The organism is Rhizobium cerradonense (assembly GCF_030182455.1).
GTDB lineage: Bacteria > Pseudomonadota > Alphaproteobacteria > Rhizobiales > Rhizobiaceae > Rhizobium.
The window spans coordinates 113695-171365 of sequence record NZ_JAQJCK010000009.1 but is presented as its reverse complement, the minus strand read 5'-3'; the positions used below and the strand labels follow the sequence as shown (position 1 = coordinate 171365).

48 protein-coding genes and 1 pseudogene (2 of these 49 only partly in view) are annotated in these 57671 nt (G+C 59.2%); 28 read left to right on the top strand and 21 right to left on the bottom strand.

The window, feature by feature from the left end; genetic code table 11:
* Positions 1-1406 carry the 3' portion of an acetolactate synthase large subunit gene (locus tag PH547_RS21385; RefSeq protein ID WP_104826388.1) on the top strand. It extends 241 nt beyond the left edge of the window, so 1406 of the gene's 1647 nt are visible here — the last part of the coding sequence; the start codon falls outside the window, past its left edge; the stop codon is at positions 1404-1406.
* A gap of 33 nt (positions 1407-1439) precedes the next feature.
* Here PH547_RS21385 and PH547_RS21380 read toward each other — a convergent pair whose 3' ends face one another.
* On the bottom strand, positions 1440-2816 hold the full coding sequence (locus PH547_RS21380; RefSeq protein ID WP_283053626.1) for an ATP-binding protein: 1377 nt from the start codon (positions 2814-2816) through the stop codon (positions 1440-1442).
* Positions 2813-3535 (bottom strand): response regulator, encoded by a 723-nt coding sequence (locus tag PH547_RS21375; protein ID WP_104826390.1) that lies wholly within the window; start codon positions 3533-3535, stop codon positions 2813-2815. Before PH547_RS21375 ends, PH547_RS21380 begins: the two co-directional genes overlap by 4 nt.
* A gap of 452 nt (positions 3536-3987) precedes the next feature.
* On the opposite strand from PH547_RS21375, the gene PH547_RS21370 reads away from it, so the two are divergent.
* On the top strand, positions 3988-4605 hold the full coding sequence (locus PH547_RS21370; RefSeq protein WP_283053628.1) for an outer membrane protein: 618 nt from the start codon (positions 3988-3990) through the stop codon (positions 4603-4605).
* A 202-nt stretch (positions 4606-4807) separates the two neighbouring features.
* Here the strand turns inward: PH547_RS21370 and PH547_RS21365 are convergent, their stop codons facing one another.
* Complete coding sequence (locus PH547_RS21365) at positions 4808-5422, bottom strand: EF-hand domain-containing protein (protein WP_285169394.1); 615 nt, start codon at positions 5420-5422, stop codon at positions 4808-4810.
* Positions 5423-6087: 665 nt separating this feature from the next.
* On the opposite strand from PH547_RS21365, the gene PH547_RS21360 reads away from it, so the two are divergent.
* Positions 6088-6846 carry a hypothetical protein gene (locus tag PH547_RS21360; protein ID WP_104826394.1) on the top strand — a complete coding sequence of 253 codons (759 nt, stop codon included), beginning with the start codon at positions 6088-6090 and terminating at the stop codon, positions 6844-6846.
* A 72-nt stretch (positions 6847-6918) separates the two neighbouring features.
* Here the strand turns inward: PH547_RS21360 and fhuB are convergent, their stop codons facing one another.
* From fhuB to PH547_RS21345, 3 genes are read right to left on the bottom strand one after another with little or no spacing between them, the layout of a single operon-like run.
* Positions 6919-8889: a Fe(3+)-hydroxamate ABC transporter permease FhuB gene (gene fhuB / locus PH547_RS21355; RefSeq protein WP_285169392.1), complete on the bottom strand. Its 1971-nt coding sequence runs from the start codon at positions 8887-8889 to the stop codon at positions 6919-6921.
* Positions 8886-9734 (bottom strand): iron-siderophore ABC transporter substrate-binding protein, encoded by an 849-nt coding sequence (locus PH547_RS21350; protein ID WP_483315567.1) that lies wholly within the window; start codon positions 9732-9734, stop codon positions 8886-8888. The genes fhuB and PH547_RS21350 overlap by 4 nt, the downstream gene beginning before the upstream one ends.
* A gap of 46 nt (positions 9735-9780) precedes the next feature.
* Positions 9781-10593, bottom strand: coding sequence for an ABC transporter ATP-binding protein (locus PH547_RS21345; RefSeq protein WP_483315566.1), 813 nt, complete (start codon positions 10591-10593; stop codon positions 9781-9783).
* 242 nt (positions 10594-10835) lie between these two features.
* Between PH547_RS21345 and PH547_RS21340 the strand changes: the two genes are divergently transcribed.
* The 5 genes from PH547_RS21340 to PH547_RS21320 all read left to right on the top strand — a co-directional run bounded on the left by PH547_RS21340 (position 10836) and on the right by PH547_RS21320 (position 18125).
* The gene (locus PH547_RS21340) at positions 10836-12995 is read left to right on the top strand and encodes a TonB-dependent siderophore receptor (protein ID WP_104826397.1); all 2160 of its coding nucleotides are present in this window, start codon (positions 10836-10838) and stop codon (positions 12993-12995) included.
* Positions 12996-12999: 4 nt separating this feature from the next.
* Positions 13000-13806 (top strand): siderophore-iron reductase FhuF, encoded by an 807-nt coding sequence (fhuF, locus tag PH547_RS21335; protein ID WP_158704559.1) that lies wholly within the window; start codon positions 13000-13002, stop codon positions 13804-13806.
* A gap of 301 nt (positions 13807-14107) precedes the next feature.
* Positions 14108-14491, top strand: a complete 384-nt coding sequence (locus PH547_RS21330) for a response regulator (RefSeq protein WP_104826399.1) — start codon at positions 14108-14110, stop codon at positions 14489-14491.
* A 194-nt stretch (positions 14492-14685) separates the two neighbouring features.
* Positions 14686-17721 carry a PAS domain S-box protein gene (locus PH547_RS21325; RefSeq protein WP_285169389.1) on the top strand — a complete coding sequence of 1012 codons (3036 nt, stop codon included), beginning with the start codon at positions 14686-14688 and terminating at the stop codon, positions 17719-17721.
* 2 nt (positions 17722-17723) lie between these two features.
* Entirely contained in the window at positions 17724-18125 is a 402-nt protein-coding gene (locus PH547_RS21320) for a response regulator (protein ID WP_245464161.1), read from the top strand.
* 36 nt (positions 18126-18161) lie between these two features.
* On the opposite strand, the gene PH547_RS21315 is transcribed toward PH547_RS21320, so the two are convergent.
* Together PH547_RS21315 and PH547_RS21310 are read right to left on the bottom strand one after the other, a co-directional pair.
* Positions 18162-18965, bottom strand: a complete 804-nt coding sequence (locus PH547_RS21315) for an arginine deiminase family protein (protein WP_260304845.1) — start codon at positions 18963-18965, stop codon at positions 18162-18164.
* A gap of 225 nt (positions 18966-19190) precedes the next feature.
* The gene (locus tag PH547_RS21310; RefSeq protein ID WP_104826402.1) at positions 19191-19400 is read right to left on the bottom strand and encodes a dodecin; all 210 of its coding nucleotides are present in this window, start codon (positions 19398-19400) and stop codon (positions 19191-19193) included.
* Positions 19401-19768: 368 nt separating this feature from the next.
* Between PH547_RS21310 and PH547_RS21305 the strand changes: the two genes are divergently transcribed.
* Together PH547_RS21305 and PH547_RS21300 are read left to right on the top strand one after the other, a co-directional pair.
* Positions 19769-20500, top strand: coding sequence for a response regulator (locus PH547_RS21305; protein ID WP_104826403.1), 732 nt, complete (start codon positions 19769-19771; stop codon positions 20498-20500).
* Entirely contained in the window at positions 20497-21765 is a 1269-nt protein-coding gene (locus tag PH547_RS21300; RefSeq protein ID WP_260304846.1) for an ATP-binding protein, read from the top strand. Before PH547_RS21305 ends, PH547_RS21300 begins: the two co-directional genes overlap by 4 nt.
* A gap of 52 nt (positions 21766-21817) precedes the next feature.
* Here the strand turns inward: PH547_RS21300 and PH547_RS21295 are convergent, their stop codons facing one another.
* The 4 genes from PH547_RS21295 to PH547_RS21280 all read right to left on the bottom strand — a co-directional run bounded on the left by PH547_RS21295 (position 21818) and on the right by PH547_RS21280 (position 26720).
* Positions 21818-22384 carry a hypothetical protein gene (locus PH547_RS21295; RefSeq protein WP_285169388.1) on the bottom strand — a complete coding sequence of 189 codons (567 nt, stop codon included), beginning with the start codon at positions 22382-22384 and terminating at the stop codon, positions 21818-21820.
* Positions 22385-22654: 270 nt separating this feature from the next.
* Positions 22655-24619 carry a MacB family efflux pump subunit gene (locus PH547_RS21290; RefSeq protein ID WP_260304848.1) on the bottom strand — a complete coding sequence of 655 codons (1965 nt, stop codon included), beginning with the start codon at positions 24617-24619 and terminating at the stop codon, positions 22655-22657.
* A 3-nt stretch (positions 24620-24622) separates the two neighbouring features.
* Positions 24623-25942 (bottom strand): efflux RND transporter periplasmic adaptor subunit, encoded by a 1320-nt coding sequence (locus PH547_RS21285; protein WP_260305224.1) that lies wholly within the window; start codon positions 25940-25942, stop codon positions 24623-24625.
* Between the two features lie 340 nt (positions 25943-26282).
* The gene (locus PH547_RS21280; RefSeq protein ID WP_285169387.1) at positions 26283-26720 is read right to left on the bottom strand and encodes a hypothetical protein; all 438 of its coding nucleotides are present in this window, start codon (positions 26718-26720) and stop codon (positions 26283-26285) included.
* Between the two features lie 536 nt (positions 26721-27256).
* On the opposite strand from PH547_RS21280, the gene PH547_RS21275 reads away from it, so the two are divergent.
* A complete protein-coding gene (locus PH547_RS21275; protein WP_483315565.1) occupies positions 27257-29125 on the top strand; it encodes a diguanylate cyclase in 1869 nt (622 codons plus the stop codon).
* A gap of 281 nt (positions 29126-29406) precedes the next feature.
* Here the strand turns inward: PH547_RS21275 and PH547_RS21270 are convergent, their stop codons facing one another.
* The 3 genes from PH547_RS21270 to PH547_RS21260 form a co-directional block, all read right to left on the bottom strand.
* A complete protein-coding gene (locus PH547_RS21270; protein ID WP_285169386.1) occupies positions 29407-30747 on the bottom strand; it encodes an MFS transporter in 1341 nt (446 codons plus the stop codon).
* A 433-nt stretch (positions 30748-31180) separates the two neighbouring features.
* Positions 31181-32362 carry a LysR family transcriptional regulator gene (locus PH547_RS21265; RefSeq protein WP_285169385.1) on the bottom strand — a complete coding sequence of 394 codons (1182 nt, stop codon included), beginning with the start codon at positions 32360-32362 and terminating at the stop codon, positions 31181-31183.
* On the bottom strand, positions 32359-33267 hold the full coding sequence (locus PH547_RS21260) for an NAD(P)-dependent oxidoreductase (RefSeq protein ID WP_285169384.1): 909 nt from the start codon (positions 33265-33267) through the stop codon (positions 32359-32361). Before PH547_RS21260 ends, PH547_RS21265 begins: the two co-directional genes overlap by 4 nt.
* A gap of 160 nt (positions 33268-33427) precedes the next feature.
* On the opposite strand from PH547_RS21260, the gene PH547_RS21255 reads away from it, so the two are divergent.
* The 4 genes from PH547_RS21255 to PH547_RS21240 are packed head-to-tail and all read left to right on the top strand — an operon-like array spanning position 33428 to position 36872.
* Positions 33428-34162: a PIG-L deacetylase family protein gene (locus PH547_RS21255; RefSeq protein ID WP_285169383.1), complete on the top strand. Its 735-nt coding sequence runs from the start codon at positions 33428-33430 to the stop codon at positions 34160-34162.
* Between the two features lie 25 nt (positions 34163-34187).
* Entirely contained in the window at positions 34188-35153 is a 966-nt protein-coding gene (locus PH547_RS21250; protein WP_285169382.1) for a VOC family protein, read from the top strand.
* Positions 35153-35824: a 4-carboxy-4-hydroxy-2-oxoadipate aldolase/oxaloacetate decarboxylase gene (locus tag PH547_RS21245; protein ID WP_285169380.1), complete on the top strand. Its 672-nt coding sequence runs from the start codon at positions 35153-35155 to the stop codon at positions 35822-35824. Before PH547_RS21250 ends, PH547_RS21245 begins: the two co-directional genes overlap by 1 nt.
* Positions 35817-36872: a 4-oxalomesaconate tautomerase gene (locus PH547_RS21240; protein WP_283053662.1), complete on the top strand. Its 1056-nt coding sequence runs from the start codon at positions 35817-35819 to the stop codon at positions 36870-36872. Before PH547_RS21245 ends, PH547_RS21240 begins: the two co-directional genes overlap by 8 nt.
* Before the next feature lie 284 nt (positions 36873-37156).
* On the opposite strand, the gene PH547_RS21235 is transcribed toward PH547_RS21240, so the two are convergent.
* The gene (locus PH547_RS21235; RefSeq protein WP_260304858.1) at positions 37157-37975 is read right to left on the bottom strand and encodes an alpha/beta fold hydrolase; all 819 of its coding nucleotides are present in this window, start codon (positions 37973-37975) and stop codon (positions 37157-37159) included.
* Positions 37976-38090: 115 nt separating this feature from the next.
* Complete coding sequence (locus PH547_RS21230; protein WP_283053666.1) at positions 38091-38267, bottom strand: TetR family transcriptional regulator C-terminal domain-containing protein; 177 nt, start codon at positions 38265-38267, stop codon at positions 38091-38093.
* 126 nt (positions 38268-38393) lie between these two features.
* On the opposite strand from PH547_RS21230, the pseudogene PH547_RS21220 reads away from it, so the two are divergent.
* From PH547_RS21220 to PH547_RS21205, 4 genes and pseudogenes are all read left to right on the top strand, one after another.
* Positions 38394-39175, top strand: a pseudogene (locus PH547_RS21220) (IS5 family transposase).
* Between the two features lie 193 nt (positions 39176-39368).
* Positions 39369-40298 (top strand): substrate-binding domain-containing protein, encoded by a 930-nt coding sequence (locus PH547_RS21215; RefSeq protein ID WP_104826415.1) that lies wholly within the window; start codon positions 39369-39371, stop codon positions 40296-40298.
* Between the two features lie 16 nt (positions 40299-40314).
* Positions 40315-42459, top strand: a complete 2145-nt coding sequence (locus PH547_RS21210; protein ID WP_285169378.1) for a methyl-accepting chemotaxis protein — start codon at positions 40315-40317, stop codon at positions 42457-42459.
* A gap of 333 nt (positions 42460-42792) precedes the next feature.
* A complete protein-coding gene (locus PH547_RS21205; protein ID WP_260304861.1) occupies positions 42793-43215 on the top strand; it encodes a hypothetical protein in 423 nt (140 codons plus the stop codon).
* 170 nt (positions 43216-43385) lie between these two features.
* Here the strand turns inward: PH547_RS21205 and PH547_RS21200 are convergent, their stop codons facing one another.
* Together PH547_RS21200 and PH547_RS21195 are read right to left on the bottom strand one after the other, a co-directional pair.
* Positions 43386-43841, bottom strand: coding sequence for a hypothetical protein (locus PH547_RS21200; RefSeq protein ID WP_260305292.1), 456 nt, complete (start codon positions 43839-43841; stop codon positions 43386-43388).
* 109 nt (positions 43842-43950) lie between these two features.
* Positions 43951-44232, bottom strand: a complete 282-nt coding sequence (locus PH547_RS21195; protein WP_285169377.1) for a hypothetical protein — start codon at positions 44230-44232, stop codon at positions 43951-43953.
* A 313-nt stretch (positions 44233-44545) separates the two neighbouring features.
* Between PH547_RS21195 and PH547_RS21190 the strand changes: the two genes are divergently transcribed.
* From PH547_RS21190 to PH547_RS21180, 3 genes are all read left to right on the top strand, one after another.
* Positions 44546-44860, top strand: a complete 315-nt coding sequence (locus PH547_RS21190) for a PepSY domain-containing protein (protein ID WP_260304862.1) — start codon at positions 44546-44548, stop codon at positions 44858-44860.
* 40 nt (positions 44861-44900) lie between these two features.
* Entirely contained in the window at positions 44901-45506 is a 606-nt protein-coding gene (locus PH547_RS21185) for a general stress protein (protein WP_285169376.1), read from the top strand.
* Between the two features lie 599 nt (positions 45507-46105).
* A complete protein-coding gene (locus PH547_RS21180; RefSeq protein WP_285169375.1) occupies positions 46106-46393 on the top strand; it encodes a hypothetical protein in 288 nt (95 codons plus the stop codon).
* A gap of 177 nt (positions 46394-46570) precedes the next feature.
* Here PH547_RS21180 and PH547_RS21175 read toward each other — a convergent pair whose 3' ends face one another.
* The gene (locus PH547_RS21175; protein WP_483315572.1) at positions 46571-47794 is read right to left on the bottom strand and encodes a GGDEF domain-containing protein; all 1224 of its coding nucleotides are present in this window, start codon (positions 47792-47794) and stop codon (positions 46571-46573) included.
* A gap of 266 nt (positions 47795-48060) precedes the next feature.
* On the opposite strand from PH547_RS21175, the gene PH547_RS21170 reads away from it, so the two are divergent.
* Both PH547_RS21170 and xth read left to right on the top strand, forming a co-directional pair.
* Positions 48061-48243 carry a hypothetical protein gene (locus PH547_RS21170; protein ID WP_260304867.1) on the top strand — a complete coding sequence of 61 codons (183 nt, stop codon included), beginning with the start codon at positions 48061-48063 and terminating at the stop codon, positions 48241-48243.
* A 5-nt stretch (positions 48244-48248) separates the two neighbouring features.
* Positions 48249-49022 carry an exodeoxyribonuclease III gene (gene xth / locus PH547_RS21165; RefSeq protein WP_285169373.1) on the top strand — a complete coding sequence of 258 codons (774 nt, stop codon included), beginning with the start codon at positions 48249-48251 and terminating at the stop codon, positions 49020-49022.
* Between the two features lie 48 nt (positions 49023-49070).
* Here the strand turns inward: xth and PH547_RS21160 are convergent, their stop codons facing one another.
* Positions 49071-49259 (bottom strand): hypothetical protein, encoded by a 189-nt coding sequence (locus PH547_RS21160; protein WP_285169372.1) that lies wholly within the window; start codon positions 49257-49259, stop codon positions 49071-49073.
* Positions 49260-49741: 482 nt separating this feature from the next.
* Between PH547_RS21160 and PH547_RS21155 the strand changes: the two genes are divergently transcribed.
* The 4 genes from PH547_RS21155 to PH547_RS21140 form a co-directional block, all read left to right on the top strand.
* Entirely contained in the window at positions 49742-50422 is a 681-nt protein-coding gene (locus PH547_RS21155) for an invasion associated locus B family protein (protein ID WP_285169371.1), read from the top strand.
* 19 nt (positions 50423-50441) lie between these two features.
* On the top strand, positions 50442-52232 hold the full coding sequence (locus PH547_RS21150; protein WP_285169370.1) for a ShlB/FhaC/HecB family hemolysin secretion/activation protein: 1791 nt from the start codon (positions 50442-50444) through the stop codon (positions 52230-52232).
* 20 nt (positions 52233-52252) lie between these two features.
* Positions 52253-52714, top strand: coding sequence for a hypothetical protein (locus tag PH547_RS21145; RefSeq protein ID WP_285169369.1), 462 nt, complete (start codon positions 52253-52255; stop codon positions 52712-52714).
* A gap of 204 nt (positions 52715-52918) precedes the next feature.
* A protein-coding gene (locus PH547_RS21140; RefSeq protein WP_483315571.1) for a two-partner secretion domain-containing protein crosses the window boundary here: on the top strand, positions 52919-57671 show its start. It continues 9221 nt past the right edge of the window; only the first 4753 of its 13974 coding nucleotides appear in the window; its start codon is at positions 52919-52921; the stop codon falls past the right edge of the window.

Below are 57671 nucleotides of genomic sequence, written 5' to 3'. Positions count from 1 at the left end.
CGGGGGCGGCATATGCGTTGCTCGGTGCGATGCCGATGGTGATGATCACGGGTCAGAAGGGTGTCCTCTCGTCTCGTCAGGCGCGATTCCAGGTGGTCGACGTCGTTGCGTCGATGAAACCGCTTACCAAGCTGGCGCGGCAGATCGTGTCACCGCAGATGATCCCCACGATGGTCAGGGAAGCGTTCAGGATCGCGCAGGAAGAAAGACCAGGACCCGTTCATCTCGAGCTTCCAGAAGACATCGCAGCCGAAGAATGCCCGGAAATGGCACTCATCGCGCCGCATCAGCTCGAACTGCCGACCGCAAGCGACGCGGCGCTGGACCGCGCCGCCGCTCTCATCACTGCAGCCAAGCGTCCGCTTCTGATGTTTGGAGCTGCAGCCTCGCGCCCCCGCTCGACGTCAGACATCGCGCAATTTGTGATACGAACCCGCATCCCCTTCTTCACGACGCAGATGGGGAAGGGAACGGTTCCGGGCGGTACCGAGCTCTACATGGGCACCGCCGCGCTTTCTGAACGCGATTATGTGCACGAGGCGATCGAACAGGCCGATCTCATCATCACCATCGGCCATGACACAATCGAAAAACCGCCGTTCATCATGGGCAAGGACGGTCCGCATGTGGTCCATGTCGGATATCAGCCCGCCACCGTCGAACAGGTCTATTTCCCGCAAGCAGAAGTTATCGGAGATATCGGCCCATCGCTCAAGGCGCTGGCGGATCGCCTCGAGGGCAAACTGCCGAACGCAGAGGCTCTTCTTCATCTGCGGGAGCGCATTCTCGAACGCATCGCGGCGCGGGCGACGGAAGATCGTTTTACGCCCCAGCGCTTGGTCCATGATATCCGGGAAGTGATGCCGCATGATGGTATCCTTGCGCTCGACAACGGCATGTACAAGATATGGTTTGCCCGCAACTACCGGACGCGGATGGCGAACACGCTGTTGCTGGACAACGCTCTTGCAACCATGGGGGCTGGACTTCCATCGGCGATGGTTGCCTCGATGCTTTATCCCGAGCGGCGCGTCATGGCGATCTGTGGCGACGGCGGCTTCATGATGAACTCCCAGGAACTGGAGACTGCCGTCCGGTTGAAGCTCAACCTCGTCATCCTCGTGATCGAGGACAATGCCTACGGAATGATCCGCTGGAAGCAGGCCGTGGACGAGTTCCCGGATTTCGGAATGACGTTCGGCAATCCGGACTTCGTGAAATATGCCGAATCCTACGGTGCCAAGGGAATCAGGGTAGATGACATCGACCAGTTCAAACAGGCTCTCGAAGATGCATTCTCTGGATCTGGCGTTCATCTGGTGAACGTCCCGGTCGACTACTCGGAAAATGAGCGTGTGCTGGTTAAGGAGCTTCGCGAACGGCTCCCTGCAATATTGGAGGGATGAAATGTCGCTCACCTGAGGGGCGTCAGGCAGACTTCAGGTGATCGAAAATGTGGGGCCGGAGGTTACCGAAAGGCCGCCGGAGCCACTTTCGGGGACAAGAGGAAGAACGATTTCCGCCACCAGACCATTCGGCACTCGATCCAGCAAGGTTAGTTTCCCGCCATGTCCTTTCCTGATGATGCCTTCCGCTGTCGGGAGGCCGAGGCCAAAACCGCCTCCCGCTCCGGTCGTGCGAGCCTCGTCCGCTTTGAAAAAGGGCTCCAGCACCCGGGTCTTGAGCTCATCCGTCAAGCCCGGACCATTGTCGCTCACCCTTATAAATATCCCGTCATCGCCGGCATCCTGCAATTCGATGTCGATTTGCGTCGCATAGCGGGAAGCGTTTTCAACCAGATTGGATATTGCTCTCGTAAACGAGGGTCTGCACATATATTTTAGCCGCCGTGGCCCGGAGAACCGGACATCGATGCCGGTTTCCGAGAAATCCGTTGCAATCGTTTGCAGCAGGCTGGACAGGTCCACTTTTCGAGACGGTACGTTGTGGATCGCGTTTGTGAGAAACGCCAGACTCTCATCTATCATGCCATCCAGGACCGTCAGATCATGGAGCATCTTGTGCTGAAGCTCGGGCTGCTCGCAGCGCTCCACGCGCATTCGCAATCGCGTCAGTGGTGTCCTCAGATCATGGCTGATCGATGTGAGCATTCGCGTTCGACTTTCCGCCATCTGCAAGATCCGGCTTCGCATAATGTTCAGCGATGCGGCAAGGCTTCGAATTTCAGCGCTGCCTTCCGCTACGAACGGCTTTTCCAGGCTATCATCGGTACTTGCGCGTTCCGCCGCCGCCGTAAAGCGGCCCATCGGCCTGGTGATCAGCCAACTGCTGACATAGGCAAGCACGATCAAGGGAATGACAATTTTCAGAACTCCGCTTGCGACCGCGGGAAAGAACCACAAGGATCTTGGGAAGACCGGCATATGGAAAACAAGAGCCCGCTCCTTATCGACCATCACGATGAGAGGAACGGATTTTTCCTTGTCAAAGAGGTGGCGCAGACTTCCGAGGAAATCATCTTCCAGAGCGCGGCGCGTCCTCTGCAGAATGTCGGCCGATGTCGCTTCTGTCTCATCACGCGGAGAGATCTGGCTTACCGGCAGTTTTTCCACCGGGATCTGCAATCTCGCGGCCAAGCTCAAGGCTGCCGTTTCCTCTGCAGGAGATCGTGCGTCTCGGAACTGGTCAACCACGCGCTCGATCCGCCCCGCCAGCAAACCAATCGCGATGCCTTTGTCATGGCGGCCGTAGATGAACGGCTCGGTCGTCGCGGCGACCACTGACACGAGAACGATCAGCAAGAGCGCCAGCACGAGGATCTGAGTGCGAATGGAGGCCATGCGGAGACTTTTCACGGCAATTTCTCCACCATTGCTGCGAACAGGTAGCCTCCCAGCCGCACCGTCTTGATGAAAGCCGGGTCCTTGAGGTTCGGTTCGATCTTCTGTCGTATCCGGCTGATATGGACGTCGATGCTGCGTTCGACCGGACCGGCCGATCCCGCGTGCGTCATGGACAGAAGCTGGTCGCGGGTCAGCACCTTGTTGGGATTGGTGCAGAACGCCCAGAGAAGGTCGAACTCGGCCGTTGTCATCGACACTTCATCGCCTTCAGCGTCGAAGAGCTGCCGGCTGTTGGGATCGATGCGCCAGCCGGCAAAAGTTAGCGGCCCGGACATCTCTTCCTCTCGCCGGGAAAACGATGCTCGGCGCAAAATGCTTTTGATGCGGGCGATTAGTTCTCGGGAGTTGAAGGGCTTGGTGACGTAGTCGTCAGCACCCAATTCAAGTCCAAGGACGCGATCGATATCCTCCCGCCGTGCGGTTAACATCAAAATGGGGATAGACCTCGTTGCCCGCAGACGCATGCAAATACTAAATCCATCCTCCCCCGGCAGCATGCCGTCAAGAACGATCAGATCGAACCTGTATTGACGGAGCATTTGATCCATTTCGGCGCCATTTGCCACCGCTAAGGCATTGAAGCCGTTGTCTTTGATCAGCTCGACCAGCATAGCTGCGATATCGGCATCGTCTTCAACGATCAGGATATTGGATTGCTCGGAAGGCGCCATTTCAGATACCTTCCCACGGATTCGAGTAAGTGCCTCGAGTCATTTCCGTTTCAGCAATCATTCTGTCTGCGTGGGTCACGCCAACACTCCAACTAAACATTGCCCTCTCATGGACTGCCGCGATGACGGCACCGTCAATCGCAATATTGATACAGCTCACCGAGTTCCGATGACCGGAAGTTCATAAAGATAGCAAAGGAATTTATGGAGCTGTGTGTGGAAATATTGAGATATATTACGGAGCTTGCTGATCTCGGTGCCAATCCGTGCGAAATCGCGATCCGGTTCCACATGGTCGAGAAGCGATCGGATAGCCTCTGGATGCGGCCTCGCAACATAACTTAACATCAAAAGACACTCCGCAATATCGGCCTGGAGCATGGTGCATCGTCATGAGCGGGTCGAGCGTTGCGCATCGCCCTCTCTCCTGCAAAACAAGATGGGGCATCTCCATGCATTTCAGAATATTCGCTTTCGGCGCCGTCGTTCTCTCCCTGGCTGCGCCGGCTATGGCTGCCGATATGACCTTGCAGCAGTCTGCGCCGCAGCCGGAGCAGCAGAACTATTCGACCTTTAACTGGTCCGGTTTCTATATTGGCGCCCAGGGAGGATATACTTGGAATAAAGCGACCTATTTGGGCCTGGATCAGAACATCAACAGCGGATCGGCTGGAGCTCATGCCGGCTATAATTTTCAGCACGGAAACATAGTTTACGGCATCGAGAACGACTTCAACTACAACTTCGAAAAAGGCAAGGAAGCAAATCTCGAATGGGATGCCTCCGGCCGTGCCCGTGTGGGCTACGCGCTGGATCAAAATCTGGTTTTCGCGACGGCTGGTCTTGCGGCTGCAGGCGGCAAGGTCGACGTCCCCGGAGCCGGCAAAAAGGATGATATCCTGATCGGCTGGACGGCAGGTGGCGGCATCGAGCACGCGTTCACCGACAATATCCTCGTGCGTGCCGAATACCGTTATTCTGATTTCGGGAACAAGGATTTTGGCTCTGAAATCGGAAAAGTCAGCGCCGACCAGCAAAAGATTACCTTCGGTGCAAGCTACAAGTTCTGAGAGAACTGCTCGGAACACTTTCTAGCCGCTGCTTCGCCCAGTTGCCGTGGGCGAAGACGGTAGAAATCAAGCTGCCGGTTAAAGGCACGCAAGCGTTCATAAAAGAACGGCCGGCAAACTTGAGCGCGAAGGTGATAACCTCACTGCTCAAGTTGCCGACAGATAGAAACGACCGAGTTTAAACCGCTGCCGTCATTTTTGATCAGACGGTAAGCAGGTCGCTCGTCGTATCATCCTGGTAGTTTGAGCCAAACAGCGAGCCAAAGTCCGGAAGCTGCGGTGGCTGCGCCTTCATCGAGCTCTCAAGCTGGCTCTCCGTCAGAGAACCCGAGCTTGTCGTATCCAGACTATCGAACAGGGTTGTCGCTTGCTCCTCGCTCACGTCGGACGGACGTGCGGCGACGAATTCCGCTTCGCTGACGCTGCCGTCACCATCCGTATCCATTGAGGTGAACATGCTGGAGATCTCGCTGTCATCAGGCGTTTCCCCGGAAGGCGGTGGCGGCGGCGGTTCATTGGACTGCATTGCGCTTGCCAACTGGTCTTCCGTCAACGATCCGGTGTTGCTGGTATCAAAGCTTTTAAACAGTGTCGTAGCCTGATCCTCGCTTACATCGGACGGTCTTGCGGCGACGAATTCGGCTTCGCTGATGCTGCCGTCACCATCCGTATCCATCGCGCTGATCATGTCGCTCTGGCTGCCATTCGGGCCGGCAGACTGTTGAGTAGCCGAGGAGGTGCTGCTGGAGCTGTCATCCGAGTCCGACGAGGAATCGTCGCCGGAAGCGCCCGACTGCAGGTTGAGCATCATGTTCATGAGCTGCGCAACCAGTTGCTCGGCCGACGATGTCAGGGACTGATCATCCGTCGAAGAAGAAGAGGACGATGAGCTTTTGCTGGACGAACTGCTGCCCAGAATCGACGCGATCGAATCGTCCGACGAGGACGATGTCGAGCCGGATTTTTGATATTGGTAATAACTATTTGATAAGACGGATGTAATGCTCGTCAAGGGGGCCTCCAGATGCGAGCGTTGACATAGACTCCGGGTTTTTACGCTTACTGATGTTACTCTTGGCGCCGTGCTGCGTTCGATGAACGCGGTAGCGCATCTTTCGAGATCAATGCAGACGGATACCAAATACTGGAGGCTAAACTTGTTCAGGGTCCTCGTTTGCGCGACTGCGCGACCGGAAGACGGATGAAAAGATAAGCCACGACAGTTGCCGCCATCATGGCGTCTTTGGCAGTCCACGTTCTCGTCTGGTACTCCCCAACGGCCTGAACCTGCACAGGAAAACTTGCGCGAACCTTGTAAAGTCCCGCCGGCACGCCCGTTTCCACCGCCACGAGAGCGAGGACCACATCAGATTGCCAAGCCGAGTTTTCGGGAAACAAATTTCAATAATTCGGTACACACAGAAACATCGAATCTCCCTAGATTCCGTGCGGCATGCGCGGCGGAAAAGGGATATTTGGCGAATGACGGAAAATCGGCTTGTCTTCATAGCCACCCCTTGTTTCGGGGGCATGGTCGCCAAGGACTATATGCAATCCATCATTTCCCTGATGCAGGTTGGCGGGCAGTTTGGCGTGCAATTGACGCTGGCGCTGCTCGGCAACGATGCGCTGATCACCCGCAGCCGCAACACGCTCGTCTCGCATTTTCTCAATGATACTGCGGCGACTCATATGCTGTTCATCGATGCGGACATCAGCTTCGAACCGGAGCAGGTGATGCGGCTGCTGGATGCCGACAAGGATGTGGTCGCCGCCATGTATCCGATCAAGGACTACGACTGGGGCAATGCCGCCAAGGCGCCCTTGCGGAACGCTGAAACTCTGGCGGAAGCGGCATTGCATTATGTGGGCACCCCGCTGACCGGTCCCTACGCTGAATGGGACGGCGATTTCGTCACCGCGATCTATGCCGGCACCGGCATGCTTCTCATCAAGCGCGCCGTCATCGAAAAAATGATCGCCGCCTATCCCGGCCTGCGCTACGACGCGATCCACGCCTATCCCGGCACCAAACGCTCGCCGACCACGCAATATGCGCTGTTTGAATGCCTTATCGAGGAAGAAACCGGCATCTATCTGAGCGAGGACTTTGCCTTCTGTCATCGCTGGCGTGCTCTTGGCGGAGAGATCTGGCTCGATACCGGCAGCAAGCTCAGCCACACCGGCGCCCATCGTTTCGCCGGCAATCCTCAGCCGCGCTACGAAACCCTAAAGGCCTGAAGAAGCGGGACTTGCGATAAATCGCTGAACGATCCGTCGACTAACCCCATGTCTGGCCGGCAATGAGGTCGGTCAGCTCTTCCTTCGCAGCATCATCATAAGAAAAGGCGCGCCGACGAGGGCCGAGACGAGGCCGGCGGGTATCTGGTATGGCCAGACGATGGTGCGGCCGATGAAGTCGGCAAGGACCATCAGCGCGCCGCCGATGGCAGCCGCCCCCGCCATTTGTGGGAGCGCGCGGACAAGCCCCGCTTCCCGCGCCAGATGGGGCCCCATAAGGCCGACGAATGTCAGGGGACCGACGCTCAATGTTGCCGCCGCGCTCATCAGCCCGGCAAGGCCGAAGAGCAGGAAACGGGACTTGCGGACCGGAATACCGACGGCGAGCGCCGGCGATGGACCGAGCGGCAGGATATCCAGCCAGCGCCGGGCAAGGAAAGCCGCCGCGGTCAGAATTGCGGCCGCGATGGTAACGGTCGCGGCGGAACGGCCGTCGACGCCGTAGGTCGAACCGCTCATCCAGCGCATCAGGAGGACGGCGCGCGGATCGCCCGTAGAGCTCAGGACGCCGACAATGGCATCGACCATGGCGCTCAGGGAGATGCCGGCCAGCAGGACACGCTCCGGCGCCAGTCCCGTGCGCATGGAGCTGAGGAGAATCACGGCCAGAACGACAAGCGCGCCAATGGCCGCGAAGGTCAATTGTCCGGCAAGGCCCGGAACGAAGACGAAGACGGCGATAGCGACGCCGAAGGTCGCGCCCGCGCTGATGCCCAGGACTTCCGGGCTCGCCATCTCATTGCCGGTGATTCTCTGGAGAATGACGCCCGCGACGGCGAGCATTGCGCCGGAGGAGAGAGCGGCAAAGACCTTAGGTAGCCGCATCGGGATAATCTCGCCAAAGAGCGCCGCATGCGGCAAGCCCCAGCTTCCATCGATGCCGCGTCCAACGAATACTGCGACGACGAGCGCCACAAGCAACAGGCAGAGTGCGACGGCAAGCGTGTTCGTTCCGGCCGGTGCCCATGAACGCGCGCGTTCTTTCATCTGCAACGCCCGATGCCGGACCTTCAGCAGGGGAAGCAGCAGCAGAAGCAGCGGCGAGCCGAAGATCGCCGTCACCGCGCCTGTGGGCAAGAATTCTCCCAATTCACCAGCAACGAGCTGGATGGAGGCGTCGGCAATCAGCAACAGCCCGGCGCCGATCAAAGGCGACCACAACAGCAATTGCTGCGGTCGCCGCGCCCCGGAAAGCCGGGCAATCGTCGGCGCGACCAGACCAATGAAGCCGATAACCCCGACCGCGCTGGTTACAATTGCGGCAAGCGCGACCGCACCACCAACGACGATAAAGCGCAGCCGGACAAGGCGAACCCCGAGGGCCGATGCCGTGCCTTCGCCGAGATCGAGAAGAGAGAGCGGCCGCATGACGAGCGCGCAGATAATGGCGATGATCGCCGTCTTCCAGAGAAGCGACACTGGAATGACCCAACTCTGCTGCGCAAGCGATCCCGCGCCCCAGATGAAGAGGCTGACGAGATAACGCTCGTTCAGAAGGGTGAGGATCGCCGACAGGGCGCCGCACCAAAGACTGATGACGAGACCCGACAACACCAGCGAAAAGGGTGAGAAGCCGCGCCGCGCCCCAAGGCTCATGACGATGCAGGCGACGACCGCGCTTCCCCCGAGCGCGACCAGATCCCGGCCTAGCCCTAGCAAGCCCGGAAAGAACAAGGTCGTGACGACCAGCGCCAGATTGGCACCGGCGGAAATTCCGAGCGTTGTCGGATCGGCAAGGGGATTGCGCAGAACCTGCTGGAGGAGAGCGCCGGCCAGCGAAAGCGCCGCGCCGGCGAGCAGCGCCGTCGCAAGGCGAGGGAGCGTCGAATAGAAAAGGACCATTCTCGGCACGTCATAGCCAGCCTGGCTTTTCACTTCGAGCGAATGGATGACGAGGAGCCACGACAGGAGAGCGCCTGCGCCGAGAAGCACCAGCGCCACGATTGCGGGTCCGAATGCGAACCTTCCAAAAATCCTGTTCATTCCTTGGGATCCAAAAGGTCGGTCAACAGGCGGGCGAACCGCATCGCCTCATTGACCATGCCGAACATCAAAGCAGGGGGAAGGATCGAGAGATGTCCCGGCCGGGCAAAAGGCAGGCTTTGCCAAAGGGGGCTTTGCATGATTTTAGGCAGGACATCAGCAGGTATCGGCTCGAAGGCGACCAGACGCGCATCGGGATCGGCAATGCGGGAGAGGTTCTCGATCGCAATCGTCTGGAAGCCCCAATAGTTCGATTCCTCGGTCCAGGCGTTTCGCACGCCAATGCGCTCGAGAACGTTATGATAGAGACCCGGGCTCGCATAGATTCGAGCATGGCGCGCGTCCATGAAGTTGACGAGCGCTACGGGAGGAGGGGATTTCGCGGCAAGACGGGCGTGGCATTCGGCGAAGAAAGCATCCGCATGCGCGAGAAAACCTTCTGCCTCCGCTTCCCGGTCGATCGCAGTCCCGAGTTTTCTTGTCGCCGCGATGGCCGCCGGCAGTATCGGGCCAATACCGGGCGCGTAGATCTCGAGGCGGACGACCTTTGCGACCTGCTTTAGCTTCGGCAGAAGTTCGTCGAGATAGGGTGTCGTCAGAATGATATCCGGCTTGAGGGCAACAAGGAGTTCGAAGTTGACCTCCCACGAGCTGCCAAGGTTCACGACGGATTGGGGCATTGCCGGCTCGACTACCCATTTATCCCAGTCGGCAAGATCGGAAACTGCCAGCGGAACGACGCCAAGCGACAGAAGCGTCGATGCGAGACCGTAGTCGAGGCTGACGATTCGCGGCGCGGATTGCGCAAAAGCGGGGGCATTGCCCGCCACCGCCACAGCCGCCATTGTTCGCAGCAGGGCCCGACGTGACAGCGCGGAAAAGGAAATGGGATCAGCAGGCATAGGCGAGCGGATAGCCGGTCTTCGGCGCGGCAATGACATCCATGTCGATGCCGTAGATTTCCTGCAGTCGCTCACGCATCAGGATCTCATCCGGCTTTCCGCTGGCGACGACGCGACCACGTTTCAGTGCGCAGATGCGATCGCAGAAGCGAGCAGCCATGTTGATGTCGTGAAGGACGATGATCACGCTGAGGCCTTTTTCATGGGAGAGCCTGCGCACCAGCGACAGAACCTCGATCTGATGGGCAATGTCGAGAGCCGCGGTCGGTTCATCCAGCAGCAGGCACTCGGTATCCTGCGCGACCAGCATGGCGAGCCATGCTCGCTGCCGTTCGCCGCCGGAAAGCGTTGCCACGGTGCGGTCGGCCAGAGGTTCGAGATGCGTCAGGGCAAGCGCTTGCTCCACCTTTTCCCCATCTGTCCTAGAGAAGCGCCCAAGAGGGCCATGCCAAGGATAACGCCCACAGCGCACCAACTCCCGAACCGTCATGTCGGCGCTGGCGCTCACATCCTGCGGTAGATAGGCGACCGTGCGTGCAAAGGCGCGTTCCGGAAATGACCTGATATCCCGCCCGGCATAGCTCGCCGAACCCGCCGTCGGCAGGATCTGCCGGCCGAGGATTTTCAGCAGACTGGATTTTCCCGAACCGTTATGCCCGACAAGCGCGACGAACTCACCTTTTGGAAACGACAGATCAACATCGCTCAGAATGTCGTTTCCGTCGATCGAAAGCCGAATGCGATGCGCTGCAAACGCCTCGGTCGAGGCAGTTGCGCCAGCTATGTCGTTGTGATTTTCCACGTGTCGTCCCTCGCGGCAAGGTGCTTGTCGGTACTAAAGATGACTGCGTTATCAAGTATTATTTTTTGCCTCTGCGATCCCTGCTTAGCACGTCTCTCCTGCCTTTTCAGCGAAGCGTGGGGCATTGGATTTTTAAGTTGACTCTTTTGGTTATGTTTATATTTTGCGCGCAACGCAGGTGGATCGCCGGGGACCGCTGCTCCGCTGCGTGACCAGAAAATGACAGACAGGAGTGGCTTTGCATGGTGATCATCCGGCAGGCAGGATTTCGCGCGTCCTTAAACTGCGCGGATGGGCGTCGTGTAACGAAACATCTGATTGCCAGCAGTGCTTTGACAGCCGTTTCCTTGGCCTTGGCGCCGGCGGCTTGGGCGCAGGATTCCGCAACCGAACTTCCGAAGATCGTCGTGGTCGGCAAGTCCAACCGCGCAATCGGTCCTGATGCCACCATCGTTGCCAAGGAGACGACCACCGGCACCAAGACGGACACGCCGATCATCGATGTCCCGGCGGCCGTTTCGGTCGTAACGGGAAAGGAACTTGAAGAGCGCCACGTCGATAACCTGCAACAGGCCGTGGCCTACACGGCAGGCGTCCTCTCCGACGAGTTCGGCAATGACGACCGTTATGATTATTTCCGTATTCGCGGCTTCGACCAGACGGCGCTCGGCACCTATCGCGACGGTCTCGCGGCCCGCGTTCCCGCCTGGTATACGGCGAGCCGCCTGGAGCCCTATGGCCTGCAGCGCGTGGAAGTACTGAAGGGATCGACCTCGACGCTTTTTGGTCTCAACGCTCCGGGTGGTCTCATCAATGCGATCACGAAGCGGCCGCCAGAGGAAAAGCAGGGTGAAGTCTACACATCCTTCGGCGACGGAACCAAGGAGGTCGGGACCGACTTCGGCGGGCCGCTCGATGCCGACGGCGTTTGGAGTTATCGGTTTACGGCGCTCGCCAAGGATGGAGACCTTGGCTGGGATTATTCCAAGGACGATCGTCTCTATATCGCGCCGGCTCTGACCATCAAACCCGAGGAAGGAACGTCGCTCACCATTCTGACCGACTACTACAAGCGGAATGGAACCGGCGCGCGCGGTTTTCCGGCCGGTGCCAACCTCAACATCAATACCTTCCTGGGCGAACCGGATTTCAACCGCTTCAACACCCGCCAAAGCGATATCGGCTACCAGTTCGAGCATGAAATCAGCGACGGCCTGACCTTCCGCTCCAATGCCCGCTACACGCATCTCAGCCTCGACTATGCCGAGGTTTATGGAGCCTCCCTCGATCCGACTGCCGACCGTCAGGCCTTCTCGGTGGATGGCTTGTCGAACCGCTACGTGATCGACAACCAGCTTCAATACGATACGGGTTGGAATGCTTTCGACAGCAAGACGCTTGTCGGCATCGACTATGCCAACGACAACACCCGCGAAAACATCCAATATGGCACAGCCGGGCCGATCGACATCTACAATCCGGTCTACTGCGGTCTCTCCTGCATTAATCCCAATCCCTTCGTAAACTGGCGCGTCAAGCAGCAGGCCGTCGGGCTCTATGCGCAGGAGCAACTGACCTTCGACGATCGCTGGATCGCCACGCTTGGCGGGCGCTGGGACCATGTCCACACGACCGCGGATTACGTTGACCTCGGCACTAGGGACGACAATACCGAATCCGCATTCACTAAGCGCGCCGGACTGACCTACAAGATCAATTCCAATCTTGCCGCCTATGTGAATTATTCTGAAAGCTTCCAGCCTCTCGTGACGCCATCCGCCAATGGCTATGCATTGAGCGGTTCGCTCAAGCCTCAGCGGGGCGAGCAGTATGAAGTCGGCCTGAAATATCAGCCCGACAATTTCGATGGACTGTTCAGCGCCGCCCTGTTCGATCTGACGCAGACCAATGTGCCGACCTACGTGACGCCGCTCATTCAGGAGCAGATCGGCAAAGTGGGCGTGCGCGGCATCGAGCTGGAGGGCAAGGCGGCCCTGAACGATCGTGTCAACCTTACGCTGGCTTATTCCTACTGGGACGCCGAGATCCGTGAAGATGGAACGGGCGGAAATATCGGCAACAGGCCACAGCGCGTCCCGAAACATCTTGCCTCGGCCTGGCTCGACTACACCATCCCCGGCGAAGGGCAGCGCGGCGATCTGACCCTCGGCGGCGGTGTCCGCTATATCGGGCAGACCTATGGCGACGACGCCAACACGGTCTCCGTCGGGGGATATACCGTGTTTGACGCGGCGGTCACCTACAACGTGACCAAGAACGTCAGGCTTGCGGTCAACGCCACAAATCTCTTCGACCGCAAGTATGTCGCGACCAGCTACTATGGGACCGAGTACTACGGCGATCGACGCAAGGTCATTGGAACACTGAAATATACTTGGTGAGACATTGAGCGAGCGATTGAATTCCGCCCAAGCCTCATCGAAGCAACCGATACCGTCCGCATCAAAGGATGCGGACGGCGAGCGCGATCTCGGTGCGCTGTTGGTCCACCATGGCGGAGAGAAATACGGTTTCTGCCGCGGGAAATTCTTGCTGGACGCGCCGGCAGGCTGCGATGTCATCGCGTGCTCGGCGCTTTGCGAAGCAGATTGCTTCAACAGCATCATCGACCGATACGGGGCGAAATTTTTGCCGGCCGATCGCCGCGCCATCGTGTCGCTCTGGACCCTTTATTACTTCAGCATCTTGACCATCAACACGGCGCTCGCATGGCTCGAGCTGCGACGCTGTCTGCCGGTCTCGCTTGACGAGGTCTCGCTATGCCTCGACCGGGAAACGGCAACGCCGGTATCGTTTCTTCTGCCCAATCTCGGACAGGTGCGGGAACTCGACATACACGCCGCAATAAGACCCCTTGTGCGGCAGCACATAGAACCCTTGGCCAATGCGATTTCCCATCATGCCCATCTAAGCGGCAAGCTGCTCTGGGGAAATGCGGCTGGCTATCTCGATTGGATCATCGATGAAACGGGCCGTCAAAGCGCTCCCGCATTGGCTGAGGAAGGGGCGCCGCTGTTTTCCGATCCCACGTTTCCTGATGGCGAGAAGAACCCGTTATGTGGTACCCTGCGCAGCATGCAGGACGAGAGTGGCCTTCCATTCAAACGCCGCAAAGTCTGTTGCTTGCGCTACTGCCTTCCGGATATCGGCGGATGCGGTCTGAGCTGTCCGCTGCCGCAGGGACGGCAATAGACCGGAAGCAACATTGCTGCCTGCACCGTTGCGATAGACTGAAGCCGTCCCAAAACCATGCTTCCCCGTGGCGATATAAAGGTGGCATTGTGGAGGACGTGCGTCTGGTCGACCGGCAGTTCGGCATCACCGCCGTCCGAAAGCGCAGCACAAAGATTTACGTCAGCCGGCAGTCATATCTGCAACAGCGCCGTTCCTGCGTGAAACCGACGCAAGGGAGCTGCCCCGACCGATGAAATGCTTCCACAAATGGAAAAGCGGCGGGCAGCACCTAGATAATTATGGAGGAGGAGTATGCACTATGAACGTGTTGATTGTCGAAGACGAGGGACTCGTCGCCCTCCAACTTAAGAAAATAGCGGCCGATGCCGGGTTTTCGGTTCTCGGCCCGGCATCCGGCGTTGAGCAGGCGTTGGCCTATGCCAGACGCGCCGATATTGCCTTGGTCGATGTCGGCCTTTCGGAGGGAAAAAGCGGCCCCCAGCTCGCCCGCCGACTGATCGATCGCTTTCATACAACGGTTATTTTCGTAACCGGAATACCCGAGGCGATCCGGCAGGGATTCGGCGGCGCCTTTGCGATTATTCCAAAGCCGTTCAGCGATAAGCAAGTTGCCGACGCCCTGGGTCGTGCCCGCGACATGCGGATGAGGGGAGAAAATCAAATCACGCCTCACGGGGCATGAAGCTGAACGGAGGACGATTGGTTTGACCAGGTGCTTCGACGATCAGAAAGATGGTCGAAGGTCGCTCCGCTGATGTCGCCTGAACCTGATGACTGTATTTGGGAATTTGCTTCCGCGGTGACCGGTGGCGTCAATGGAACCTTTCAACGGTACCGGCATTATCGTCGTTATTCTGCCTATATGGGGGGATGGCGATGAGCATGGAATCAAATTCAGCGCCAGCCTCGGCAAATTTCCTCTCCTTTGTTGGAAATCCAACGGCATTGCAGGTCAGCCAGGACTTCATCGAAAGGCTGCCCGTGGCAATTTACGCCTGCGATGCCGACGGTCGTATCCTCTGGTTCAATTCACTTGCCGCTACTTTATGGGGCCGCTCGCCTCTCATCGGCGATGACAGTGAGAAATATTGCGGCTCATACCGCCTTTACACTGGCGGCCGGCGAATTCGTCGGGACGAAACACCGATGGCAACCGTGTTGCGCACCCGCGCTCCGGTGCATGGTGTCGAAGCAAGAGTCGAGCGGCCTGACGGCTCCTCCATCTGGGCCATGGTTCACATCGACCCGGTGGAAGACGAAACAGGCAAATTGATCGGCGCCATCAACTGTTTCCACGAAACCACAGCCCTTCATAACGCGAACGAAGATCTCTCCGAATTTTTTGAGAACAGCGCCGTCGGTCTGCATGTCGTAGCCGATGACGGAGTGATACTCCGCGCCAACCAGGCCGAACTCGCCATGCTTGGCTATGCCGAAGGCGAATATGTTGGCCACAATATCAAGGACTATCATCTCGATCCGTCAGTCATCGGTGACATTCTCGATTGCCTGCGCAATCACCGGCCGATCAGCCAGTATCCCGCCAAGTTGCAGGCAAAGGATGGCTCGGTCCGCCATGTATTGATAACGTCGAACGGCCGCGCCCGCGATCGGAGAGCAACCGGCACACGCTGCTTTATGATCGACGTCACCGATCGGGCCGAGGCCGAGGCTCTTCTCCACGAGCAGGAGCGCAGGCTTGCAACCACTTACGAGCATGCCGGTAGCGGCATCGCAGAGATCGATGCCGGCGGGCGACTATTGCGCGTCAACTTGCGGCTTTGTGAATTGATGGATTTGACCGCCGACCAGCTCATCGGCCGGTCGATCTTTGACGAGACGTTTTCTGAGAATGTCGAGCATGATCGTGAGCAGTTTCAGCGTCAGGTCGCCGGCAACATCGATCGATACTCCGTCGAGAAGCGGATTTTACGAAAGGATGGCAGCTCCTTCTGGACCTCGGTTACCTCATCGAGCGTTCGCGACGCGGACGGACGCTTTCTCTATGCGGTGCGCGTCCAGCACGACATAACCGAGCGCAAGCAGGTGCAGGAGGAGCTCGCCGCCCGCATCCAGGAGCAGGCGGCACTCTACCGGCTCACAGACAGGTTGCAGCATGCGCGATCCCTTGGTGATGTCTACGAACTGGCTCTGGATGCCATTCAAGAGGCGTTGCGGTGCCAACGCTCATCGATCCTTTTGTACGACAGCGCCTCGATTTTGCAATTCGTGGCTTGGAGGGGGTTGTCCGACGCCTATCGTGCGGCTGTTGAAGGCCATTCGCCTTGGAAAGCGAATGAGGAAAATCCGCAGCCCATCTACATTGCGGACATCAGGCGGGCAGCGCTCCCGGAATCTTTGAAGAAAACCATACTCGCTGAAGAGATACGGGCTATGGCCTTCATTCCCCTGCTGGATAGTGGAAAGCTTGTCGGGAAGTTCATGGCATATTTCGATAAACCGCATGTCTTCACGAACGGGGAGATCGACATAGGGTTGGCGCTCGCGCGTCAGCTTGCTTTCGGCATCGAGCGAATGCGGGCTCAGAAGGCGGCGCAGCATTTGGTCTCGATCGTCGAATCCTCGCACGATGCGATCGTGAGCAAGAATCTTGATGGCATAATCACCACCTGGAACCGCAGCGCGGAACGGCTGTTCGGCTATGCCGCCAATGAGGTGATCGGCAAATCGATCACCATTATCATTCCGCCGGACCGGATGGATGAAGAGACGGAAATTCTAAGGTGCATCCGCACCGGCGAAATGATCGATCACCTCGAAACCGTGCGACGGCGCAAGGACGGCAGCCTTGTGGATATTTCGCTGACCATATCCCCGGTCCGCGACGCCAAAGGGCGGATTGTGGGAGCCTCCAAGATCGCCCGCGACATTACCGAGCGCAAGGAAGCGGAGACCAGGATTCGAGCGAGCGAACGGCAGCTTCAGGATCTCCTGGCAGCCATTCCGGCGGCGATCTATACGACGGACGCACGGGGTAAGATCACATATTTCAATCAGGCGGCGGTGGAGTTCGCCGGCCGCACTCCGACGCTCGGCAGCGATGCGTGGGCTATCAGTTGGAAGCTCTATTGGCCGGACGGAAAGCCGCTGCCGCATGAAAAGTGCCCCATGGCGATCGCCCTCCAGGAGAAGCGGGCGGTGCGCGGTGTCGAAGCCGTGTCGGAACGGCCCGACGGCACGCGTGTTCCGTTCATTCCCCACCCGACGCCGATATACGACGCGGATGGCAATATTGTCGGCGGCATCAACATGCTGGTGGACATCAGCGAGCGCAAGCAAGCCGAAACACAGCAGAGAATGCTGCTCAACGAACTCAACCATCGGGTCAAGAACAACATGCAAATGCTGCAGTCTTTGCTTTCAAGCGCCGCAAGGCGGAGCCAGAGCGAAGAGGCGCGGCAAATCCTCGAGGATGCGACAGGCCGGATCAGCGCGATGGCGGCTGCCCAACGCGTCTTGTACGATACGATCGATGCGACCAAATTCAGTCTGCCGCAGTTTCTGGATGCCGTCTGCTTTGCCGTGCAACAGACCCTGCCATCATACGCAACAATTACCCGCAAGGCCGATGCCGGCGAGCTTCCCAATGACGCCGCCATGCCACTTGCGCTGATTATCAACGAGCTGGTCACCAACGCCTTCAAGCACGGCGGTGCCGCCGATGCTGATTTTAACGTTCGGGTCTCGCTGCTTCAGGAAGGGGAGGCCGACGTTCTCTCCGTTGAGGATGACGGACCGGGTTTCGAACTGAGTTCGGTGCGTCACAGATCATCCGGCCTTCGGCTGGTTGAAGGCCTTGCCCGCCAGCTCGGCGCCACTTTCACCGTAAGCTCAGGTTCGCCGACGCGCTGCAGTGTCGCGTTTTCGCGAATGGCTGAGAGGCAGGGCTGATCTTGAGTAACGATACCATTCTGATCGTCGAAGATGATTTTTTTATCGCCATGGACGTTGAGGCGACACTGACCGCTGCGGGATATTCGCTCGCGGGCATCGCCTCCTCGGCGGAGGAGGCGATCCGGCTCGCCGTTGCGCGTCGACCGGCTCTGGCGATCATGGACATAAGGCTTTCGGGCAAACGCGACGGCGTGGATGCGGCGCTGGAGCTCTTCAGAGACCACGGTATTCGCTGCATTTTCGCGACGGCTCACGCCGACCACGACATCATCCAGCGCGCCGGCCCGGCGTGCCCGCTTGCGTGGCTGCAGAAACCCTATTCGATGCCGTCCCTGATCAGCGCGGTTCAGAAGGCTTTGAGCGAGATTGCGTCAAAATCCGACGATCAGGAACCCGGCTAAGCCTCGCGCCGTTGGACGAAAATGGGCACATCGAGACTATTTGCCATCGCGATACCAGCGCAGCGACAGGCAGGAGAGACCTGCATCGATCCTGCCGATTTCGGTGGTCTTCATCGGTGCAATCCTGTAACCGAGCTTATCGAGCATCTCCAGCGTGCGCGGATAGTCGGAAGGGACCATCAGGACGTCATTGACACGCAGAGCATTCGCCGCCGGCTCTTCGCCTTCCGGAATGATGATCTGCTTGAAATCCTTGAAGACGCCGGAGCGTGCAAGGCGGGCGGTCGAGAGCACGGTTTCCTCGTCCAGCAGCGAGCAATCGGTCTTGAAATGAAGCACGCCTTCTGGCGTGGCAACCAGTTCGGCTTTGCGGCCGAGCTTATCTAAGCAGCCGGCGAGAGCCTCGGCGCCCGCTTTGTCGGTTCGCGCCGAAAGGCCGATCATGACACCCTTTGGTGTCGTCAGAACATCGCCGCCGTCGACGAACCCGTGACCCGGGAGATCGAGGACGATGTCGAACCTCTCACGCAAGGCGGATGCGATGGCCGCTGACTCGCCCGCGCGGCTTGCTGCGCCCGGACGAAGCAGGATCGCACCCTCGGTGAACACGAGAGCGGGATCCTCGACGAAGATGGAGTCGGGAAAGGCCTCCAGCGCGGGCAGGATGGTCACTTTCACACCAGCGTCGCGCATAGCGGCAATATAGTCGTCATGCTCCGCTTTTACGCCTTCATAAGTCGGGCCGGCATGCTCCCCGGCACGCAGGCCATCAACGACCGAGCGCGATGGCTCGCGAACGATGGCGGAGTTGAAATGATAAACTGATCTGGGTGAGGACATTTCCTAATACCTTATTGCCATTCAGAGCGCTTCTACCGTGCTTGCCGATGGTCGTCGACAACGCTGTCCACGGCCGGCAGGCGGGAATATGCCCTAGCCTTGGCGCTGATGTCATTCGTTGGTTGTGAAATCGTAGCGTCTAAAATCTACAAACGCGCACCTGTCCGGGGCAAGCGCTCGCCCCGGCGGCTAGCTCGTATTTGCGAAGAACGGATCGCTCAAGGATCAATCGTCGATCCGAAACCCGACCTTCATCACCACCTGATAATGCGCGACCGCGCCATCCTTGATGTGTCCCCTGATTTGATCCACCTCGAACCATTCGAGGTTCCTCATAGTCTTCGAGGCGCGCGAAATCGCCGTTTCGATCGCGTCGGTCACCGAGGTTCTGGAACTGCCGATTAGTTCCACTTTCTTATAGACATGATCGTTCACGTTATCCTCCCAGATTCGTGCAGACTATGTTTGGCTTCGAACTCCCGGGCCGCGTTCCTGTGGCCGGCTACGAGACGTCTGTTATTTCAGATATCTCGCATTCACGATCCGGCAACAGTCGTCCTTTGTCAAACGGTGGAATCGCACTTGAGGCAGTTCCCGACCAGGCCTTCGCTCGGCCGCGATCATCGCCGCCTACGCGACCTCCCTGAGCGCGCTTAAGCGGCCCGATTTTTTGCTCAACGTTTCCACGGTGAGGAATTTTGTAAACCAATGTTTCCGGCAAGAATTTTCGCTGGTTTCGCCAGCGAAAAACCTTCTTTTGGAGAGGAGTTTGTATAAAAGTCTGAAGAAACGGAATATTGCCTATGACTGTGACCACCGCGCCTGACATCTTGATTGTCGACGACGACCACGAAATTCGTGCGCTTCTGAGCCGATATCTCGAGGAGCAGGGCTTTCGTGTCTCGACGGCAAGCGATCTCCGCGGCTGCAACGATGCCCTTAATCGGCGCCCCCCGGATCTCCTCGTTTTGGACGTCATGCTGCCCGATGGATCGGGCCTTGATCTTTGCCGCGATCTGCGAAACCGCCGTCCTCGTGTCCCGATCATTCTCCTGACCGCTCTCAAGGAAGACATCGATCGGATCTTGGGGCTTGAGATCGGCGCGGACGACTATCTCGGCAAACCGTTCAACCCGCGAGAGCTGGCAGCGCGTATTCGGGCGGTCCTGCGCCGGGTAAACGAGGATCCCTCTTCCGAGCCGGAGCAGCGTCGCTTTCTTTTTGCCGGGATGACCCTCGATCCGCAGCTTCGCCGCGTCACCAGGGACAACGGCGAAGTTATTTCATTGACCGGAGCCGAATTCGATCTGCTCAAGGCCTTTATCGAACGAGCCGGCCGGCTGCTGTCGCGAGACCAGCTGCTCGACTTGACGCAGGGGCGTGATCGCGACCCGGCCGATCGTTCGATCGACGTGCTGATGAGCCGATTGCGCCGCAAGCTGGGGGAGACGGCCGAGGAGCCAGTGTTCAGAACGATCCGAAACGGCGGATATCAGCTCGTTGTCCCGGTGACGGCCGTTAAGGGCGATCCATGAGGTCTCTAGGCGCCCGGCTGGCGATACTCTTGCTGACGGCTATCGTTCTGGTGGTCATCACCTCGTCTTTTGCGGCAAACCTGGTCATGCGAGGGCCGCGGCCGGAAGCAACCATGGAGCCGATGGCCCATCAGCTCTCCATACTTGCAAAGCTCGCGGAAAAAGACAGGGCTGCGGCGATTGCTGCTGGCGTAGTCATAGCTGCTGCTCCCGCAGACGGGCAACCCGATGAACCGCTTTCCGGATTTCTGATGGAAAGCCTGCGCCGAACCGGCGACGTTCGGGTGGCGACCGTATCTCGCCAACCGACCGGTACTATGATTGCCTCTCTCTACCTTCCCGATGGCAAGTGGATGGTGATGCCGTTGCCGGAACTCGGCCCGCCGCCTGGGGGGTGGAAGATACTGGCGGGATGGCTCGGCCTCATCATTGCAGGCAGTGTCCTGATTTCAATATTTGCCGCATCGAAGATAATGAAGCCGCTTCGCCTGCTTGAGCGCGCTTCAGCCGAAATTGGTCCGGACGGGACGCTCCCGCATGTTCCGGAAACCGGTCCGGGCGAAATTCGCGTCACGGCACGCGCACTCAACGAACTATCGGCAAGGGTGAAGGCTGCAACCGAGAGCCGGATGCGGCTGGTCGCAGCCGCCGGGCATGATCTCAGAACACCCATGACGCGCATGCGATTGCGCGCTGAATTTATCAAGGATGATGAGGATCGGCTGAAATGGCTCGCCGACCTCGAAGAGCTCGACACGATCGCCGATAGCGCCATCGGATTGGTACGCGAGGAAATCTCCAAGGACAGCCTGCAGTGCGTAAGGCTCGATACGATCGTGGCAAACATCGTGTCGGAGCTGACGGCGATGGGCATGGCTGTCAAAGCCGGCGAACTGCAGCCCGCGACGATTTGCGCGGGCTCTCTGGCGGTCACAAGGGCTCTGCGCAACCTTTTGATCAACGCCGCAACGCATGGTCAATCGGCAATCGTTACCGTCACTCGCTCCGGCGACAAGGCAATCGTCACAATAGTCGATACAGGACCCGGCATTCCGGAAGAACGCTTGAGCCAAGTGTTCGAACCATTTTTTCGGATCGATATCGCACGGCAGCGGTCTTTCCCGGGAGCGGGCCTTGGTATGGCCATCGCCAAGGAAATCATTTCCAGGTTCGAAGGTGAGATCACCGTGCGCAATCGGCACCCGAGAGGTCTGGAGCAGATGGTTGCATTCAAGAACCGCAGCGATAGACCCGCCGCTGGTTGAGAGGCCGCCTTTGTTCAATGGCGGAGTCCCGTTTCAGCGTGGGCGCCTATTATCAAACATAGGCCGTCCGGTCTCCAAATTCGCTATCCTTGTCGAAATTCGTTGATCCTATGCGATCGCTTTCGCCCGAAAGCGATGATTGCTGCTTGCTGTTCGAAGAGGTGGACTCGGAGCTGGTATTCGAAGCAGTGCCAGTTTTGGTAGATTGACCGGCGGTGCTCGACTGCTCGCCGGCGGATTTTTCCAGCTTGGCCAGTTTTGCCTCCAAGGCGGCGAGGGCCTTTTGCAGCGTTTCAGCCTCGTCAGGGTCTTTTGTATTGGCAAGCTGCGCCTTCTTCGCGGCGATCTGTGCCTCAATCTTCGCGGCATCGTCCGAGGTTGAGGAAGTTGTGGAGGTGGAGCTCAACTGAGATCCCGTTGTCGCTGCAGAGATTGCACTGACCATTTTACGTCCTGATCGTTGCTTCGTTATTCGGAAGCCAGACCATGATGCGTAGTGCATTAATTGAGCGTAAATAGTCGAACGCGCGAAATCGAATGTAATTTTGCTTGTCGCGAATGATGTATTCGAGCAATCTGCAAAACATATCAATAAATCCAGAGTGATATATGGATGCATCGAAAGATGTACTGGATAAATACAAGGGGCTTCGGTTATATTGGAAACGTCCGGACAAGAAATTTCCTAAAAATGCCTTGTTTCCGCAACGTTCGGAAACACTTTCGACGATAGTTGCTGTAAATTCATATGCGGTCCTGAGCCTTCAAATGCTCTGGTCACCCGCATGCCGGCTTCGTCAGACGCCCCCAACATGAATGGCGAAGCCGGTTTTTCTTTCTATGAGACGAATGATCAATCTTTACATACTGAGATTCTAGTCAGCCACGATCAGTCTCGTGAAAGAGCTGCCACGGGATCGAGCCTTGACGCATTGCGCGCCGGCAGGTAGCCGAAGGTAAGCCCGATCGCACAGGAACAGGTAAATGCGAGTGCGATGGTACTTCCCGAATAGACCATGGCGAAGTTTGACCCCAACCGGTTGAAGGCAAGGCCGAAGCCAAGCGCAAGGGCAATCCCTAGCGCGCCGCCCAGGAGGCAGACCAGCACGGCCTCGATCAGGAATTGCTGCAATATATCCTGTCGGCGGGCACCGACTGCCATGCGAACGCCGATCTCGGCGATACGCTCGGACACAGAGACGAGCATGATGTTCATGACGCCGATACCCCCGACAAGCAGCGAGATGACGGCAATTGCGGAGACAAGCAGGGTCAGCGTCCGCGTTGTGCTTGCAATCGTCTGACGGATGTCGTCGGTATTGAGAACGAAAAAATCCTTGGTGCCGTGCCGGCGCTCCAGGAATTGCGTCACCGCGGCCTCGGCGAGCGTGCTTTCGGTATCGTCTTTGACGCGCACGGTGACGCTGCGCAGCGACATATCGCCGAGGAACCGGGCCTGCACGCTGGTATAAGGAAGATAGATCGACAGATTGTCGCTGGAGCCGAAACCACCCTGCTGCGAGGCGATGACGCCGATGACGCGGACAGGCAACTGGCCGACGAATATCACCTGCCCGGTGGGATCGAGGCCCTTGCTTGCAAAGAGCGTTGTTGCCGTATTCTGATCGATCACGGCATCCTGCACCATCCGTCGCACGCCGTCTGCGTCGAACAGCCGTCCGGCCACAAGTTTCGAACCCTTGACCGAAAAATAAGCGTCGCCCACGCCATTGATCAGCGCATTGGCCTCCGTCGAGCCGAACCGGACCGTCTTGCTGGTCGAAACGGTCGGCGTGACGGCGGCGACATAGGTCAGTTTGGCCAGGGCATCGGCATCGGCGACCACCAGGGTCTTTATGCGCCCTGAACGGATATCTCCGAAACTTTTGCCTGGAAAAATCTCCAGCGTATTGGTGCCGAGATTGTTGATATTGGCCAAGACCTTGCGCTGCGATCCTTCCCCAAGCGCAACGACGCAAACGACCGAGGCGATGCCGATGATGATGCCGAGCATGGTGAGGAATGTGCGCAGCCGATGCGCCTTCAAGGCGAGGATCGCCATGAGAAAGGCCTCGCGCAACCGGTTGCCCAGCTCACGCCAGCCAGCGCTACCGCGCTCCTTCTCGGACATGGAGCCGTGATTGCTAGAAACCCGCGTATTTTTGTCGGATGAGCGCCTGTCGGCGACGATGTGGCCGTCGGAAATCTCGATGACGCGCTGCGCGCGGGCCGCGACCTTCATGTCGTGGGTGACGATCACTACGGTATGGCCTTCGGCATGCAGCTCAGAAAGGATGCCAAGCACTTCATCGCCGCTTTGCTGATCGAGCGCGCCGGTCGGCTCATCGGCGAGGATGACATTGCCGTTGTTCATCAAGGCACGCGCAATGGAAACACGCTGCTGCTGGCCGCCGGAAAGCTGACCCGGCTTGTGCCCGGTCCTGTCGCCCATGCCAAGACGGTCGAGTAGCGCGATGGCGCGGGCATGCCGCGCCTGATTTGGCTGGTCGGCATAGATCGCCGGGACTTCGACATTGCCAAGCGCGCTCAGCTCGGAAAGCAGATGATAGCGCTGGAAGATAAAGCCGAAATGCTCCCGCCTCAGCGTTGAAAGCGCATCGCTGTCGAGCCGATGCGTATCGGTGCCGGCGATCGCATAGGCGCCGTCGGTGGGGCGATCGAGCAGGCCGATGATGTTCATGAGCGTCGATTTGCCGGAACCGGAAGGGCCGACGATGGCGACCATCTCTCCTTCGGCGATCGACAGATCGATGTCCTTCAGCACGGCAATGGTACGGTCGCCGGATTGGTATTCCCGGCTCACTCCCTTCAGTTCTATGAGTGGGACAGCCATCGCTCAGAACCCCATGGGCGGCGGTGGCCCGCCGACACTGCTGCTGGTCGTCGTGCTTGTGCTTGCTTCGCCGATAACGACGCGCTCGCCTTCCGAGAGGCCCGACCGCACCTCGGCGGTGACGTTGTTGTTGAGGCCGATGATGATTTTTCTGGAGGTCTGCTGTCCGTCCGCTGCGACCACCTGCACATTGTAGGATCCGTCAGCGGCTTTCGCTCCAAGCGCCGATGATGGAATGACCAGCGCATTTTTCGCCGCGCCAAGCACGATATGGACTTCAGCCGACATATAGGTGCGGAAACGGTTGTCCTGGTTCGATACGGCGAAGATGCCGTTGTAGTAAATCGCAGACGACGATGAGGAGGAGGTCGACGTGCTGCTGGATGAGGTCGTGCTGGAAGAGGTGACGCTGCTGTCGCTGGTGATCGATTCCGGCGCCGGCTCAATCGATTGCAGCACGGCATCGTAGCGGGTGGCGGGATCTCCGAGGATGGTGAAATAGACCGGCTGGCCCACCTTGGTCCTGACGACGTCGGCCTCCGATATCTCGGTGCGAACGATCATCGTGTCGAGCTGGCCGAGAATGACGATCGTCGGCGCTGATTGGGCCGCATTGACCGTCTGGCCTTGCTGGTTGACGATGGCAAGCACGGTCCCGTCCATCGGTGCGGTGATGCGCGTGTAGGATAGATTGGCCCGCGCCGTCTCCACCGCGACTTCTGCTGCAACGATCTGCGCATCGAGCGCAGCGATCTGGGCGGTGATCTTCTTGACGCTGGCCTCCGCACTATCGAGATCCGCCTTGGAGCCGGCTTGATTGCGAAAAATCGTCTGCTGCCGCGTCAGCGTCTGTTGCGCATTGGTAAGGTCGGCTTCGCTTTCCTCGCGCTGCGCCTTGACATTGGCGAGCGAGGCCTGAGCGGTTTTCAGATCGTTGTTTTGCGTCGTGGAGTCGATCTCGGCAATTAGCGTATCCTTCTTGATCTCATCGCCGAGCTTGACATTCAGCGCGGTAATCCGCCCCGAGACCTGCGCGCCGACCGCGACCAGCTTGACCGGTTTGAACGTCCCCGACGCAAGCACCGCTTCCTCGACATCCCCTCGCGCAACCGTGGCGGTGATGGCGGACGAGCTCTTTTGGGCGAAGATATCGTCGTGAAACAGGAATGCAGCGGCGGCAAGCAGAGCGAATATGGCGAAAGCCAAGCCTGGCCGCCGAAACCGGTTTTTTCGCGGGGTGCCCAACGGTCGCGCGCGCAATAAGGCTCGGTCAGCTTCTTTCAGTTCGGTTCGTATCGTCATCGGGCTTAGGGAGTTCAGCATGGTGCGGACCGCTGTTGGCGTCGGCCATGGCGGGTCCGAAGGTATCGACCTCGCCTCCCAGCCTCCGCCCAGAACCTTGTTGAGGGCGACATAATCGGTGGCGATCAACGCCTGGCTCTCTATCAGGGCTTCTTCCGCACTGTAAAGCGAGCATTCGGCGGGTATTCTTGATAAGGGATTGGTCCGGGGATGCCGGGGCGGGGCTCCCCGGACCATGCCGCCTTTTCTGGGGTCGTCGCTCCTTCCAACTGACAGAGATCGGACAAATTACGTCCGGGGGGTCAATCCCTGTCGGGTGGAGATAGAATGGCTTGTCCATAAAGGCGGAAGCTTCCGGCTCCTAGTGGAACCGGCCAGGACCTGGATCGAGCGACCGTTCAGCATCCTCAAGCTTCTTGAGCTGATAAGTGGTCAAAACGGAGCGAAGTGCCGCCGCTTTATCTTTCAGCACGCGGGCCTTGGCAGCACGGTCCAGCATGTGATCGGCAATCTCTTCGCCGAACAATTCGGACGATTTACTCGAACCGGCATCAGGCGCCGATGGTTTCGTTTCGGTCTCCGAAACGGGCTTCGGTGGCATTTGCTCCGGAACATCGAGAAGGTCTGTCAATGCGGCGGTATAGTCCCTCCAGGCATCAAGCTGGGCGACATGGATACCGATCAGCGTTTCCATCGCCGATAGCCTGCTTGCAAGCTCCAATGCGTGATCCGGCCGAGGCGGGAAATCGGGAGGCGGCGCGTGAGGCGGCGGGAAGGGCAAACCGTTGTCAAATGCCATCATAGGGCCGCCCAACCGAGGGTCGCCGCGAAAGCCGGGGCATGGCCCTCGTTCCGGCCCCATCCACACCGGCGGAGGTCCCATCCTCTCAGCACCGACAGGTCCCTGTTCGATGCTCGGGATTGGAGACTCCTGGGCAAGAGCCGGAACAATCATGCCGCCGATGGTTGTTGACATTAAGATTGCGACAATACGCAAGTGCCTCATGATCAGTGCCTTCGAATTCGCTTCAATTCACTGATGCAAAGCTAGTCGGAGCATATAAACGGCATGCGTCTTTATGTTTCCAAGTATTTCTTCGCGGGGGATTGTTGCGAACGAAGTTTGCTGTAACCCTCTCAGCAAAAATTCATTACAAAATTTTTCTTCGTTTGTTCGTCCAGGCTTTGATATGGACGGAATGACGGATGGAGCAACCTGCGATTTGTCGCTACGTGCCTTGACGGATAGTTCTGGAGGAATTCGTGCAACCGCGAAGATTCAGACTTCATCAAAGAATCCAAGCTAAGTTCTTTTAAAATTTTGGATAAATGATTGTGGCCTGGCAAGTTCTGATCGGCAATGTTGCAGCCGTCTCGCTTCTCATTTCGGTGTGGATGCACCTCCACTACCGGCTCTATCGTCTTTCTGAGGTCCAGGCCAAAATCGCCTTCGGTCTGATGATGGGACTGGGAGCGATCGTTTCCATGGCGTTGTCCGTCGAAATCGATAGTGGCTACTATGTCGATCTACGCTCCACCTTGCTTGCCGTGTCGGCTGTTTACGGCGGGCCGCTGGCTATCTTGGTCACCGGCATGCTTACGGCAGCCTATCGGATCTCCATGGGCGGCGCGGGCCTTCAACCGGGCCTGATCTCGATCGCGGTCGTGTCGCTCCTCGGGACGTCGATGCATTTCTTGTTTCGCCGGCAGCCGATGAATTTCAAGAGAATTGCCGCCTCCGCCTTCACTGTAGCTTCGGTTTCCGTGGCAATGAGCCTTGCATATCGCGGCAATGGCTCCCCGATCACAGCTCTCGGATTCATCGCTATGGGGTTCGTTGCAACCTTGGTCGCGGCCTCTGTTATCACCTACTTCCACGCCTTCACCGTCGAGCGAGACATCTTGCGGGCTGCACTTACTCAAGCGCCCGACCTCTATTATGTCAAAGATCGCAAGAGCCGTTTCCTGGTAGCCAACCTGAACGTCGCACGAAACCACGGTCGCACGAAATCGTCTGACATGGCCGGTCTGACCGATTTCGATCTCTATCCTAGCGAAATGGCGCAGGCGTTTTTCGATCGCGAACAGGAGATCATGTCGACGGGAGATCCGATGGTGGATTTCGAGGAGCCCTATGTCGTCGAAGACGGCCGAAAGCGCTGGTTTCTGACGTCAAAGGTGCCTTTGCGAGATCGCTATGGCAATTTGATCGGGCTTGCCGGAGTGACGCGTGACATCACCGAGGAAAAGCGCCTGATACAAGAAGCCGTCGAAAGCAAGAATGTGCTTTCGCAGGCGATGGCGGAAATGTCTGACGGGCTCGCCATGTTCAATCCGGACGGCAAGCTGGTGTTCTGCAATGATCAGTACCGCGCCGCATTTCCTCGCTCGGGATATGCCAGAAAGCCGGGTGCGCACATTTCGGATATTGTCCGAGCCGTGGTGCGAAATGCGGAGAGGATCGATGTCAGCCCTGACGTCAGCGAAGAATGGATACAGGCTTCCGCCGCGCAGCTTTTCCTGACGCGCGACACTGAAATTCCTCTGTTCGACGGACGCTGGCTCAGCCTGCGCACCCGGTTGGCGTCCGATGGATCCGCTCTGGTGGTGGTCTCGGACATCACGTCGATGAAGCATTCTGAGGAACAATTGAAGCAGCTTGCTCAGAAGATGACCGGGCTTGCCTATACCGATGCATTGACCGGTATTGCCAATCGCCGGGTATTCGACGAAGTGATCCTAACGGAGTTTGCCCGCGCACGCCGAAACAGCTCTCCCCTTAGTCTGCTGCTCATAGACATCGATCATTTCAAGAGCTTCAACGACACTTACGGTCATCTTGAGGGCGACAAATGCCTCAAGGCCATCGGCGACATTCTCCGTTCGGTTGTCACACGACCGTCCGACCTTGCGGCGCGCTTTGGGGGCGAAGAATTTGCGATCGTTCTGCCTGGAACGGACAGAGACGGCGCCTTGAACCTCGCCGAGGTTCTGCGCTCGACCCTCAATCAACTCGCAATACCACACAGCGCAAGCAGCAAATCGATCGTGACGACCAGCATCGGAGTGGCAAACATGTCCGATGGATCGACGTTCGCAAGTGTCGCCGATTTGGTGCGGGCCGCGGACCAAGCACTCTATGGTGCCAAGACGAAGGGCCGTGACTGCATCGCAGCGGCTGGCGAGCAGGCAACGGCCGCATAGTTGGATTATTCTAAATTTGCCGTCAGGTCCGCTTTCCGGGAACAAAGCGCGCTACCAAATGTTCGATGCGCGGCGAGCTTCTCCCTTAGCTCTCCAACGTGCCGCTCCCAGTGCGGCCATCAGAAGACTGTCTACGGAACGCTTCCGCTGTCAATGCAGCCTTCTATAAAGCACGGCAGGGAACACGCCATGCGCCCTTCCCACTGTCCCCTGCCGTGTCTGGCATTATAGAAAAAATCATTTTTCGCCGGCTCGATCGCGATGATCGAGCCGGCACAATTTCATCGCGTGGCTTCCTGGGTTCGCGGGGCGGCATGGAGTTCGTTCAGCAGGATGGCGGCGGCCCCGATTGCCGCCGGAACGGCGAGCGCGCAGAAGATGCCACGGAAATCCCAGCCGAAGCCGAGCAACAGACCGCCGATCGACGACCCCAGAATGCTGCCCAGCCGGCCGACGCCCAGCATCCAGCTCACACCGGTCGCACGGGCAAAGGTGGGATAGCGGCCCGGAGCATAGGCGTTGAGACCCGTTTGGCCGCCGCTCATGAAGAAGCCGACTATGCCGACAATCAGCGCGAGGGCAACGGAGGTCAGGCCGGTGAATGCGAGCACGATCAGAGCGACGGCGCCGAGCAGATAGGATAGGGAGATCGCGCTCTTCGACCCGATCCGGTGCATGGCAAAGCCCACGACAACCGCACCGATCGTGCCGCCGAGCTGGAACATGGCGGTGACGCTGGCCGCGGTTTCGATCGGCATTCCGGCATCCTTGATCATGGTCGGCAACCAGCTTGTCGTCAGGTAGATGACCAGCAGACCCATGAAGTAGCACAGCCAGAGCGTCAGCGTGCGTATGATGAACGTGGGTGTGAATAGGAGCGCAACAGGCTGCGCCGCGGTCACCCGTTCGTCATCCAGCGTAAATTCGGATACGGCTTTCAGGTCCTGACCGGTCACGCCGGCGAGCTGATTGCGGATGCGATCGGTGGGAGCTCCGCGGACGACCATGAAGCGGGCCGATTCCGGCAGCACGAAAAACAAGATCACGGAAAGCGCGAGCGGCACGATGCCGCCGAACACGAGCACCGAATGCCAGCCGAACGTCGGCAGCAGATATGCCGCGACAAAGCCGATGATCGCCGAGCCGAAGTTGAAGCCGGTGAACATGATCGCCAGAATAACGGAGCGCTTTTGCTCTGGCACGTATTCCGACAGCAGCGTTGTCGTATTGGGCATTGCGGCGCCGAGGCCGAGGCCGGTCAGAAAACGGAGTAACGCCATCTCAGTGGGACTTTGAGTAAGCGCCGTTAGCAGGCTCAAGACGCCGAATGCGAACACCGAGCCGAGCAATACGCGGCGGCGTCCGAACCAATCGGAAGACGAGCCTGCAAAGATCGCGCCGATGGCCAGGCCAACCGGCGCCGCAGCCATAACAAGGCCAAAGGCAGGCTTTGAGATGCCCCAGTCGCCCGTGATGGCGGGAGCAAGAAAGCCCATGATCGCGACGTCCATGCCGTCGCAGAAGACGATGAGGAAGCAGAGAACAGTCAGTGTCCATTGCATTCGCGACATCGGGCGGCTGTTGATGTAAGACCTGATCTCCAGGACGGCTGGCTGTGTCATGTACTCCTCCGACATGATGGTTGCGCGTGTCCGCACGAGGCTGATGGCTGGGCGCTCTCGAACGGCGTTGTGCTTGGATCATCCAGGCATCGATCCGCTCGAGGAATGGCTTTGCGAAAGCGCTTGATCGACGCTTGCCGTCAACCTCCTCTGCCCCTCGCGCTTCGTTGACGGGCCAAGCAGTACGCGTCTTGCACCATCACCTCCAATCCAATCAGAGGGCCGAGGCATAAGCAGCGGCTATAGGTGCTTCCGTCTGAAGCGACGTGGTCTCGGAAAAACGAAAGCGCCCAAACCTTCCCAATATCGCGCCGCCACGCCGAGCGTTTAAGGATCGTCAGACCTCTTGGAGTGGCCGGTATCGTGCGGGCGACCGTCAAAGCGATGCACATGCCGCGCGGCATGTCTTGGAGGAAAGCGTCTTAAGGGAAGGCTATAGCCGGCTTTGTCTCGCTCCCGCTTCCGCACGGATGTCGTCAAGAAAGGCTGCCTGAGCGGCCGTGGGCAGCCACCCCTTGCGTATGGTGATGCCGATCGGCCGTTCGGTATGGGCGAGATCGAAGGGCAGGGATGCCATAAGGCCACGCTCGATCTCCGCTGCCGCCTGGCCGCCCGAGATGAAACCGAGATGGTCGCTCTGGTCGAGCAGCTCGCGCATGAGGATCAACGAGCTGGACTCGACCACGCTTCTCGGTCCCGGCGATTGCCCTTGGAACAAGGCGTCGAAATGGGCTCTTATCGGCGTGCCGCTGGTTGCGACAACCCAAGGGTAGGATGCCAGGTCGCCTATGCATATCGAGGATTTTCCGACGAGCGGATGACGCTTGCCTGCGACGATCACCACGATGTCGTTGAACAGCGTTTCCTGCTCGACATCATCGATGGGAAGGGGATTGCGCATCGCTCCGATCAGGAAATCGATCTCGCCGCGCCGCAGGCCGCCGAGCAGTTCGGCATAGACGCCCTCGACTACCTTGATCGGCAGCTTCGGCCGCTTCTTGCGAAACCGGGCGATCGCCGACGGCAGGATGAACGAGCGCGAAAGGGGCATGCCGCCCACGACGATCAGTCCAGCCTCCTGCGCTCGGGCTTCGGCGAGATCCGCCTCTGCCTGATGCAATTCGGCGAAGGCGAGGCGGGTCGCCTGCGCCAGGTTCTGCGCCAGGCGCGTGGCAACCATGCCATAGGACGTTCTCTCGAACAGAGGACGCGCGGCCTCCTTTTCGAGTTGGCTCACAGCGCGATGGACGGTCGGCTGCGCCACCCCGAGCCGCCGTGCCGCAAGCGTGAAATTCTCCAGCTCCCTGACGGCGACCAGGGCTTCGAGCTGCGCCGAGGTCGCCGTAACCTTGAGCCTGGACGCAAGCTCGGTCAGCGCGGGATCGAGATAGGAGAAGGCACGCCTCACGCGCAGAACCAGGAGCTTGCCCTCATCGTTGATGAAGAGGCCATGCGGCGAACGCGTGAACAACGCATATCCAAGCGTCTTTTCGATCTTGGATATGGCCTGCGTGACCGCCGGCTGGGATACGTAGCAGATCTCGGCGGCGCGCGTGACAGAGCCCGTTTCGACGACGGCCAGGAAAACGCGTAGATGCCGCAGATTGTGCCTCATCGGATCGCCGCGGCTCCCTTGTCCCTCTCCTCATCCATTCGTTTGAGGATGCTGTCGGCTCGGCTGGCAAGATCGTCGATATCTGCCGGCACGGAAAGCGCTGCGATCTCGTCCTGCCAAGCGGCGATGGCTGCCGACATCCTGTCCGGAAGCCCGAGATCACGGACGGTGGCGGCAACCTCCCGCATCTCGGCCGCCCGGCGGGCGCCATGCACCATCATTCGTTCGAGATTGTAGGAGCTGCGCTTGGCCCAATCTATGCCGGGATCGGAAGCCTGCAACGAAGCGATGACGGCGTTTTCCACGCCCGCACGTCGGGCCGCAAGCATCGATTCAGCCGTCAGTGCTTCCAGGCCCTTGATGATGACGGAACGCAGCATCTTGATCGAGGATGCTTGCCCCACCTTCTCACCAGCAGGCTTCGGCTTCATTCCGAGATGCTCAATCGCCGCAATCGCCGCCTCGGCGTGGGGGCCGGAAACCAAAAGTGGCGTCAGATGGCGGGCCGGATGGACGGGCGACATGACGGCGACATCGACATAACAACCGCCTGCCGCTTCGATCGCTTCGGCTGCGATGATTTTGGCGGAGGGCGAACAGGAATTGCAGTCGAAATAGAGCGCGCCGGCCTTGAGCCATTTGGCCGCCTCTCTTGCAGCGGGCAAAGCCTGATCGGCTGTGACGAGGCTGAAGATGATCTCGGCGTCAGAGAGTGATTGCCGGGCTTCATCGGCATGTCGGACGTCGAGTTCGGCGCAGGCTGTTGCGATTTGGCCGGCGCTGAGCGGATCGGCGCTCTTGATGTCATAGGCGACAAGCACCGCGCCGTCAGGCCGTGTCCAGCCCGATGCGAATGCGCGTGCTGCTTCACCGAATCCGATCATGCCGATCTTGAAGTGGTTCATCATCCGTCCATCCCGCTACCAATCCATCAGTGCTCGCTTTAGACCAACAAAGATCGCGTCGCCATTCGTTATAGCAAAAACTTATGGGCAAGGCGCCGAAAGAAAATTGGCAAACTGGCCGTTCGGAGCGACATACGGTTTCGAAAAACAGGAGGTTTCCATGTCCGACAAGAAGACCGCGTTGGTGATCAGCGCCCATGCTGCAGATTTCGTCTGGCGCTGTGGAGGGGCGATCGCCCTGCATGCCGACAAGGGTTATGAGGTCACCGTCGTCTGCTTGTCCTTCGGCGAGCGAGGCGAGTCCGCCAAGCTCTGGAAACAGAAGGATATGACGCTCGATCGCGTCAAGGCTGCGCGGCGTGCCGAGTCGGAAAAGGCCGCGCAGGCGCTCGGCGTCAATGACCTGATCTGCTTCGACCTCGGCGACTATCCCCTGCGCATGACGGACGAGGACAAGTACCGCCTCGTCGACGTGATCCGCAAGGTGCAGCCCTCCTTCATGCTGAGCCACTCGCAATATGATCCCTACAATACCGACCATATGTATGCGACGCAGATCGCGCTCGAAACCCGCATGATCGCGCAGGCCTGGGGTCACAATCCCGGCGAAAGCGTCCTCGGTGCGCCGCAGCTCTATCTGTTCGAGCCGCATCAGACGGAGCAGATGGGTTGGAAACCGGACGTGTTCCTCGACATCACCGCCGTCTGGGATAAGAAGCGGGCCGCCATCGAATGCATGGAAGGGCAGGAGCATCTGTGGGAGTTCTATACCCGCGTCGCCCAGAACCGTGCCAACCATTTCCAGCGCAATTCCGGCGGCCAATCCGGCGGCCGTGCCGCCCAATATGCGGAAGGCTTTCAGTCGGTGTTCCCGCGCACGGTCGACGAGCTCTAATGACACTCTCGGGAGGAGCCTGAAAATGGAACCCTGTTTCGACATCGCCCACCTCGGTCACGTCGAGATGTTCACCGACAAATACGACGAGAGCCTCGATTTCTTCGTCAATGTCTATGGATTGACCTTGGCGGGCGAGGACGAGAGTTCCGCCTATCTGCGTGGCTGGGACGATTACGAGTTTCATACCCTGAAACTGACGCGCCATGAGACGACCGGGATCGGGCATGTTGCCTACAGGGTCTCGTCGCCGGAAGCGCTTGAACGGCGCGTCAGGGCGATTGAGGCAAGCGGTTACGATGTGCTCGGCTGGGTGGACGGCGACATGGGCCATGGCCGGGCGTTCCGGTTCAAGGATCCTTTCGGTCATATCTTCGAAATCTATTGGGATACGGTCCGCTACGATCCGCCGCCGGAGGAGCGGCCGAAGCTCAAGAATCTCGCCCAGCGCTATCATGCGCGGGGCTGCCATCCGCGCCGTCTCGATCACCTGAACCTGCTCGCGGCCGACGTGTCCGAGTTCCGCAAGTTCATGGAGACCTGTCTCGGATCGCGTGTGACGGAAATGATCCAGCTCGACAATGGCCGCCTTGGCGGGTGCTGGTTCACGGTCAACAATAAGACCTATGACCTTGCCTGCACAGAAGAACACGGCGGCGGCGATGGGCGCCTGCACCACGTAACTTATGCGACCGACACGCGCGAAGAAATCCTGCGTGCGGCCGACATTTTCCTCGAAAACGGCATCCACATCGAGACCGGGCCTCACAAGCACGCGATCCAGGGGACTTTCTTCCTTTATGTCTGGGAACCGGCGGGCAACCGGGTCGAGCTCGCCAATTCGGGCGCACGGCTGATCCTCGCACCCGACTGGCAACCCGTCGTCTGGACCGAGGCCGAGCGAAAGAAGGGCCAGGCCTGGGGTCTGAAAACAATCGAAACTTTCCATACGCACGGGACACCGCCCGCAAAGAAGCAAGGAGACCATTGATGGGAGTCGTCGTTCAGAACATCTCGCGCGCTGAACCTGACCTGATCGGAAGGCTTGCCAGGGCAGGGGTCGCGACGGTCCACGAGGCGCAGGGCCGCAGGGGAATGCTGGCAAGCTACATGCGGCCGATCTATTCCGGCGCGCAGGTTGCGGGATCGGCGGTGACGATTTCAGCGCCTCCCGGCGATAACTGGATGGTCCATGTGGCGATCGAGCAGCTCGGGGAAGGGGACATTCTTGTCCTTGCGCCGACATCGCCTTGCGACAATGGTTATTTTGGCGATCTGCTCGCGACCTCCGCCATGGCGCGTGGCTGCCGCGGCCTCGTGATCGATGCAGGCGTTCGCGATGTGCGGGACCTGACACAAATGGGCTTTCCCGTCTGGTCGAAGGCGGTCTCCGCGCAGGGGACCGTCAAGGAGACCCTCGGCTCGGTGAATGTCCCGGTCGTCTGCGCCGGCGCCCATATCGAGGCTGGCGATGTCATCGTTGCCGATGATGACGGCGTCTGCGTTGTCAAGCGGGCCGAAGTGGCGGACGTGGTGGCAGCGGCAGAGAAGCGGCTTGCCAACGAAGAAGCCAAACGCAAGCGTCTGGCATCTGGTGAACTGGGCCTCGACATCTACGGCATGCGCGAGACGCTGGCGGCAAAGGGGCTCAAATATGTATGAGGAGGGCATCCCCTGCTTGTGGATGCGCGGCGGCACGTCGAAGGGCGCCTATTTTCTCGCCGAGCACCTGCCGACCGACAAGGCGGAACGCGACGATCTCCTGCTGAGGATCATGGGCTCGCCCGATCCGCGCCAGATCGACGGCATTGGCGGGGCGGACCCGCTTACATCGAAGGTTGCCGTGCTCTCCGCATCCACACGCGAAGACGCGGATGTGGATTACCTCTTCCTGCAGGTCTTCGTCGATCAGGCGCTGGTGAGCGATGCGCAGGGATGCGGCAACATCCTTGCGGGTGTCGGTCCCGCCGCCATAGAGCGCGGTTTGGTGAAGCCGGCTGGGGATATTACTGAAGTTCGCATCCACATGCTCAACTCGGGCGAGGTCGCGGTCGCCAAGATCGAGACGCCGAACGGGCGGGTGAACTACGCGGGGACCGCCTCGATTGCGGGCGTGCCGGGCAAGCATGCCGCCGTTCCGCTGCTGTTTACGAACATTGCGGGAGCGATGTGCGGCGCATTGCTGCCGACAGGCAACGAGATCGATATCATCGATGGCGTCGAAGCAACTCTCATCGACAACGGCATGCCCTGTGTGATCATGCGGGCGTCCGACTTCGGCCTGACGGGACAAGAAAATCGCGAGGAGCTTGAGGCGAAGGCCGAGGTCAAATCGCGGATCGAGGCAATCCGCCTCAAGAGCGGGCCGATGATGAAACTCGGCGAGGTCACCACCGCATCCGTTCCGAAAATGATCCTGGTCTCTTTGCCAGAAAATGGCGGCGCCATCTCCACGCGCAGTTTCATCCCACACCGCGTCCATGCGTCCGTCGGTGTGCTTGCGGCGGTGACGGTCGCGACGGCCACACGCCTGAAGAATAGCACGGCGGGAAAAATGGTGAACGCGCCGGCAGACGGTCGCTACGAGATCGAGCATCCGACGGGAAGCATGGAGGTGTTCCTGGATCTGGACAGTCAGGGAGAGATAAAGGGAGCGGGCACGATCCGTACTGCGCGAAAGCTGTTCGACGGCAGGGTTTTTCCGCGCTGAGGGCGCTCACCTAGGCGGTGTGGACAAATTCCTTATGCCACGATTGCCCTTCAAGCGCCCTCGCGCAGGCAGAGAGCGAGGCGCGAAGCCTACCGCGGGGTGGAACTCCGTCAAGGCCGAGCAACGCTGCCAGGGCCGCCGCTTCGCCAGGGGCCCTGGCCGACGAATTTTCGAGGAGGGTTTGAGCTTGTTGTTCGTTCCTTCGTCACGACGCCAAAAACCGACCCCTCCTCAATTCACAACCCGAAACGTTCACCATAGACGATAATGGATAAGAGATGTCGTCAAGACCTTATGAACGAGAGCAGGTCGGGGTTGAGGACATCCGCATGTGTGGTTAGCATGCCATGGGGGTAGCCGGCATAAGTTTTCAGCGACCCGTTCTTAAGCAGGTCGACCGCACGCGGCACCGAACTTGCGAATGGGACGACTTGATCCGCCTCGCCATGCATCACCAGCACCGGCACGGTGATCTTCTTGAGGTCTTCGGTATAATCTTCGAGCCAAGAGTCGACGGTCGCGTAGTGAGCGAGAGCACCGCCGGCCATGCCTTGGCGCCACCAGTTCGCGATGATTGCCTCCGAAGGCTCGGCCCCATCGAGGTTGTAGCCATAGAACGGGTTCTCAGGGACGAAACGGTAGAATTCCGACCGGTTGCCCAGCACGCCTGCCCGGATCGCTTCGAACCACTCCGGCGGCTGACCGGACGGGTTGTCCTCGCTCCGGTACATGTTCGGCGTCAGTGAGGCGACCAGCACCGCTTTCGAGACGCGCTCCTGGTGGCGAGCGACATAGCGAGCCACCTCACCGCCACCTGTCGAGTGCCCGATATGGATCGCGTCGCGCAGGTTGAGGTGTTCCGTCAGGGCCGCGAGGTCGGCAACCCAGTGGTCCATGTCGTTGCCGGTGCTGGGCTGGTCGGACCGGCCATGGCCGCGCCGGTCGTGGGCGATCACCCGATACCCGTGACGAAGGAAGAATGTCATTTGGGCATCCCAGTCGTCCGCTGTCAGCGGCCAACCGTGGCTGAAAACGATCGGCTGACCTGACCCCCAATCCTTGTAGAAGATGTTTACGCCATCTGTAGTAGTGATCGTGGACATTGTTCGGTTCCTTTAGATCAGCCGCGGACAGACGTCATCACTCACTGGCGCGGCGTTCCAGCGAGAAACTTGTGAAATAAATATGACCGGTCGTATATTTACTGGTCAGAATCGTTCAGGCCACAAGGGCGGGCAAAACGAAACCTTTAAAGCTGTCGAACGGCGACCGGCTACGTTCGACCTTGGCACGCGTGACTGCGCCTTCGAACGCGTCGATCAACGCGGCGGCAACCCCCAGATCCTTTCCAGCCGGCAATTCACCCTGGGCCTGGGAGAATGCGCCCATGACCATCAGATTGGCTATCGGAAATCCTCGCCCGAGAAGGCAAGGCTCTCTTTTCCGATCATCTTTTCCTCATCGCTTGACAGTTGACGTAGCGCGGACTGGTTGATTCAAGCCTGCTTTTTGGAGGCAGGCTTGAGCCGGGGCGATCTCACCGGGGCGGAATGGCGCATCCTGAAGGATTTGCTGCCCATCGAACGTAAGAACCGGGGTCCAGGCCGACCTCCCGAACAGAACCGTTCGATCATTAACGGCATACTCTGGCGGCTGCGGTGCGGTGCTCCGTGGCGCGATGTGCCGCCCAAATATGGGAGCTGGAACACCATCTACCGCCGGTTCCTGCGATGGAGCGAGGCCGCGGTCTGGGAGATCGTGGCGGTGACGCTGGCCGAGATCATGGCGGACAGTGGTCACTACAGCATCGACAGCACCACCGTCCGCGCCCACGTTTCGGCAGCAGGCGGAAAAGGGGGGCTCATCGACGCGCTCTTGGCCGCTCGCGGGGTGGGTTCACCAGTAAACTTCACTGCCTGGCTGACGCCCTCGGGCGACCGCTTGCGTTCCACCTGACGGGCGGCGAAGCCGCAGACTGCAAGGCGTATGAAGCCCTGATTGCCTTGCCAGAGCGGGCACCGGATGCCCTGCTTGCTGACAAGGGTTACGATGCTGACGCTATCCGTGCTGACCTTGCGAAACGGAACATCAATCCCGTCATCCCCGGTCGCTCAAACCGCCAGGTGAAGATTGAGCATGACCGCACGCTCTACAAGGGGCGCAACCGCATCGAGCGCATGTTCGGCCGCCTCGAGATCAACCGGGCCATCGCAACCCGCTACGACCAACTGGCCAGCAGCTTCCTCGGCATGGTCCACCTCGCCACTGCCAGATACTGGCTCAAATTTGTCCACGTCGCCTAGGATGAGCTAATGGGTGGCGTTTTTGAGTGGAATATTATTTAGTCATAGTGAAATTAGGTCTTCTTGAGGGAGATATATTCAAGAAGCCGCGCTTGCCCTGAGGATGTTCTTAAAATCATTGGTTATCATAAAGTAAAATTTAACTAAAAACTCATTACAAGTCCTCAGTTTGGTGAACGCCCTGGGGTGGATAATGAGGAAAACCATATTTGCTGCTTTCGTGATGGCGATGTGCGCCTCCACTGCGAGCGCACAAACGATCGGCGTAGCAATGTCCGATCTGGATAAATTCCGGGCGATGGTGCTGAACGGCGTCCTTTCGCATGGAAAAACGATTTCCGGGCTGAAGCTGGTCTCGCAAAATGCCAAGGGCGACAACGAGCTTCAGAAGAAGCAGGTCCAACAGATGATCGCCGATAAGGTCGACGCCATCATCATTGCCGTCTCCGACGGCGACCTCGGACCGCAGATGACCAAGCTTGCGGCCGACGCCCATATTCCGCTGATCTACATCAATAACGTTCCCTCGAATCTCTCCGACTTGCCGGAAAATCAGGTTGTCGTCGCGTCCGACGAAGCGGAATCGGGAACGTTGGAAACCAAGCAGGTCTGCTCTCTCCTGCAGGGCAAGGGACGTGTCGTGGTGTTGATGGGCGAGCCCTTCCACCAAGCCGCCCGCGCCCGCACTCAGGATATCGACAACGTCATTGCCACGCCCGAATGCAAAGGCCTGCAGGTTGTCGAGCGGCAAGCCGCCTATTGGTCGCGGGATTATGCCGATCAGCAGATGCAGGAATGGCTAACGGCCGGGGTGAAGTTCGACGCGGTTATCGCCAATAACGACGAGATGGCGCTCGGCGCGATCCGGGCCATGAAGCGGAATGGCATGTCGATGAAAGATGTCATTGTTGCAGGCGTCGATGCAACCGACGACGCCCTCGCCGCGATGGAGGCGGGCGATCTCGATGTGACGATCCTTCAAAGTGCGGTCGGACAGGGCGCGACGGCAGTCGATGCGGCAATCAAGCTCATCAATGGCCAGCAAGTGCCGCGCGTCAACAACGTGCCGTTCGAACTCGTCACGCCCCAGAATATCGCCCAATACCAGCCGAAGAGCCAGTGAGCAAAAGAGGATTATGATGTTGCGCTTTTGGAATAAACTCGGCATCCGCGCACAGATTACGGCCGGTTTCCTGCCGCTGATCCTGCTCATGAGCTTGCTGTCGGTCAACGCAATTTCCGGTATGGGCGGACTTTCGTCCATCTTCTCCTCTTATCGCGGTACTGCGGGTCAGAGCCTTGCCATTTCGGATCACAGCAACCAGCTCCACGAAATCCAGATGTCGGTGGAAGCTTTCAGATCCAACCCGACACAGGAAATCGTGGACCGCTTCCGCGCAGGGGTTAAGGCATTTGCCGCTGAAGACCAACGCTTTGCCGGCAACAGTTCTCTGGAGACAGGCATGGCGACCATCCGCCAGGATGTTGACGCCTATGGCAAGGCTTTCGAGCAGGTCGTAACCCTTCACGCCCGGCGCGAGGCCCTGATCGCCAAGGTCACCGAGTTCGGTCCTTGGACCAGCATTGCGCTCAATGACGTGATGCGCAGTGCATGGAGGCAGAACGATGTGACGCTGCTGCATATGACCGGCGCGACGCTCGAAGCCTTGAACCGTAGCCTCTATTTCTCCGAGCGTTTTATCCACTCAGGCGATCTGGCGTCCTACGACATTGCCCAGGCGGCGCTGAACGACGCCATGGCTTTGAACGACGACGCCGCCAAGGTTGCAAAAAATGAACTGCAGCACAAACGTATTCTCGGTGCCGGTCGGCTCATGCAGAACTATACAGGCCGCCTTGGCGACGTCAGGGACGTGATGCTGGCGACCAATAAGATCCGCGATAGCGAACTTAATGTTCTGGCGCCGAAAATCGCCACCGGCTTCCGAGATCTGCAGGCGACGGTCATGGATGCACAGAAGGCTCTCGACGGTTCGGTCGATACCACAGTTGCGTCCGCGACCCGCTCGACGCTGGTAATCAGCGGGCTTCTGATCGTGATCGGTCTCGTACTGGCCTATTTCATCGGGCGACTGATTTCCTCTGCTGTCCGCAAGATGGCGTGGACGATGGAGCGCCTTGCCCGTGGCGACGACACAATGACGATCGAAGGTACTGAACATCGTCACGAGCTCGGCGCCATGGCACGTTCGCTGAAGGTCTTCCAAGAGACCGGACATGCCAAGGTCGTCGCGGAAGCCAATGCCGAGCGCGCTCGGCTTGCGGCCGAAGAAGAACGCCTGCGCCAGGAAGCCGAGCGGCTTTCGGATGCCCAGGTGATGGAACATGCCTTCCAGCAGATCTCTCTCGGTCTCGATGCGCTCTCGAAGGGTGACCTTACAGTGCGCGTCGGTGAGGTTGACCGCCGCTATGTCCGCATTCGGGATCATTTCAACAGCGCCGTCTCCAGCCTGGAGGAGGCGGTGGACTCCGTCATCCGCGCTGTCGGCACGATCAGGTCGGGGCTCACGGAAATCTCCTCCGCATCCCACGATCTTGCCCGTCGTACGGAACAGCAAGCCGCTTCGATTGAGGAAACGGTCGCGGCGTTGGGCGATGTGACACGGGGCGTCAACGGCACGGCGGAAGGGGCAAGTCATGCCCAGAGCGCCGTTGCGACCGCCCGTGCCAATGCGGAAAACGGCGGCGCGATCGTCGCCCGCGCGATTGACGCGATGACGGAGATTCAAAATTCTTCGTCCAAGATCGGCAATATTATCGGCGTTATCGATGAAATCGCCTTCCAGACCAACCTGCTTGCCCTCAATGCCGGCGTGGAAGCAGCGCGTGCGGGAGAGGCAGGTAAGGGCTTTGCTGTCGTCGCCCAAGAGGTGCGTGAACTCGCGCAACGGTCGGCCAGTGCAGCGAGAGAGATCAAGGAACTGATCTCCACCTCTTCCGCCCAAGTCACGACCGGTGTGCAGCTTGTCGGGGAATCCGGCACTTCGCTCGAACAAATCGTCGAGCAGGTCATTGCCATGAGCTCAACCGTCGCCCAGATCGCCGTTGCGGCTCGTGAGCAGGCGGCAAGCTTGAGAGAAGTCTCGGCTGCCGGAGATCAAATGGATAAGGTCACCCAGCAAAACGCAGCCATGGTGGAAGAGACGACCGCAGCCGCCCAGAGCCTGACCCAGGAGACCGAGAACCTTGCCGATCTCGTGCAACGGTTCAGGACGCGCAGTGCGGCTCAATCCACGCACCGCCTCTATGCAATGGCGTCTTAACGCTTAGGCAAAACAACTGCGAATTATCTGAGCCCGCCGCGTGCTACAAGCGCGGCGGGCTCAAGCTCCGGTGACCCGCGCTAACACCTTGAGCTGCGGCCACGAAGACCGCAGCTTATAAATGAATATCCGTGAGCTAAGTTCCCTGCGATCAACGCTCGGCGGACGGCACAATCGACATATTGTCTCCCTTATTCGTCGCGAGTGGCCGGGCTGCCCAGCGCGTTTTTATGCATCCTTTTGAATCGTCGCGCGTTCTCCTGTGATCCAGCAAAGCCGTATGAGGGCGATGCTTGCGACCATTGTGATACCTTTTCTATGAAGGAGCCCGAGATGAACGCTTCTAGGCAGCCGGAAGGCTTTAGCACGGATGCCGAGTTGCAGGCGCATCTCGCCGCGCTCGAAGCTGATGCGCCGGCGGAAGAGGGGTTTCAAGACTCCATCGACGATATGGGTGCCGAACGCCAGCGCCTTGATGCCCTCAAAAGCGATATCGCCGATGTCAGAGACGAGATCAAAAATCTGCGTGAGCGCTTGGCCGCCGTTGCCCAGCAGGCGACAACCGTTGTCAGAACGAACCTCGATTGGGCAGATGCGAGCGCCCACGCCCAGCTCGGCGCCTATCCATGGGCAAAACTTGCAGGTGCGATGGCAATGACCTTTGTCTCCGTTCGCTTGTTGAAACGATTGCCGCTCGGAAGGATCGCAGGTGTTGCGATCCCGCTGATCATGAGTTGGCCTGACGAAAAGTCGTAACAGCGCTCGATTGGAGCGTCGCGCGGTTCTGCAATATTGTGCGCGAACATAAGCAACTGCCACCGCTCGCGCTTTCGATATGCGGAGTTTTGTCGCAACTGTAGGCTTCAGAAACTCAGCCCCCAGCCGGAAACCACCGCCACCGGCTATCCTATCCGCTTTTGCCGCTTTCACTCCCGATGAGAGCTGAGCGCATAAATATATGCCACCACCGCGGCGGCGCCGATGGCTAGAAGAGGTCGTTCCCTTACGCGTTCTCGAAAATTGTCGAGCATGCTTCCCGCCGTTGACGGGGTGTCCGCCTCGGGGTCGCGCCAGGACCTCTCGTGAGAGAAAAGTCCCTGCCGCCCGTCGCCACTTCGCCTCTGGCCGAAGCGAACTTGGTCGTCAGTCAGCCGACCGTCGGGATTGGCCGAGAAATCGGCTTGACGTTTCACCCGCTGGGCCTCCTCCGCATCAGCGCGGCCTGATGGAATGTCGCTGTGGGTAACAGACACCGGGTCCGAAGCCGGAAAGGTATCCTCGAGACCTTGTTGGAGCTGACCCTTGCTGGCCCTTCGCCGCTGCGCGGCCTGTTCCCGCTTCATGGATTCCACTGCAGGGGATGTTTTCGAGTTGTCTGGCATGACTTGCTCTCCTTCAAGAACGGCCGAGGCCAGCAGCACGACGCCGCCGAGAGACCCCGCACCCGCCGGGCAAACGACATTGCATTCATCATCTCCTCGCCGTGGGCGGTCAGTGTTTCGTCTCCGACCCATCGACCGGTGGATACGGTTGACCCGGATCGAAATTGCCATTGCTCAGCGCATCATAGGCGTTGAGGCTTCCGCCGCCGTCCCGCGTGCCGAATGCAGTGAGCTGAACCATCATCACCTTGGCTTGATCGATCGCTGCAATATCATCCATCTGCACGCCGCCGCTGTTGATCTGAACGGAAACGACTTCGCCTCCCTCTCCGGAGAACTGGACCTTCAGCATGTTTCCTTCGCGGATGACCTTGGTGTCCGTGAGATGCATTTTTGTGCTCCTTGCCATGAGAACACAACTCGGCTGACGGCTCGCAGTTCCCTGGCCTTTTTGGAGATGATCGGGGAGATCATGGGGGCAGCGGCGGTCCATGATGCCGCACCGCTGAAACGCGAGTTCCGGGAAATGAAATTCCGACCACGCGCTGAATCCACCAGGGCAAAAAGACATCATTCCTAAGGTCCTTTCCTTTTTGGGAGGGATTGAGCCTCAGGCAGATTCTTCGGTCGCCCCCGGGAACATACATTCTCTCAACCGATTAGGTCTGCGCTCCCAATTCAGAGGAACGACAGCGAGGAATCCAATGAGGAAAATTTTACTAATGTCGACCGCTCTTCTCATGGCCGCTTCGGCAGGCTTTGCACAAAGCCAGAAGCCGACGACCACGCAGGAGACGCCTGCGGTCGCGACACCAGACACAAAGAACCCCGGGGCGCCGGTACAAGGCAAGAACAGCTTCACCGAAGGCCAGGCTAAATCGCGAATGGAAGAAGCCGGCTATACCAACATCACCAACCTGCAGCTCGATGATCAAGGTGTGTGGCGAGCATCGGCGATGAAGGGCTCGAAGACAGTCCAGGTTGCGCTGGATTACCAGGGCAACATCGTCACGAAGTGAATGGCCGTCGCAATCAAGAACACGAAGGAAGGAATATCTCATGGCAACTGTAGCTGGACTTTTTGATCACCATGACGATGCCAAACGTGCCGTTGAGCAGTTGGAAGACGCCGGCATCTCGTCGGACAATATCAGCATTGTCAGCAGGACCGTCGAGGGCCGCAAGGTCGAGGAGCAAGGCAACAGAGCCGCCGAAGGCGCGGGCACCGGAGCAGGTATTGGCGCGGTGGCCGGTGGAGCGGGCGGCCTGCTGGCTGGGCTTGGAATGCTCGCCATCCCTGGTGTCGGCCCCGTCGTGGCCGCAGGTTGGCTTGTCGCCGCTTTGGCCGGCGCAGCAGGCGGTGCCGTCGTCGGTGGCGCTGCCGGTGGCATTGTCGGTGCTTTGATAAAGTCCGGAGTGCCGGAGGAGGATGCGAATGTCTATGCGGAGAGTATTCGACGCGGCGCTTCGCTCGTCGTAGCGCGTGTTGACGGCGAGGAGATCGCCATCGCAAACCGGATCCTTGAACGTCTGCCGCGCGTTAGTCTCAGCGAGCGTCGGGCACTTTATGCAGGGCAGGGATGGCAGCGTTTTGACGATACGCTCGATCCTTATGTCGACGCGGACGTTGACACTCGTCCCTATACGTCTTCGCCACGCAGCTAGTGTCGCATCGGCACTGAGCCTGCCTTCGTTGCCGGCTCAGTGCACCAGCGCCATGCTCAGCTTTGTCTGCGTGTTCGAAGCCTTCGGGTTTTCAAAAGGTGGCCGCTGAAAGGGCAACAAGAGGCGATCGCCATCCTCCATGACATCCCCAGTGTGCGGAATTTCTCTCATGTAAGCATTCGCCTACGTTTTCTATTGATAGAACGTGCCTCCAACAAAGAGTGCATTCACTCGAGGTGAGCGTCGGGCGGCTCTGCTCGGGTGAGCGTTCCTTTGTCGAGGAATGATGCCCCCTATGTCAAAGTTAATTGGCGAACCGGATTTTATGCCTACTGTCTGAAGGCGGTGTGACCTTTGTAGGAGGATGAGATGGTTCAGGCATTTGGCCGCCGGACGCCGCCGCTTTATCCGGAAGACGTTATGATGATGCAAACGCTCCTAAGAGATTATTGCGAGGACCGGTGTTGCGAAAACGCAAGCGCGGAAGCTCAGGAGGCGGCGCGAGAGCTGGTCTATTGGTTTCAGATCGGTGTGACAAAGCAAAGCCAGCTCCGTGAGCTGCTGTATTCGCGGGCATGGAGCTAGCCGGGAGAGACGGTATGACGGATAGTTTGGCCGGTGCGGATAATGATTGTAATCCGCACTTTGAATATTCTCCCCTGTCCCGGCCGTTTATTGTCGACGGGACAAGCGTGATCGTCGAAATTTTTCGACCGTTTGGTGAGGACTGCGGATGGAACCTTCAGGTCGTCGATGAAGGGCTCGATATCACGGTTTGGATGGACGTGTTCGACACCGACGCGGAGGCGTTTGAACAATTCCTCCAGACGGTCGAACTCGAAGGCATCGAGTCCTTCGCTGCGACACCCGTCAAACCTTTGCACTGACGCGAGGTTTGTGTACCGCATTCGGTAGGTTTGTCAGCTCTGAGGCTTGCTTGCCTTGCCTCCTCGTCTTGCCAGCAGGTTTGCGACCACGAGCAGGACAATCGACAGCAGCATCATCAGTGTCGCAGCAGCGGTGATCGTCCGCACGCCGGACGCGTTGCCACAAGTAACTGCAGCTCATGCGTTCGGCGAGCTTGGCTTGTAAAGCACCACTCGGTTTCGACCGGATTGCTTGGCGAGGTAAAGAGCCTCATCAGCCTGGTTCTGAAGCTGCTCCGGTGAGACAATGCCAACGTCCGGTACGTGGACTACCCCAATGCTGACGGTGACGCATGGCGACATTCCGGATGCAGGGTTCGGGAGGGAGGCAGTTTCGACCCCTTCCCGAATTCGTTCGGCAACTGCAATTGCCTCTTCCTCATTTACGCCCGGAAGCACAATGAGAAACTCTTCGCCGCCGTAACGTGAAACACGGTCGCGATTTTTTCTCATGCTGCTTTGAATGATGCCGGCAACCTTTACTAGGCAGCGGTCCCCCTCGCCATGGCCGAGACTATCGTTCAGCAGCTTGAAATGATCGATGTCGCACATCAGCATGGCAATCCCCTCTGCGCGCGGGCTGTCCCCACTCCAGAGACGATTGAGCATTTCCATCATCCATCGTCGGTTGGCGATGCCGGTGAGGGGATCTGTTCTCGCAAGAAGTTCGAGCCGAGCATTCGCATCGGCCAATTCCGCCACCCGGCTCTTGTCTCGCAACTCAAGAAGGAACGTCTTCTGCGCCAAAATCGTCATGGTGCGCCGGGCTACGACCGTTGCGACGATGCCGCTGGCGAAGAACAGCGTGGCCGCCTCCAAGCTTCCCAATTCGACACCTGGGTTTCGCATTTGGAAAAACAAATAGAGACCAAGCGCCATGACTGCGATCATCGTCGTCCACGCCAGCGGTATGCCAAAGATGATGATCGCGGTAATGGCCACGAACAGCATGATGTTCAAATGTCGTTCGTAAAACTCGCCTCCCGCATTCACGCCCACCAGCGCTACTGACAGGAGGATAAGGAACATGCCTGCGATCAGGACAATCCTTTGGAGCTGGAAAGCGCGTGGTATTTTCCAGATAAAGGCGGTGGCCAGAGCGGCGGGAGGAAGAATGCAGGCCGGCGGAAGCATTGACATCGCTATCGCCTTTGGAAGCAGGATTGCGTTGAGGCCCCATGTCAGCACGTCGATCAAAGCGACCCAAATCATCCAGGAGCGAATGATCTTGGCCGTTCGAAGCCAGGAGCGTTCTTGATAGAGGCGATAAAGCTCGCCCCTTAGGCGAATATCACGGGTACGCCCCTTCAGAAGGCGTTCCACCTCATCCATGATATTAGGGTTTTGCGCCTGGAGTGGCATCTGTGTGGGCGCGTCAGAACTCACCGAGACTTTGTTCTCCTCAACATCCATCCTAACCCACATAGCGGAGCATTTCTTACAGGCAAGAATGAGAAGGCCAGACCGAGAATAGGCCCATCACTTTGCCACTCGAGCTATAGACCATCGAGCAAGGGCATGTTTTGACCTATGTCTTGTTCCGGTCGGAGACGGATCACGCTGGCGCCTGCATCTTTTTCCCAGCGCATGCGTTCTGCTGATGCAGCGATCTGAAAAGGACCCATCTCATGAGCAAGCGTGAACTCATCGACACCGGCACCGACAAGCGTTACGTCCGCCGAAACGAAAAGGGTCAATTCAAGGAGAGTGCCGACGTTGGTCGATCGCTGTCGGCAGATCGCCGTCATCAGGCCAAGCAGGAAGCCAAGCCCGGTGAAGGCGATCGCGGCGACCGCAAGTCGAAGCGCTGACGTCGGTGAAGCTCGCAAGTTTCAATGTCAACGGCATCAACGGCCGCCTCGACATTCTCCTGCATTGGCTGGCGGAGGCCTCTCCGGATGTGGTCTGCCTGCAGGAACTGAAGGCGCCGGATGAAAAGTTTCCTCAGCGCGCGCTTGAAAGAGCCGGATATGGGGCGATCTGGAATGGCCAGAAAAGCTGGAACGGCGTTGCCATTTTGGCGAAGGGACACGAGCCGATCGAGACGCGCCGTGAGCTTCCAGACAATTTGGACGATACGCACAGCCGCTATATCGAGGCGGCGGTCAACGGGATGCTCATCGGATGCCTTTATCTTCCGAACGGCAATCCGGCGCCCGGGCCCAAGTTCGATTACAAGCTGCGCTGGTTCCGGCGCCTGACTGCTCATGCTGAAGAACTGCTCGCGCTGGACATTCCTGTCGCGCTTGTCGGCGACTTCAACGTCATGCCAACCGATCTCGATGTCTATGCGCCTGAGCGCTGGCGCGATGATGCGTTGTTTCGACCGGAAGTGAGGGCAGCTTACCGGAATCTTGTTGCTCAAGGATGGACTGATGCATTGCGCCATCTTTATCCGGATCAGCGCATCTACACTTTCTGGAAATATTTCCGCAACGCCTTTGCACGAGATGCGGGCTTGCGCATAGACCATGTCCTGCTCAGCCCCGTATTGGCAGATGACCTGATACGGGCCGGTGTCGATAAGTCGATCCGCGCTCTACCTCATGCGAGCGATCACGCCCCGGTCTGGATCGAACTTAGGGACTGAATTTCTCCAGAGAGCAACCCAAGGACTTTGCGAAGTGGCCACCGCTGTTCACGCCGCTCCAGATGGATCGCCCGTTGGCAACAGTGCTGGATCAAGCGGCGGATCGTTCGGATTCTTACTGTCTTCCGCATCCTTTGCTGGCGTCACTGGCGGCTTCTCCTGGGTGCGATCAGACACTCCAGGCGATGGATTGGGATCACGAGGCGTCTCGTCGGATTTCGGTGCATCTGTCGGCATATTCGTTCTCCTTTTTAGGCGGGAGAACGGCATGAGCTTCTTGATCTGCCGTTCAAACCTCTCTGACAGAAGAACGTTCCACGAGGCTATTCGCTCCGTCGTCAGGACCAGGCGGATGGGTCCTCCTTGGTCAGAGATCATCGGGTCTGTCTGCGGGAACAATCTGGGTGGCTATGCCCATTGTCAGTTTCATCCGGTCGCCTGCTTTCAAAGCGGAATTAACTTTTATTAAGCGATTAAATTGCATTCGACGAATACAAACGTAAATGTTGCAAAAATGCACGCTGCTCATCAAAAACGAGCGCGAATATGCGCCTATCTCAGTTCTAACTATCCGTGTGCCGAATGAAGTCTGCTATGGAGCAGCTCAGGCCGATGAGCGGCTGCACTGTCTCAAGTGCTGTTTCATGAATTCGATAATTTGTCGGTGGGCAAGGCGCTGTCTTGCTCAATCGAGTAGTTTTGACCTGAGGAAGGTTTGCATGACGTTTGCCGTCTTGAATGACATGTTTTCTACCAAGAGCCTTGCATCCATAATTCTCGTGTCCTCCGTCCTGTGTGCGTCTTCGGGCATGGCTCAAGAGCAGCCGGCGGCAGGCGCGGCAGGGTCGACCAATGCTGGCGCTCAGCAGAATTCCGCTGGTACCCCTGCGGCGGGCCAGCCGGCGCCGCAAGCCCGTGTGCAGAAGTTTGACGACTGGTACTATCGCTGCGTCGATGGCAAGGCAGCGGACGGTTCGGCGACAACGAATTGCGAAGCGGCGCAGATCGCGACGGTGAAGCAGGGCGAGCAGGACGTCAACATTCTGACCTTGGCGATTGCGAAAGCGCCTGCAACGCCTGCGCCTACGCAGAAAGGCGGGAAGCAGGCGGTGAGTGATCTCGTGCTGACGACGCTTGTGCCACTCAACATGTACCTGCCGGCGGGGCTCAGCATCGATGCGAGCGATAAGCCCGTCGTTCAGCTTGCCTATCGCAATTGCAACCAGGCCGGTTGCTGGGCGCAGCAGAAGCTGGATGCGAAGATGGTCGCCGCACTTGCAAAGGCATCGGATGGGATCGGTCACGTGCAGATGATGAATGGCCAGAGGGTCAATATCAAATTCTCACTGAAGGGTTTGGACGCGGCTTTGGACGCGTTGCGGAAACCGGCTTCCAACTGACGGCGCGACTGAACGATTCATGACCTCGGCCCGGCAACCGACGGCTGCTCCACGCAGTCTTGCCTTCACGGCGTCCTCCCTCATCATGCGTACCCTTGTGTTGCTTGCCACGGCTCTGACGGCGTCGATGGCGGTTGCGCAGCAATCGCCAAATGACGATTTCGCCCGCCGCCACGCGCAGCAGAATGAAGAGCAGCGCCTCGATGCGCTGCGCAAGAGCACGCCGAAGCCCTCGGAGGTGCCGACCGGTGAACGGCAGGCCGCCGGCGCGCAAAAAGGCGGCCCCTGTTTCGCGGTCACGGATGTTGAGGTGGAGGGGGTCAAGCAATTCCCGGCCGCTGATATCGACAAGGTGACGGCACCCTATCGCAATCGTTGCATCGGTGTCGGCGATATCAACACGTTGCTCCGCGATTTGACCTATCTCTATCTCAACAGGGGTTTCGTCACCTCGCGTGTCTACGTGCCGGCGCAAGACATTGCCAAGACGAAGACATTGCGTCTGGTTGCTGTCGAGGGCGATCTCTCCGACATCTATATCAACGGCAAGCCGGCGCCTGTTTCCGGTGTGATGGGCTCCGGCATGCTTGCCACCGCCTTTCCCGGCATGAAGGACCATATCGTCAACCTGCGCGACATCGAGCAGGGCCTCGACCAGATCAATCGGCTGAGTTCCAACAACGCCAAGACGGCGATGCTGCCAGGTAAGAGCAGCGGCACGTCCATCCTCAATATCGAGAACAAGCCCAGCCATCCCTGGCACGTCTCCTTCGGCAACAGCAACCTCGGCCAAGAGCAGACGGGATACTCAAAGACATCGACCTCCCTCGGTTACGACAACCTCTTCGGCGTCAATGATCAGTGGAGCTTTGGCTACGAGCATACGGGGCCGAACTATCCCTGGCGGGATGACGGCCAAGGCCGGAGCGATAGCTTGACCGGCAATGTCAGCGTCCCCTACGGCTATTGGACGCTCTCGGCAAACGGCGCTTGGTACGGCTATGACAGTTCGGTTCCCGGCAATTTCGGGACCTTGCAGACGTCGGGCAATTCCAAGCAGCTCGGTGTCGGTGCCGACCGCGTCATCCTCCGCGACAAGGATTCGATCACCACCTTCAACAGCGGCTTGACCTACAAGGAAACCAACAATTTCCTGCTCGGCAGCAAGATCGAGGTCGGCAGCCGCAAATATACCGTCGGGGACCTCGGCATCTCGCACTCGCGGCGCATGCTGGGCGGCCTCTGGGTCTTCGATCTTTCCTACAACCAGGGTCTCAACCTCTTCGATGCCGTCGACCCGGGCGATACCGGGGCAGGCAATGCCGATCCGCGGTTCTCAAAGTTCACCGGCACCATCACCATGACCCGGCCGCTCCAGCTCGGCGAACAGCGCTTCGAGGTCAATTCGATCCTGACCGGACAATATTCGCCGGACAATCTGTTTGGAGCCGAGCAGATCTCGCTTGGCAGCAATTCCACTGTCCGCGGTACGCGCGAGAGCACGCTTTACGGCAATGACGGCTTTTTCATTCGCAATGATCTCGTCTGGCGGACGCGGCCCTTCGCCGACTATGCCGCCCTGGCAAAAATGTTCGGCGAATTCCGCCCCTATGCCGGGCTCGACTACGGCCGGATCGCCTCTCAGACGCGCTATCAGATCGAGGGCGGCGACATGCTCGGCTGGACCGTTGGGGCCAAGCTCGCAGGCGGCAATCTCAATCTCGACATCGGCTATTCCGACGTGCTGGCCGGCACTGTCGATAAAAAGAATACGGGACTGCTTTTCGTCAGCTCCTCCGTACGGTGGTAACCAATATTAAGAGGGAAATCATGAACTTAGTTATTCGAAAAGACAACAAGATAGCGCCTCTGGCGTTACGTTCTGCGGCTGCACTTCTTTGCTGTGCAATCGCGCTCTCGAGCTGCGGTGGCCGCGAGGCGCACCCGATCGCCTCGACCAATGTTGGCGACGGTGGGCTTGATTGCGGCGGGGTTTCGCGCGAATTCGCAGCCAACGAACGCCAGATTCTTGCAACGGTCAAGGAGCGCTCGCAAGCTCAAGGCAAAAACGTCATTCTAGGCGCCACCGGCGTTCTTCTCTTCTGGCCGGCGCTATTCTTCATGGATCCCAAATCACCGGAGAAGGTCGAGATCGACGCCTTGCGCAATCGCAACCAGGTGCTGACCGACCTTGCCCGTTCGCGAAAGTGCCCGGCGCCCAAGTCGCAATTGGGCGAAGTCTATAAGAGGCTTGACGGTGGTGTGAAGACGTCACCGGCCAAGAGAGACTAAAGCGAACTGTGCGATCGCGGCACAATCGGGGCCTGCCGCGATCGCACCAAATAACAGATTTTTTGTTTTAAATCCGTTTACCTCAAACCCATGCCGACGTTGACTCCCATCCCGAAGCCATGGTCTCGCTCTGCATGCCACTACAACCACGACGGTATTGAGCTGTCGCAAAAATCAAGCACCGGAAGGCGTGCCATGAGCAGGATGATCGTGCGGCGTAAGCCTGCGACAGCAAAATGCGGCATCGAAGCAGGCGAGGTCCTTGGCCGCCGCCTCATGCGTTTTGCCCACCAGTCTTTGGCGCTGCTGCTGAGCGGCCTGCTGATATTCCAGCCGATGATCGCCAACGCCCAATCGATCTCGGCAAGCACGACGGCCCCTGTCGCCAACCAGCCGAGTGTCGGAGCGGCTCCGAACGGCGTGCCGCTGGTCGACATCGTCACCCCAAACGCGGCTGGACTGTCGCACAACAAATACGACAATTTCAACGTCGGGACCCAGGGCGCGATTCTCAACAATTTCAAGGGCGAGCAAGGAACATCGAACCTCGGCGGGGTCACGCCGGGCAATCCGAACCTCAATGCCTCGAACCCGGCCTCGGTGATCCTCAACGAAGTCACCAGCGGCAACCGCTCGGCCCTGAATGGCCCGACGGAAGTGTTCGGGACCAAAGCGGACGTCATAGTAGCGAATCCTAACGGAATCACCTGCAACGGCTGCGGCTTCATCAACACGCCGCATGCCACCCTGACCACCGGCGTTCCCACCATCGGCGCCGACGGCAGCCTGACAGGGTTTACCGTCAATGGCGGCGATGTGACCTTCGAGGGCGCCGGCGGCAACTTTGCGGCCAGCCCCGGTTCTGTCGATCTCTTCGACGTCGTCTCCCGCAGCATTCACGTCAACGGCCCGGTTTATGGCAAGACGCTGCGCCTGACGGCCGGAGCGAACAAATATGACTATGCGACGGGCGAGGCGACGGCACTGACCTCCGTCTCCGGCACGCCGGAATATGCCATCGACGGCACGGCGCTCGGCGCCATGCAGGCCGACCGCATCAAGATCGTCGTCACCGAGAAGGGCGCCGGCGTCAACATGAGCGGCGACATGGCCGCCAATGCTGGAGACCTGACGCTGTCGGCGGACGGCAAGATCTCGATCGGCAATGTGTCGGGCAGCCAGGGCGTTTCCATCACCTCGAAGTCCAAGGTGACGGCGGCCAAGGTGACCTCGAAGGCAAAACTCGCCATTCAGGCTGATTCCGGCATCACGCTGCAGTCGGTCGCTGCCAACGACGATATCGCCTTGTCGAGCGGTGCCGGCCTGTTGAGTGTGACCGGCGACGTCAACAGCGCCACGAATGTGGCGATGACATCGGCGGGGGGCATCTCTGGTGCGAATGTCACGGCCGGTGGAACCGCGACGTTGTCGGCCTCGGCCGGCAATATCAGCCTCACGGGGGTTGCCAGCAGCAAGGGCGCGCTGTCGATTACCGCCACCTCCGGATCAATCTCGGCCGCATCGCTGTTGAGCTACAACAATATCGGTCTTGATGCCGGCCTCGATATTTCCGTTGTCGGCACGGTGTTCGCCCAGGGCAAGATTGCCGCCACCGGCCGCTCGATCTCGACCGGTGCCACCGTCTCCGGCCTCGACATCGCCGCAACGCAGGCGGATGCGGCCGGCAAAACCGTGCTGGCGAGCGCCGCTGACCTGCAACTGACGGCGACAGGCGGCGCGGTCAATGCCGCAAGCCTGCTGTCATCCGGCAACATCACGGTCGACGCGACGTCGCTGACGGCCCAGACCATCACGGGTCACGGCGCCATCACAATCAACGCCACCCGCGCGACGGCGGCAAACGGTCTCGTGAATGTCAGCGGCCAGATCCTTGGCGGCAGTGACATCGCCATCTCCGGGGCCGGCATTCAGGCAACGACGATCGCCTCCGGCGTCGACTTTACCGCCACCGATGCGGCCGGCGGCCATATCGCCCTTGGGAACGTCGGCGCGCTCGATCTGACCGCCGCCGCCGGCACGGTCGATGTCGGCACCTTGTTATCGGCCGGCGATCTTACCGCTCAAGCCGCGCTGCTGCAGGCCGACAATCTCACCAGCCACGGTAATGTCCACATCGATGCCGGCGTCGATGTCGCCAGCCAGCTGCTCGGTGCCGGCGCCATCACCATCAACGGCAATACCAATGGCGTCAGCGCCGATCTTCTAGCCTCCGGCGTCGACTTTGCCGCGACCAAGGCGGCCGGCGGCAATATCGTGCTGGCGAGTAGCGGCGATCTGACGATCGACGACAGCGCCGGCGCCGTCCAGATCGGGACGATCCTTGCAGCCGGCACGATCGATGCGGTCGGCCAGACGATCACCGCCGACACCGTTACCGGCCACAAGGATATCACCCTTGCCGGCGCCACGAGCACGGCGACAGGCAGCGGTCGCGTCGATGTCAGCGGCCAGGTCCTTGGTGGCGGCAATGTTAGCGTCTCCGGGTCCAGCATTGCGGCCGACGCCATTGTCTCCGGCGTCGATATCGCCGCCACCGACACCGCCGGCGGCACGATTGTCCTTGGCACAACGGCCGCCGGAACCGGCAATCTGACATTGACCGCCTCTGGTGCGCTCACTGCCGGGACGCTGCTGTCTTCAGGCGATCTTAATGCGAGCGCCGCGAGTATCACCGCCGACAATATCTCGGCCCATGGCGACATGACGCTTGGCGGCGCCATCAGCGTGAGCGATCAGATCCTTGGCGCCGGCAACGTCGCGATCACCGGCCAAAGCCTGGCGGCCCAGACCCTCGTCGCCGGCATCGACTTCGACGCTACCAATGCCGCCGGCGGCACGATCGTGCTCACATCCAGCGGCGATCTGACGGTTGCGGTCAGCGGCGCCATTACAGCCCCGACCACACAGGCCGCCGGCAATCTCAATGCCAGCGGCGCGACCATCACTGCGGATGCGATCACCGCCCACAAGGACATTACCCTTGCCGGTGCGACTAACGTAAGCGGCCAAGTCCTTGGCGGCAGCGACATCGATATCTCCGGTTCCAGCATCAAGGCTGGCGTCATCGTCTCCGCCGTTGATTTCGCGGCAACGGCTGCCGCCAACGGCGCCATCGTCCAAACGACAAGCGGTGATCTGACGCTGGCCTCGACCGGCAATATCGATATCGGAACACTGCTGTCGGCCGGCGATCTCGATGCGACGGGCACCACCATCACCGCGGATGTCGTCACTGCCCGTGGTGACATGATGCTCGGCGGTGCGATCGACGTCAGCGGCCAGATCTTGGGCTCCGGCAATGTATCGATCTCCGGCCAGAGCCTGTCAGCGCAGACCCTGGTCGCCGGTATCGACTTCGACGCTACCAATACGTCCGGCGGCACTATCGTCCTTGGCCAGACCGGCGATCTGACGGTGGCGGTCAGCGGCGCCGCGGCAGCGTCGACGATCCAGGCTGCGGGTGCTATCGACGTCAGTGCAGCCACTGTCACCGCCGACGCGATTACCGGTCACAAAGACATCACGCTTGCCGGCGCAACGACTGTCAATGGCCAGGTCCTCGGTGGCGGGGACATCAGTATCTCCGGCTCCAGCATCAAGGCCGGCACCATCGTCTCCGGTGTCGACTTTGCCGCGACGGCTGCGTCTGGTAGCGGCATCGTGCTTGCCAGCAGCGGCGATCTGAGCCTCACCGCGACCGGGATCATCAATGCCAGCACGCTGCTCTCTGCCGGTGATCTCGGCGCCACCGGTTCGACGATCACGGCGGACGGCATTACCGCCCATGGCGACGTGACGCTCGGCGGCGCGATCAGTGTTACCGACCAAATCCTCGGTTCCGGCAATGTGCTGATCACCGGCCAGAGCCTGGCGGCTCAGACCCTTGTCGCCGGCATTGACTTCGACGCGACTGATGCGGCTGGCGGTAATATCGTCCTCGGCCAAACCGGCGATTTGACGGTCGCCGTCAGCGGCGCCGCCGCGGCTTCGACCATTGAGGCCGCCGGCACAATCGACGTCACTGCAGCGTCGGTCACCGCCGATGCCATCACCGGCCACGGGGCCATCACCCTTTCCGGCGCGACCAGCACGACGACCGCAAGCGGTCGCGTGGACATTAGTGGTCAAGTTCTCGGCGGCAACGACATGAGCATCTCCGGTTCGAGCATCAAGGCTGGTGCCGTCGTCTCCGGCGTTGACTTCGCCGCCACGTCTGCTGGCGGCGGCAATATCGTCCTTGCCAACGGCGGCGATCTGACCCTTGCTTCGACGGGGATCGTTGATGCCGGCACGCTGCTGTCGGCCGGCGATCTCAACGTGACGGGCACCAGTGTCAGCGCGGATTCCGTCACAGCCCATGGCGATATCATGCTCGGCGGCGCGATCGACGTCAGCGGCCAGATCTTGGGCTCCGGCAATCTATCGATCTCCGGCCAGAGCCTTTCCGCTCAAACCCTTGTCGCCGGCATCGACTTCGACGCTACCAATACGTCCGGCGGCAACATCGTCCTCGGCCAAGCCGGCGACTTGATGGTCTCCGTTAGCGGCGCGGCTGCAGCGTCGACGATCCAGGCGGCGGGTGCTATCGACGTTAATGCAGCCACCGTCACCGCCGACACGATCACTGGTCACCAGGACATCACGCTTGCTGGCGCGACCACAGTGAATGGCCAGGTTCTTGGCGGAGGCGACGTCAGTATCTCCGGCTCCAGTATCAAGGCCGGCACCATCGTCTCCGGTGTCGACTTCGCCGCGACGTCCGCCGGCAGCGGTAACATCGTACTTGCCAACAACGGCGATCTGACGCTTACGGCCTCCGGCGCACTAACCGCGGGCACACTGCTGTCGGCGGGGGATCTCAGTGCGGCCGGGTCGACCGTCACCGCCGATGCTGTCACCTCGCATGGTGATGTGATACTCGGGGGCGCGATCAGCG

Excerpts from the sequence above, each read along its gene's own strand:
- PH547_RS21375 (WP_104826390.1), bottom strand. The coding sequence starts at position 3,535 with ATGGCGCCTTCCGAGCAATCCAATATCCTGATCGTTGAAGACGATGCC.
- PH547_RS21370 (WP_283053628.1), top strand. The coding sequence starts at position 3,988 with ATGCATTTCAGAATATTCGCTTTCGGCGCCGTCGTTCTCTCCCTGGCT.
- PH547_RS21365 (WP_285169394.1), bottom strand. The coding sequence starts at position 5,422 with ATGAACATGATGCTCAACCTGCAGTCGGGCGCTTCCGGCGACGATTCC.
- PH547_RS21360 (WP_104826394.1), top strand. The coding sequence starts at position 6,088 with ATGACGGAAAATCGGCTTGTCTTCATAGCCACCCCTTGTTTCGGGGGC.
- fhuB (WP_285169392.1), bottom strand. The coding sequence starts at position 8,889 with ATGAACAGGATTTTTGGAAGGTTCGCATTCGGACCCGCAATCGTGGCG.
- PH547_RS21350 (WP_483315567.1), bottom strand. The coding sequence starts at position 9,734 with ATGGCGGCTGTGGCGGTGGCGGGCAATGCCCCCGCTTTTGCGCAATCC.
- PH547_RS21340 (WP_104826397.1), top strand. The coding sequence starts at position 10,836 with ATGGTGATCATCCGGCAGGCAGGATTTCGCGCGTCCTTAAACTGCGCG.
- PH547_RS21330 (WP_104826399.1), top strand. The coding sequence starts at position 14,108 with ATGAACGTGTTGATTGTCGAAGACGAGGGACTCGTCGCCCTCCAACTT.
- PH547_RS21325 (WP_285169389.1), top strand. The coding sequence starts at position 14,686 with ATGAGCATGGAATCAAATTCAGCGCCAGCCTCGGCAAATTTCCTCTCC.
- PH547_RS21315 (WP_260304845.1), bottom strand. The coding sequence starts at position 18,965 with ATGTCCTCACCCAGATCAGTTTATCATTTCAACTCCGCCATCGTTCGC.
- PH547_RS21305 (WP_104826403.1), top strand. The coding sequence starts at position 19,769 with ATGACTGTGACCACCGCGCCTGACATCTTGATTGTCGACGACGACCAC.
- PH547_RS21300 (WP_260304846.1), top strand. The coding sequence starts at position 20,497 with ATGAGGTCTCTAGGCGCCCGGCTGGCGATACTCTTGCTGACGGCTATC.
- PH547_RS21295 (WP_285169388.1), bottom strand. The coding sequence starts at position 22,384 with ATGCATCCATATATCACTCTGGATTTATTGATATGTTTTGCAGATTGC.
- PH547_RS21290 (WP_260304848.1), bottom strand. The coding sequence starts at position 24,619 with ATGGCTGTCCCACTCATAGAACTGAAGGGAGTGAGCCGGGAATACCAA.
- PH547_RS21285 (WP_260305224.1), bottom strand. The coding sequence starts at position 25,942 with ATGCTGAACTCCCTAAGCCCGATGACGATACGAACCGAACTGAAAGAA.
- PH547_RS21280 (WP_285169387.1), bottom strand. The coding sequence starts at position 26,720 with ATGGCATTTGACAACGGTTTGCCCTTCCCGCCGCCTCACGCGCCGCCT.
- PH547_RS21270 (WP_285169386.1), bottom strand. The coding sequence starts at position 30,747 with ATGACACAGCCAGCCGTCCTGGAGATCAGGTCTTACATCAACAGCCGC.
- PH547_RS21265 (WP_285169385.1), bottom strand. The coding sequence starts at position 32,362 with ATGAGGCACAATCTGCGGCATCTACGCGTTTTCCTGGCCGTCGTCGAA.
- PH547_RS21260 (WP_285169384.1), bottom strand. The coding sequence starts at position 33,267 with ATGAACCACTTCAAGATCGGCATGATCGGATTCGGTGAAGCAGCACGC.
- PH547_RS21255 (WP_285169383.1), top strand. The coding sequence starts at position 33,428 with ATGTCCGACAAGAAGACCGCGTTGGTGATCAGCGCCCATGCTGCAGAT.
- PH547_RS21250 (WP_285169382.1), top strand. The coding sequence starts at position 34,188 with ATGGAACCCTGTTTCGACATCGCCCACCTCGGTCACGTCGAGATGTTC.
- PH547_RS21245 (WP_285169380.1), top strand. The coding sequence starts at position 35,153 with ATGGGAGTCGTCGTTCAGAACATCTCGCGCGCTGAACCTGACCTGATC.
- PH547_RS21240 (WP_283053662.1), top strand. The coding sequence starts at position 35,817 with ATGTATGAGGAGGGCATCCCCTGCTTGTGGATGCGCGGCGGCACGTCG.
- PH547_RS21235 (WP_260304858.1), bottom strand. The coding sequence starts at position 37,975 with ATGTCCACGATCACTACTACAGATGGCGTAAACATCTTCTACAAGGAT.
- PH547_RS21230 (WP_283053666.1), bottom strand. The coding sequence starts at position 38,267 with ATGGTCATGGGCGCATTCTCCCAGGCCCAGGGTGAATTGCCGGCTGGA.
- PH547_RS21215 (WP_104826415.1), top strand. The coding sequence starts at position 39,369 with ATGAGGAAAACCATATTTGCTGCTTTCGTGATGGCGATGTGCGCCTCC.
- PH547_RS21210 (WP_285169378.1), top strand. The coding sequence starts at position 40,315 with ATGTTGCGCTTTTGGAATAAACTCGGCATCCGCGCACAGATTACGGCC.
- PH547_RS21205 (WP_260304861.1), top strand. The coding sequence starts at position 42,793 with ATGAACGCTTCTAGGCAGCCGGAAGGCTTTAGCACGGATGCCGAGTTG.
- PH547_RS21200 (WP_260305292.1), bottom strand. The coding sequence starts at position 43,841 with ATGCCAGACAACTCGAAAACATCCCCTGCAGTGGAATCCATGAAGCGG.
- PH547_RS21195 (WP_285169377.1), bottom strand. The coding sequence starts at position 44,232 with ATGCATCTCACGGACACCAAGGTCATCCGCGAAGGAAACATGCTGAAG.
- PH547_RS21190 (WP_260304862.1), top strand. The coding sequence starts at position 44,546 with ATGAGGAAAATTTTACTAATGTCGACCGCTCTTCTCATGGCCGCTTCG.
- PH547_RS21185 (WP_285169376.1), top strand. The coding sequence starts at position 44,901 with ATGGCAACTGTAGCTGGACTTTTTGATCACCATGACGATGCCAAACGT.
- PH547_RS21180 (WP_285169375.1), top strand. The coding sequence starts at position 46,106 with ATGACGGATAGTTTGGCCGGTGCGGATAATGATTGTAATCCGCACTTT.
- PH547_RS21175 (WP_483315572.1), bottom strand. The coding sequence starts at position 47,794 with ATGCCACTCCAGGCGCAAAACCCTAATATCATGGATGAGGTGGAACGC.
- PH547_RS21170 (WP_260304867.1), top strand. The coding sequence starts at position 48,061 with ATGAGCAAGCGTGAACTCATCGACACCGGCACCGACAAGCGTTACGTC.
- PH547_RS21160 (WP_285169372.1), bottom strand. The coding sequence starts at position 49,259 with ATGCCGACAGATGCACCGAAATCCGACGAGACGCCTCGTGATCCCAAT.
- PH547_RS21155 (WP_285169371.1), top strand. The coding sequence starts at position 49,742 with ATGACGTTTGCCGTCTTGAATGACATGTTTTCTACCAAGAGCCTTGCA.
- PH547_RS21150 (WP_285169370.1), top strand. The coding sequence starts at position 50,442 with ATGACCTCGGCCCGGCAACCGACGGCTGCTCCACGCAGTCTTGCCTTC.
- PH547_RS21145 (WP_285169369.1), top strand. The coding sequence starts at position 52,253 with ATGAACTTAGTTATTCGAAAAGACAACAAGATAGCGCCTCTGGCGTTA.